This window comes from Thiomicrospira sp. ALE5 (assembly GCF_900112445.1).
Taxonomy (GTDB): domain Bacteria; phylum Pseudomonadota; class Gammaproteobacteria; order Thiomicrospirales; family Thiomicrospiraceae; genus Thiomicrospira.
This window is the reverse complement of record NZ_FOYY01000004.1, coordinates 115,344-173,014: the sequence shown is the minus strand read 5'-3', so window position 1 is coordinate 173,014 and position 57,671 is coordinate 115,344. Positions and strand designations below refer to the sequence as shown.

The window sequence follows — 57,671 nt, the reverse complement described above, 5'->3', positions numbered from 1 at the left end:
AGATACGCTAGTGCTTTGGCTCTACTTAACCTGGGAATTTCATTGAGTTCTTTATTGACGTCTTCTGATAGTGGGTCATTTGAACTAATATTGCGGTTGGTGTAAATCATCCAGCCCAAGATGGCGAATAAGGTGGTTAGCATTAGAATACCGTCCAGTACACTTAGCTTGTGATCCAAAATAAGTGCGAGCCCAAGGCCGGTAACAATCATTAGAATGGGAAACTCACGACGCAATAAGGACGATTTGACTACCAGGGGCGTGATCAGTGCCGTAATACCGAGTACAAGTCCAATATTGGTAATGTTGGAGCCAACTGCATTACCAATGGCAAGCCCTGGATTACCTTCTAATGACGCAATAATGGCGACTATGATTTCTGGACTTGATGTGCCAAACCCAATAATAATGACGCCTATAATCAACGGTGAAATATTGTATCTGAGTGCAATATTTGCCGCGCCGTCAATAAAGTAATTTGCACTAAAAACAAGTATCGCAAGACCCAAAACAAGTAACAATGATGGAAGCATGAGAGAAGCAATCATTTGGCGTTATAATCCTGATCTTTTAAAAAGCTAGATGCTGTTTTTTCCTGATATTGACTGCTATTATACTTGGATTGCATCATCCCTATAAGTTTTTTTTATGGCAATATATTGAGTAATCTTAATCATTTATTAAGAAGGTAGGTCAAATAGTATGGCTCGATTAAAAAGTATGTCGGTCGGTTTCGATAATTGGCAGTCAGAAGTGTTAAAAGGACAATTTTATCCGGATGACCTGCCTGAAGAATGGTGTGCTGATTACTATTTCAATTACTTCCGCGTCGCTATGGCTACTCAGGGGGATTGGATGAAATGGGATAAAGCTGTTTTGACCATGCTAGATGAGGCAATGTTTGCTGAGAATATGTTGTACCTGCGGTGGCAGGCCTGGTGCCCTGACTCGGCGCGGCAGTTTGAACGCTTGTCTGATCATTTGGGTGATAGGCTGGGTGTGCTGTTGCTAGAAGGATGGACACAGGAATGCTTTGAAAATCATGCTGACCTATGGGAATCTTCGCCGTCTAACCCAACCCTGTTACAGCCAACGGATCAGTCATGGGTGTTATCTGGGTGGCAATGGGACTATAATAATCAAAGGTTTTCTGGCCAGCCTTTGGCGATACTTAATGATTTACCAGAAAATATTAAACAGCAGCGTCAATTGATTGATGTTTTAAAAGCCAGTCTGCCAAATACGACGGCGATGCCTGTATTTGTTGATCCCAGTCAGGTTAGTGTCAAACAGTTAACGGACCTAGCTAGTTTGATTGAGTTACTTGGCTACTAGTCGCACCTAGCGTTCACATTACAACTGAAATAAAGAAAGAGTAAAACTTGTCAACTCCCATTATAGAAGTCATTAATTTAAGCTTTAGTCGCGGAACGCGAAAAATCTTTCATCAGCTAAGCTTTCGTGTTTATCCCGGAAAGATTACGGCCATAATGGGGCCGAGTGGTACGGGTAAAACGACGCTGTTGAAGCTAATGGTGGGTCAGCTCAAGCCAGATCATGGTCAAGTGTTGTTTTATGGGCAAGATATTCAAACCTTGTCGCGTAGCCAGCTCTATCGGTTACGGCAAAAAATGGGTATGTTGTTTCAGAGTGGCGCGCTGTTAACTGATTTAAGCGTCTATGAAAACGTGGCTTTTCCCTTGCATGAGCACTTTAGCAATCTCGCCCCTGGTTTGATAGAAAAACTGGTTGAGATGAAGCTTGAAGCAGTTGGGTTACGGGGCGCCAAACAGCTCATGCCGGCAGAGCTTTCAGGCGGCATGTCAAGACGCGTTGCCTTGGCGCGCGCAATCATTTTAGATCCAGAAGTTATCTTTTACGACGAACCTTTTGTTGGTCAAGATCCTATTACAATGGGGGTTTTGATAAAGCTTATTAAGTCATTGAATGATCAATTGCATTTAACAAGTGTATTAGTTTCGCACGATGTTGATGAAGTATTATCGATAGCTGATCATGCGTGCGTATTGTCAGAAGGGCGCATTATTGCTGAAGGCTCACCCGCCGAGCTTAAAGCGTCAGATTCTGAATATGTGCAGCAGTTTTTGCAAGGCAGGGCAGATGGTCCGGTTCCATTCCATTATCCGGTTGAACCATGGAGTGTTTCAAATGATTAAAGCCATTGCGAGTCTTGGGCGTTCGAGCTTAATGCTGCTCGCGGGTATTGGGCAGATGGCATTATTTATTTGGCAATTATTGCCATTGGTTCCAGGGGGGATCTGGCGGATCAGGTTGCTAATAAAACAAGTTTATATGGCTGGCGTTTTATCATTGCCTATTATTGTTACAGCGGGTTTATTTGTGGGTATGGTGTTGGGCTTGCAAGGTCATCATATTCTTAAAACATTCAACTCTGAAGAAGCCGTCGGTACCATGACTGCGCTATCGTTGATTCGTGAATTGGGACCAGTCGTGGCGGCACTGTTGTTTGCCGGCCGTGCTGGCTCGGCCTTAACAGCGGAAGTCGGACTCATGCGTTCAACAGAGCAATTTTCAGCATTGGAAATGATGGCCGTTGATCCAATGCGCTATGTGGTAATGCCGCGTGTGTTGGCCTGCATTATTGCATTGCCAATGCTAGCGATGATTTTTATTGCGCTAGGGATTTTTGGCGGCTATGTCGTTACCGTCGGTTGGTTAGGTGTTGATTCGGGTGCGTTTTGGTCTCAGATGAATCAAAATGTAGACTGGCATGCGGATGTCATCAATGGTTTTATTAAGGCGGTAGTGTTTGCAGTGTTGATTGCACTCGTTGCACTCTATCAGGGCTGCTATGCCATTCCGACTTCAGAAGGTGTAAGTCGGGCGACCACACGAACCGTTGTACATGCTTCATTAGGTGTGCTGGGTTTAGACTTTATCTTAACTTCAATAATGTTTACCTGAGAAAGGAATGAGCATGTCAAAACAACTTAAGTTTGAAATAGGTGTCGGTTTATTGGTGCTTATCGCTTTGATATCAACGGTTTTTATTGCGCTTAAAGTAAGTAATTTTAGCGGCTTTCAGGAGCGTTCTTCCTACCAGGTTGATGCACTGTTTTCAAATATAGGTGGCCTAACGGCGCGTGCCCCAGTGAAAGTATCGGGAGTCTTGATTGGGCGTGTAGATCGCATTGAGTTAGATCCAGTGTCATATCGTGCACGTGTTGTGATGGATATTTATAGCGAGTTTGATGACATTCCTATGGATTCTTCCGTATCGATCTTGACCTCTGGTTTATTAGGGAGTCAATATATTGGCTTAGAAGTCGGTGGAGATGATATGGTGTTGCAAGCAGGTGATCGCATTCACTTTACCCAATCAGCACTGGTGTTAGAAAACTTAATTGGACGATTAATGGTTAGTTTGACCGAAGGAGGTCGAGAATGAAGTGGATAACAGCTACTGCGATGGCAGCATTATTAAGTTTTGGGGTGGCCAAAGCTGCAAGTGTTGATCAATCTGATCCTCAGGTTATGATTCAAGGGATGTCAGGTTTAGTTTTAAATGAGCTGAAGGAACGTGCCGAAGAACTGGCACAAGACCCCAAGGCACTAAAAGCGTTTGCTGATGTGAATTTATTGCCCTATGTGGATACCATGCGGATGGCTCGATTTGTTGTGGGGCGTGATTGGCGTACCGCTACGCCACAGCAGCAGCAGGATTTTGTAGAGCAGTTTACACTTTCAGTTATTCAGCAATACTCTAGCAGTCTAATGCGTTTCAATGTGGAAAGTGTTGAAATAGGATCGGCTATCCCAGATGGCCAAGACAGAGTTATTGTGCAAACACGTGTTAAGCAAACAAATGGCAGTAATTTTGATATCGCGTATCGTGTTCACAAGGAAGCAAATAGTGGTAACTGGGTCATTTATGATGTATTGGCGGAAAATATTAGTTTATTACTGAGTTTACGCCAGACCTATAGTGCAGATATTGAGCGTCGCGGACTGCAAGCTGTTATTGATGGCATGAGAGAACGTAATGCGGGGTTTTATTAAGTGGCTTTGCAGTGGCAGCTTGCTGATCAATGCTTAACTCTTGAGGGCAGTTTTACTTTGGCGGCAATTCACCAGCAGCCTAAAATCCAGACCTGGTTTAAGGCGAAGCAATATCCCTTTAACCGTATCGATCTAACGGGCATTGATCAGCTTGATAGCGCGGGTTTAGCCTGTTTGGTCTGTTGGTTGGAAGGGTCTAGTGACTTAAAGTTAATTGGGCTGCCGTCAACAGCAAAAGAATTAGCCCAATTGTATAATCTACAGCAACCACTTAATCAGGCGTGTGCATGAACGCAATCGAGTTTATCGGGCTAACTAAATACTATAAGTCTTTAAAAGCGCTAGACCATATTAGTTTTAATGTCGAGCAAGGGCAGTTTTTTGGACTGCTTGGTCCCAATGGCGCGGGTAAATCAACGCTCATCAATATTATGGCTGGTTTAGTTAGGGCAACAAGTGGTCATGTAAAGGTCATGGGGCACGATGTTGTAACTGAATCCGTTTCGGCACGTCGAGCACTCGGGTTAGTACCGCAAGAGTTAATCGCTGATCCATTTTTTAATATCCGTCAATTGTTAACCCTGCAGTCAGGCTATTTTGGTTTGCGGGGCGCCAAGCAGCAGGCCTGGATTGATGAATTGTTGGCGAGATTGTCCTTAACCGATAAGGCGGGAGTAGACACCCAGCAACTATCAGGTGGCATGAAGCGACGGGTACTTATTGCAATGGCATTGGTGCATCGTCCACAAGTGATTGTGCTAGACGAGCCTACTGCGGGAGTGGATGTCGATTTACGTCGAACGCTATGGCAATTTGCTAAAGAACTGCACCAACAAGGTCATACTATCATTTTGACAACCCATTATTTGGAAGAGGCGGAGAGCCTGTGTGATAGCGTAGGCATCATGCAAAAAGGCCAATTAATTGCACTGGAAAAAACCCAGGATCTAATTGCAAGACACCCTTATCGACACCTTCAGCTAGAGCTTGAACAGCCGGCTGAGTTAGCAGGCCTGCTACAGCAAGCCGATTTTGCTGCGGATGTATTTGAGGTGCAGGGCTTGTCACCGGTCAAGTTTAAGATTAAGTTGGCAAAATCGATTACTACCGCACAATTATTGGCTTGGGCACAGCAGCAGGGTGTGGCATTGGCGGATATACGCTTGCAAGATGCAAAATTAGAAGATGTGTTTTTAAATATCACGGAGTCAACGTCTTGAATTATTATGGCTCATGGACATTCTTTGTCAAAGAGGTTCGCCGCTTTTATTCGGTAGCCGTGCAAACCATTTTTGCGCCAATTGTATCGACCTTGTTGTTTTTACTGATCTTTGGCACAGTGATCGAGACTAAAATTTTAGAATTTGGCAATATCAGCTATAGCCAGTTTTTAATACCAGGCCTGGTCATGATGGCTATCTTGCAGAATGCCTTTTCCAATTCCTCTTCAAGTATTATTCAATCAAAAATCTATGGCAATTTAAGCTTTGTTTTGCTAAGTCCACTTACCGCTTTAGATTTATATGTGGCATTTGTAGCCGCAGCGGTTGTGCGCGGATTAGCCGTTGGCGTCGGGGTGTTGCTGGTAGGTTGGATGGGCTATGACTTGCAGATACATTATGCCGGATGGATTTTATTATTTGCTGTACTTAGCGCGGCGGTTGTCGGTGGGCTGGGCTTAATTGCTGGCATAGTGGCCGAAAAGTATGATCATTTAGCGGCATTTCAAAACTTTATAATCATGCCGCTCACTTTCCTAAGTGGCGTTTTCTACTCTATTTATTCGTTGCCTAGCTTTTGGCAGTTTATGTCAATGTTTAATCCATTTTTCTATATGGTGGATGGCTTTCGTTATGGTTTCTACGGTGTTTCAGACGTATCAGTAGGCCTTAGTTTGGTTATAACGCTTGTTTTTTTGGTATTGGTGAGCGCAATAAATTTAGTTTTGTTGCATAAAGGCGTTAAAATACGCCATTAAAAAAAGGAAAGCGTAATGTCTCCAGAAAAAATTCAGCAAATGATTCATGAAGTATTACCTGGCAGTCAGGTAACCATGTCGGGCGCCGATTGTAATTTCTCGGTGGAAGTTAAAGCTACCCAGTTTAAAGGATTAGCGCCCATCAAGCGCCATAGAATGGTTAACGAGATTTTTAAAGGTCAGTTTGAATCGGGTGAGTTGCATGCGCTGTCCATTAAAACTAGTGTGCTTGAGTCTAATTAGATGGAGAAGTTGCTGATAAAAGGGGGCGCTAAACTCCAAGGCGAAGTTGAAATATCGGGATCTAAAAATGCCGCTTTGCCAATATTAATGGGTTGCATCTTGGCTAAGACGCCGGTAACGCTGTCTAATATTCCGCATTTAAAAGATGTTACAACGAGCTTGCAGTTGTTAGCCACCCTGGGCGGTGAAGTTTTGATTGATGAGCGCATGAATATTACTATTAATGCTAGTCAGTTGAGGGATTTTACAGCGCCTTTTTCTTTGGTGAAAACAATGCGCGCATCCATTCTTGTGATGGGGCCCTTGTTAGCACGTTTCGGTGAGGCACGAGTTGCTTTGCCTGGAGGTTGTGCAATAGGAACAAGACCTGTTGACATTCATATTAGAGGTTTTGAGGCGATGGGCGCTAAGGTGTCCATTGCAGATGGATTTATCCATGCCAAAGCTACTCGACTTCAAGGCGCCGACATTACTATGGATAAAGTAACGGTGACGGGTACTGAGAATCTGCTGATGGGAGCGGTGCTTGCAAAAGGTACTACGCATCTGCGTAATGCGGCCTGTGAGCCAGAAGTAACCGATCTGGCCATTTTCCTAACCAAAATGGGCGCTAAAATTACCGGTATTGGCACCGAACATCTGGTAATTGAGGGTGTTGATGAGTTGAACGGGGTTGATTACCGTGTCATTCCTGACCGTATTGAAGCTGGCACTTATTTAGCTGCAGCAGCCGTGACGGGGTCTGCCGTTACCGTAACCAGTGTTGAGCCCAGCCATCTAAAATCTGTGCTGGTAAAGTTCACAGAGGCTGGGTGTGATGTTCAAGTAGAGGATCGTAAAATTCATCTTGATTGTCGTGATCGTCAATTAAAGTCAGTTGTAATTGAAACGCAACCTTACCCGGGCTTCCCAACGGATATGCAGGCGCAGTTTTTAGTGATGAATGTTTTGGCTACGGGGCCAGGGTCGATACAAGAAACCATTTTCGAAAACCGGTTTATGCATGTTAATGAGCTTGCCAAGATGGGAGCGCATATTGAAGTGAATGATAATTTTGCTCTGACGGCAGGCTCTGACAAATTACACGGTAGTAGGGTTATGGCAACCGATCTGCGTGCATCAGCCTGTTTGATTTTAGCTGCTTTGGTGGCCGAAGGTGAAACCTTTGTCGAGCACATTTATCATATTGATCGTGGTTATGAATTAATTGAAGAAAAGTTTCACCGTTTAGGCGCGAATATTCAACGCCTGAGCTAATAATTTACTGAGAAAGCTATGTCAAATCAACTTACGATTGCCCTATCAAAAGGGCGCATTTTTAAAGATACCTTGCCATTGTTAAAGGCAGCGGGTATCGAACCTTTGGACGATCCGGATACAAGCCGAAAATTGATTTTGGAAACGACTCAGCCTAATGTTCGCTTATTAGTCGTGAGAACCACGGATGCACCCACCTATGTTTCTTACGGCGCTGCTGATCTAGGAGTGGCGGGTAAAGACGTGTTAATGGAAGCACCCAGTGATAATCTGTACGAGCTACTTGATTTACAGATTGCTAAATGTCGCTTAATGGTGGCCGGTCCTGTTGAAGAACGTCCGCATGGTCATCGTTTAAAAATAGCGACTAAATATGTCAATTCAGCTCGGGCCTATTATGCCGCACAGGGCCAGCAAGTTGATCTAATTAAGCTTTACGGTTCAATGGAATTGGCGCCTCTGATTGGCTTAGCAGATCGTATTGTGGATTTAGTTGACACCGGTAATACCTTAAAAGCAAATCACCTCAAACCGTTGGAGCACATTGCTGACATTAGTTCACGCTTAATTGTGAATCAACATGCTTACAAAACAAAATATCAGCAAATTCAGCAAATAATTGAAAAATTCAATACAGTAATAGGTAAATAATCATGAGCACGCTAGCCATCCGACGTTTTGATGCGAACGAAGCAGATTTTAATACCAAAATGGACCAAATCCTGGCATGGGAAAGTGTGTCCGATGATCGTGTAAACCAGGTTGTTAAAGAAGTGGTGATGGATGTCCGCCAGCGCGGTAACCAAGCCTTAATGGATTACACTGCAAAATTTGACCAGTTGACCTTAACTGATCAGGCGCACTTAGAAATTCCGCAAGCGCGTTTGCAGCAAGCCCTGACTGGCTTACCTACTGAACAACGTGAAGCACTCCAATTGTCAGCAAAACGGGTTGAAGCTTATCATTTACGTCAAAAATCGGACTCATGGAGTTATGAAGAAGCTGATGGCACGATGCTAGGTCAGCAGGTAACGCCATTAGATCGTGTTGGCTTGTACGTACCAGGCGGTAAGGCGGCTTATCCTTCGTCGGTGGTGATGAATGCGGTACCGGCGAAAGTCGCAGGCGTAAAAGAACTGATTATGGTAGTGCCTACGCCTCGGGGTGAGGTCAATGAATTAGTTTTAGCTGCTGCGGCAATATGTGGTGTTGATCGCGTGTTCTGCGTTGGTGGCGCGCAAGCGGTTGCGGCACTAGCCTATGGAACTGAAACCATTCCAGCGGTGGATAAAATTGTGGGACCAGGCAATATTTATGTCGCGACAGCGAAACGGATGGTGTTTGGTACGGTCGGGATTGACATGATTGCTGGCCCCTCAGAAATTCTGGTGGTGTGTGATGGTGAAACCGATCCTGATTGGATTGCAATGGACTTGTTTTCCCAAGCAGAGCACGATGAAGATGCCCAATCAATTCTAGTGACACCAGATGCGGCTTTTGCCGATAAGGTGGTTGCGAGCATGACGCGTTTAGTAGATACCATGCCTAGAAAAGATATTATTCGCACGGCATTAGAAAGCCGTGGTGCGGTCATTACGGTTAAGGATATGGAGCAGGCGATCGAGATGATTAACCTGATTGCGCCTGAGCATTTAGAGTTATCTGTTGCAGATCCCAAAGCGATGCTGCCTAAAATCCGTCATGCGGGTGCTATTTTTATGGGGCGTTACACGGCTGAAGCCTTGGGTGATTATTGTGCCGGGCCTAACCACGTATTACCGACTTCTCGTACCGCGCGATTTTCTTCACCTTTAGGCGTGTATGATTTTCAGAAGCGTTCAAGTTTGATTATGTGTTCACCTGACGGGGCGGATACCCTGGGGCGTACTGCCGCAATTCTGGCGGATGGTGAAGGCTTGCAAGCCCATGCTGCGTCTGCCCGTTATCGGTTGCGCAAATAATATGACCGCTCAGTTTAGCTCGGTCGATCAGGCGGTTGCACAGTTAGTACGCCCAGAAATTCAGGCGTTGCATGCTTATCATGTTCCGCCAAGCGCGAAAATGGTGAAACTTGATGCCATGGAAAACCCCTATGACTGGCCGCCGTTGTTGCGCCAGGCCTGGTTGGATAAGCTGGCAGAGTTGAGTCTGAACCGCTACCCTGACCCGGGTGCGACTGAGCTACATAACGCGCTCCATCAGCATTTGGGTTTAGCCGCTGAAACAGGATTACTGTTCGGTAATGGCTCTGATGAGTTGATTCAGTTGATCATTATGGCCGTTAATCAACCGGGTGCGAAAGTGATGTCAATTGCACCGACATTTGTGATGTATGACATGATTGCACGGTTTTTGGGTGCAGACTATTGTTCGGTGGCATTGAATGACGATTTCGAATTAGATGTCGATGCCTTTATTGAGGCCATGACGCAACAGCAACCGGCTTTGGTGTTTATTGCTTACCCCAATAACCCAACCGGTAATGCACTAGCTCGACAGGATTTAATTCGAATTATTGAAGCCGCACCAGGCCTGGTCGTGGTGGATGAAGCCTATCACGCCTTCGCAGAAGATAGTTTTATTTTCGATACCGTGCGCTATCCACACCTTTTAGTGATGCGCACCTTTTCTAAAGTAGGACTAGCGGGATTACGTTTAGGCTATCTTGTAGGGCCGAAGGCCTGGATTGAGCAGGTGGATAAGCTACGTTTGCCCTACAACATCAATACCATGACGCAAGCAAGCGCGTTAGTTGCGCTTTCGCATTGGTCTATTTTAGCTGAGCAGGCGCAACAGATTTGTGATGATCGTATCCAATTGAGTCAAGCCTTGGCCGCACTACCTGGGGTTAAAGTCTATCCTACCGCTGCCAATTTTATTGTAGTTCGGTTATGTGATGCCAGTCCAAGTGCCACTGAGGTTTTTGATGGTTTAAAGGCAGCCGGTATTTTAATTAAAAACTTGAGTTCACAAGGCGGTGTGTTAGCAAATTGTTTGCGCATTACTGTCGGGTCGCCAACCGAAAATGACCAGCTTTTAGAGGCTTTAAGTGGGTTGCTAGGTTCAAATTGATCCATTGCAAGGAGCGTTTGATATGATTGCACGACAAACCCTATTGGATTATTTAGCTGATTATCTGGCTATCGATAAATTTAAAGACTATGCCCCAAATGGGCTTCAGGTTGAAGGCACTGGTGAGTTAAAAAAAATTATCACGGGTGTAACAGCGTCAGAAGCGCTTATTGATTATGCAATTGCCCATCAGGCAGATGCGATTATTGTTCATCACGGTTATTTTTGGCGCAATGAAGCGCCAGAAGTTTGTGGCATGAAGCGAAATAGGCTCAAAAAGCTACTTATGCATGATATCAACTTAATCGCTTATCATTTGCCGTTAGATGCTCACCCTGTTATGGGTAATAACGCCGTGCTGGGGGCTCAAATAGGCTTAAAAGACATTACGCCAGAGGAAGGTCTGTTGCGTTTGGGTTGCTTGGCCAGTCCAGTGTCAATTGAGCAGTTTAAACAAAGTATTAATGCCTTGTTAAATCGTCAATTACTTCATCTTCCAGGTGGTCCAGAGCAGATAGAAAAGGTAGCCTGGTGCACTGGCGGGGCGCAGAACATGATTGATCAGGCGTGTGCCTGGGGCGCAGATGTTTTTATCAGCGGCGAAGTCTCTGAGCAGACATTTCACAGTGCCGCAGAGGGTAAAATACATTATTTTGCTGCTGGTCATCATGCTACAGAGACCTGGGGTGTGAAGGCTTTAGCTGAGCATATAAGGGAAAAATTTTTAATGGATTGCATATTTGTTGATTTACCAAACCCCGTTTAAGCTTTAAAAACAACAGTTTAAACATTTTTTATTTAGAGGATAGAGCCTGTTAATTAGGCTATAAAGATTTATTTATACAACTATTTCAACTGCTTAGGTAGAATAGCTGTTCAATTTTGAGCCATGAGGAAGTCATGACTATGTCTGAAACGAAAGTAATTGAAACACCCAACCTAAAACGTCGCCAAGTGTTGGCCGGTGCAACAGGTGTAGTTGGTGCCGTTGGCGCGGCGTTTGTTGCCGTTCCTTTTGTAGGTTATTGGAAACCAAGTGAACGCGCTCAAGCTGCGGGGGCACCCGCCAACGCAGATGTAAGTCAAATGCAGCCAGGGCAAATGATCACGGTGAATTGGCGTGGTATGCCAGTTTGGGTGGTTAGAAGAACGCCAGCGATGTTGGAACAATTAACCGAGTTAGACGATGTTGTGCGTGATCCAATGTCTAATAACTCGGTACAACCTGACTATGCTAAAAACCTAACAAGATCAATAAAGCCAGAATATCTTGTTGTAGTTGGCATTTGTACACACCTAGGTTGTTCTCCGCTATATCGTCCTGCACCGAATTCACCGGATATGGCTGCAGGTTGGCGAGGTGGTTTTTTCTGTCCATGTCATGGTTCAAGTTTTGACCTTGCGGGACGTGTATTTAGATCTGTTCCAGCACCCTCAAACCTAGATGTTCCTATCCATAGCTATCTATCAGAAACCGTCATAAGAATCGGTGAAGAAGTCGAAGAAGGAGACCTAGCATAATGTCAGAATTACAAACGACTAAAACAAATGAGCCGGGTGGTTTATTAAAGTGGGTTGATGATCGCTACCCACTGATTGATACATGGAATAAACATGTTGCTCAGTACTACGCGCCTAAAAATTTCAATTTTTGGTATTTTTTTGGTTCATTTGCGCTATTAACACTGGTCATTATGATTGTCTCTGGCATTTGGCTGACAATGAGCTATAAGCCAGATGCGGAACTTGCCTTCAACTCCGTTGAATACATTATGCGTGATGTGGAGTGGGGTTGGTTGATTCGCTACATTCATACTACAGGCGCCTCGGCTTTCTTTATTGTTATTTATCTTCATATGACTCGTGCATTGCTATATGGTTCATACAAAGAGCCGCGTGAGTTGGTGTGGTTGATCGGTATGTTGATCTTTGTCGTATTAATGGCTGAAGCTTTTTTCGGTTACATGTTACCTTGGGGTCAGATGTCTTACTGGGGTGCTCAAGTAATCATTGGCTTGTTCTCAACAATACCTTTTGTTGGACCAGAACTTGCGGTATGGATTCGTGGTGATTTCATCATTTCTGATGCAACACTCAACCGTTTCTTTGCGCTGCATGTTATTGCGTTGCCATTAGTGTTAGTCATTCTAGTATTCATGCATATTGTTGCACTTCATAAAGTGGGTTCGAATAACCCTGATGGTATCGATATCAAAAAGCATAAAGATGAAAATGGTGTTCCATTAGACGGTATTGCCTTCCATCCGTACTACACTGTAAAAGACTCGTTTGGCGCTGTCTTATTTTTGATATTCTTTGCGGTCATCGTGTTTTATGCGCCTGACGGTGGTGGCCATTTCATCGAAGCACCAAACTTTGAACCAGCGGATCCGTTGAAAACCCCTGACCATATTGCACCTGTTTGGTATTTCACACCCTTCTATGCCATTTTAAGAGCGGTACCAGAACCCTTCTTGGGCGTAGTGGCTATGGGTCTTTCAATTGCTGTTTTATTCGCAATGCCTTGGCTGGATCGTTGTAAGGTACGCTCTATCCGTTATCGTGGTAATTCTTATAAAATTCTGCTAGCAATATTGTTTATTAGCTTTATTGTTTTGGGCGTATTAGGTGCGTTACCTTCAACACCTTTGTACACAAAGCTTGCACAGGTGTTTACAATCTTGTATTTTGCTTTCTTTATTATATTGCCATTTACCTCGGCGCATGAAAAAACTAAGCCAGTACCAGAGAGGGTAACAGCATGATAAAAAAGTCGATTAGAAATTGGGCGCTAGTTAGTTTAACCCTAATGTTTGGCGCAACACTTAATGTCCACGCCGCGGGTGGCTACAATATTGAGTTTGAAAGAGTGAATAATGATGTTCGTGATAAAGAGTCATTACAGCGTGGTGCAGTACATTTCGTTAATTACTGTATGGCGTGTCACTCTGCAGAGCTAAATCGCTATAACCGTGTCGCGCGAGATTTGGGCTGGACGGATGATGAAGTCATTGCCAAACTCACCTACAATACTCTAACGCCAGTAGATATGATGGTTACCACGATGGAGCCAGGTGTATCTGAGGATCTGTTTGGTATCCAAGCGCCTGACTTGTCATTAATGTCACGTCTTAAAGGGAATGATTACATCTACACCTTTATCCGTGGCTATTATCAACAAGAAGATGGTAGTTGGAATAACTCAGTGCTTGAAGGTACATCTATGCCAAATGTTTTAGAGGGTGTCAGACGTCATTCTACAGAGGCAGAGTTTGACCAATTCACTACAGATTTAGTCAACTTTATGGACTATATTGGCGAGCCATCTAAAGTCCAGCGGTGGGATTTAGGTTGGAAGGTTATTGCTTTCCTATTAGTTCTACTACTGCTTACCTATTTACTCAAAAAAGAGTATTGGCGAGATATAAAAAAATAACCATCGATTTTAGTTATAAAATTAACCCGCTTCGGCGGGTTTTTTTGTTTAAGGAGTATACTAAATGGCCAAGCCTAAACTGGAATATGTGTGTACTGAGTGTGGTTCGATCCAGCCAAAGTGGCAGGGACAGTGTCCTGATTGTGGGGAGTGGAATAGCCTAGTTGAGCGATTAGCTGCAAACAAGGTCACAAAAAAAATGACGGCTAAAGGCTACAGTGGTACACAAGCATCAACGATAGTGGCAGCAAACGAGGTTGATCTAACAACCATACCTCGTCTGACTTCAACGCTAACCGAACTTGATCGGGTTCTTGGCGGTGGTATTGTCAATGGTTCCGTTATTTTATTAGGGGGGGATCCCGGTGTTGGTAAGTCCTCTTTGCTTATCCAAGTGCTAGCACAGATTTCTGGGCAGCATAGTGTGCTTTATGTATCAGGTGAAGAGTCACTCTCACAGATTGTAATGCGGGGGCAGCGTATGAATTTGCCTTTAGATAATATGAAGTTTCTTGCCGAAACTGAAGTTGAACGTATTACTGAATTAGCCATTTCGGCAAGTCCGAAGGTAATGGTCATTGACTCCATCCAAACGATGCAGTTGGCCGAGTTAGGCGCAGCGGCCGGTGGTGTCAGCCAGGTAAGGGAATCAGCAGCTTATCTAACCCGATTTGCCAAGCAAAATAATATTGCCATTTTCCTAGTGGGGCATGTGACTAAAACCGGTGAGGTGGCCGGCCCGCGGGTACTAGAGCATATTGTTGATTCAGTATTGTTTTTAGAAGGAGAGTCCGATAGTAGATTTAGAACTTTGCGTGCCATCAAAAATCGTTTTGGAGCCGTGAATGAATTAGGTGTGTTTGCAATGACTGACATGGGTTTAAAGCAGATAAAAAATCCGTCAGCTATTTTTTTATCGCGCCGTGCCGAGCCTTCTCCTGGTTCTGTTGTAACGGTGATTTGGGAGGGTTCTAGACCCTTGTTAGTGGAATTGCAAGCCTTGGTTGCGGAATCACCCTTTGGGCAGCCTCGGCGCGTCAGTGTCGGTATTGATGGCAATCGCATCGCGATGTTATTGGCGGTATTGCAGCGACATGGTGGTATCCAAGCGGCGGATCAGGATGTCTATATTAATGTTGTGGGCGGCATAAAAGTGACTGAGACGAGTAGTGATCTAGCCTTGCTACTAGCCATCCTGTCAAGTTTACGTAATCGTGTGTTCGATGGTTCGTGGTTAGTCTTTGGGGAGGTGGGGCTATCTGGTGAAATTCGTCCGGTGCCGAGTGGTCAAGAACGAATTATGGAAGCGGCTAAGCACGGGTTTAAGCGTGCCATCGTACCCAAAGCCAACCTGCCTAAGCCTTTGCCCCAAAATATTGAGGTGATCGGTGTGGACAGCTTAACTGAAGCGCTGGCCGCAATTGACTAGATGTTTTGTAGATACGTTTGCCACTGCTTAAATAATTCTGGGGTGGTAGCTGCCACGGCTGAGCGTTTAGTTAGACTAGGTATAAAAACCTGTTCAGCGGCCAGTGTGGCACTTTGGCCGCCTGCTTCAAGTAAAATTAGCCAGCCTGCGGCATAATCCCACAAGCTTTGACTGCCATGCAAATAGACTTCACCACGTCCGGCAGCAATCCAGCACCAATCAAGTGCAACCGAACCAAAGCTACGCTGTGATGCATAAGGTGGCTCGGTAGCAAGTTTAGTGGCCACCTTATTTTCTAAGCGTTTAAAATCGATGATACCTACCGCTTTATCAAGCTGATGGATTTGACAATTTGTATGGTGGAGTGGTTGTTCATTACAGAAGGCGCCCTGACCAATACGGGCGTGAAAGAGTTCATCGCGAGCCGGGTCATAGACTAGACCGGCTACTACCTGGCCTTCGATGACAAGTGCTAATGAAAGAGAGTATACATCAATACCATGAGCGAAATTAGTCGTGCCATCAACAGGATCCAGTACCCAGCAGCCTAAGGGTGACTTCAGTGCGTTCTGTTGGCTTTTTAGTTCGGATTCTTCCCCTAAAAAAGCAAATTGTGGCCAGTTTTGAGCTAAATAAGATTTAATCGCCGTTTGTGTTGCCGTATCTGCCTCGGTTAATAGGCTGCCATCTTGCTTATGACTTGCGTTGACACGTTGGAAGCGTTGTTGAATTTCTTGCTGGCCAAAATGACGCACTTGACGCTGTAAATCCAACCAAGCCTGGTCATGACAAAATGGGTGGTCTGACATAGTGGTATTCCTGTCTTATTCGACTTTTTCTTTAAGAGGGTCAATGATGGATAATTTGATCTGCTCAATGGTATTTTGCGATACATCGAGTACCTCAAGGCAGTAATTGTCAAAACGAATGCAAGTGCCGCTATTCGGAAGCGTTTCTAACTGCTCTTGAATTAAGCCATTCAATGTTTTCGGGCCGTTGGTGGGTAAGTTTAAAAAGTAGGTTTTATTTAGGTCGCGGATAAACTCAGTGGCATTAACAGTCATTGAACCATCAGCATGAATAGCAATGTTTTCAACATCTTTTGCTCTTGCATCGGTTGAAAGTTTACCAACAATTTCTTCTAAGAGGTCTTCGACAGTCAATAACCCTTGTAATTCACCATACTCATCAACAATAAGTGCCATACGTCGTTTGTTTTTATTAAAGTTACCAAGCTGCGTGTTTAAGCTGGTGGTCTCTGGTACAAAATAAGCAGGGCGTGCGAGTTTAACAATATCTTTTAGGCTGATGTCATTGCGTATTAATGTAGGTAGTGCACGTCTTAGATTTAGAATCCCTACTAGGTCGTCATCCAGTGAGCCTCGGTATAATGGAATACGTGTATAAGAAGATTTTTGAAGGTCTTGTAAAAAGTCCTCAAAAGGCTGTTCTACATCTACCCCATAGATCTCTTGTTTAGGGATCATAACATCTTCTACGGTGACACTTTCTAAACGCAAAATGCTACTTAACATTTCACGGTAGTGTTGTGGCAACTGGCCGGTTGCTTCGTCAATCAATGTTTGCAGTTCTTCCTGGCTTAGCGAATGATCCTGTTTGGTTTTGCGCACCTCCACTTTAAACAGCTTTAAAAATCCATTAGCCACTAGGTTAACAAACCATACGATGGGCCAGAGCACCTTAAGTAATGGTGTTAAGATAAACGAAGCGGGGTAAGCAATTTTTTCTGGATAAAGTGCAGCGACCGTTTTAGGTGCCACTTCGGCAAAGATCAAAATAACCAATGTGAGCAGGCCTGCTGCAATTGCAATGCCGGGCTCGCCCATAAGACGGAGTGCAATGATGGTGGCAATAGATGAAGCAAAAATGTTTACAAAATTATTACCCAGCAAAATCACGCCTAACAGGCGATCTGGTTGCGATAATAACTTTTCTACACGTATTGCACTTTTGTGACCGTTGTTAGCTTGGTGTTTTAAGCGGTAACGGTTCAAGGCCATCATACTGGTTTCAGAACTGGAAAATAGTGCCGATAAGATGATTAGAATAATGAGAGTAAGAAAAAGGGCAATGAGCGGGATATCGTCCAAGAGCGTGCCTAACCTGATTTAAACAGAGTTTATTATAACGTTTTTCATTCTGGTTGCTAGTGTTGAATAGCCATCAAGATAAGTTGCGTACCTATAAAGCTAATGAGTAAAAAGATATAGGCGCCCAGTGTAAATTTTGCAGCCGTTTGTCCACGCCATCCAAAACGAAAACGACCTACTAAGAAGTAAGCATAGGTGAACCAAGCCAGTAGTGAGAAGAAGGTTTTATGTGCTAAATGCTGATCAAAAAAGTTTTCAATAAAATAGGCACCACTCGCAATGCCGAAACTCAGCACAATGAAGCCAGTTAAAACAAGCTGGATAAGTGTTTTCTCCATGACCTGCAAAGGAGGGAGCGCTTGAATGAGTTGTGTTAGCTTGCGCTGTTGAAAACGCCGCTCTTGAATAGAAAATAAAATGGCTTGTGCTGCAGCCAAACCAAGCAAGCTGTAGGCAAAAACTGAAATGATGATATGAGAACCTAGTGCATAACTAATCGTGTTAGTGCTGTCAAATACATAAGGCATAAAGGTCACAATGGCGGCCAGTGGGAAAATGAAAATACCCAGGGTTTCTGTAGGCTTGTTAAGACTGATGATTAATAATGAAAATACCCCTATCCAGCCAACTAAAGATAAAGCATTGCCAAAACTAAATAGCATCAATTCTTGGGTGAATAAATTGAGTGTTAGGCTCATGGTGTGCAGCACGAGTCCCATAGAAGCAGCAATCAAAATTGGCAGTCGTCTAGACACGCCTTTGGGTAGGCGTTTGCGAACGCAGCGACTCAGGTAGTAGCTGCTTAGCAAATACATGGCACTGGCCATAATGGCTGTCATGAGGCTAATCATAAAAGTGATGCAGTCCTTTAATCTATTTCTAACAAACTTAATAAACTATAATAACTAACTTTACACAAATTACCGAATTCGCGCATAAAATTATTGCGTTATTTTACGATAGGACGATAAGTGGGGTGTTATGTTTGATAATTTATCGGATCGATTAGCCAAAACCTTTAAAGCCATCAAGGGTCAGGGGCGTCTAACCGAAGCCAATATAAAAGATGCATTACGCGATGTTAGGCGCGCATTGTTAGAAGCGGATGTCGCTTTACCCGTTACTAAGTCCTTTATAGCGCGAGTGCAGGACCGTGCGCTCGGACAAGAAGTGTCTAGTGCACTGAATCCGGGGCAGGCCTTCATTAAGATTGTTCGTGAGCAGTTAACGGAAACCATGGGTCAGCAAGTCGAGCCACTGAGTTTTAAAGTGGAGCCGCCCGCGGTCATTATGATGGCAGGTCTGCAGGGGGCGGGTAAAACGACGACGGCTGCAAAACTGGCTAAATGGTTAACTGAGAGAGAGAAGAAAAAAGTGATGCTGGTGTCAGCAGACGTATATCGACCAGCGGCTATTAAACAGCTTGAAACACTTGCGCAACAAATTGATGTTAAGTTCTCACCGTCAACTGCAAACGAAGATCCGGTGGCCATTGTTGAACGAGCGCGTATGGAAGCGCGCAAACAGTTTGCTGATGTTTTAATCGTGGATACGGCAGGTCGTATGCATGTAGATGATGCCATGATGGCTGAGATTAAAGCCTTACATCAAGCGGTTAAACCGATTGAAACCTTATTTGTTGTTGATGCTATGACCGGTCAAGATGCGGCCAATACGGCTAAAGCCTTCCATGATGCGTTGCCACTAACAGGGGTCGTATTAACCAAGGCTGACGGTGATGCGCGTGGTGGCGCAGCCTTATCAATCCGTGAGATAACGGGTAAGCCGATTAAATTTATTGGTATGGGGGAGAAGGTTGATGGTCTTGAGCCTTTCCATCCTGACCGCATGGCCGGTCGTATTTTGGGCATGGGAGATGTATTAAGTTTAATTGAAGAAGCTGAGACAAAAATTGATCAAAAGCAAGCGCAAGCATTCGCCAATAAACTTCAAAAATCTGGCCAGTTTGATTTAGAAGATTTTCGCCAACAGTTGCAGCAGATTCAAAATATGGGCGGTATCGGCGGCCTAATGGGCAAGTTACCCGGCATGGGGCAAGTCAAAAATCAGTTGCAAGAGGGCGTAGCTGAAAAAGAATTTAAACGATTGGAAGCGATTATCAACTCCATGACACCCCAAGAGCGTGCGCATCCAGCTTTACTAAAGGGTTCTCGTAAAAAGCGTATTGCGGCCGGTTCAGGTATGCAGGTACAGGATGTTAACAAGCTGCTCAAACAGTTTGAGCAGATGCAAAAAATGATGAAAAAAATGTCAAAAGGCGGCATGAAAAATATGATGCGCGGTATGGCTGGTAAGCTGCCACCAGGCCTAGGTAAGGGGTTTGGGGGTATGCCTAGGTAGGCTTTAAAAATTGGTTAATTAAATCATTAGGTTATATTGCTATTTTCGGGTATAATCCGCGACTTCAATTATGAAGCCGTTGGTGAGGTAATTGATCAAAGGTTTAGCATGTCGCTAGACTAGTTAGACAGAAGAATTTGTTGGTAGGGTTTCCTGTCATCGCCTGATTAATCTAAGGAGAAATAGATGGTCGTCATTCGTTTAGCCCGTGGTGGCTCTAAAAAACGCCCTTTCTACAAAATGGTTGTAGCAAATGGCAGCAATAGTCCAACTGGACGTTTCATTGAACAAGTAGGTTTCTTTAACCCAACTGCGCGTGGTAACGAAGAGCGTCTTCGTGTTGATCAGGCGAGAATTGATCACTGGGTAGCACAAGGTGCGCAAATGAGTGATCGCGTTAAGTCTTTAGTTAAAAGCGCTTAACGGATAACGGTTGACGATGGAAAACAAGCCGTTAATCGTTGGCCGTATTAATGGCGTCTTTGGCGTCAAGGGTTGGGTAAAAGTATTTTCATTTACCGACCCAATTGGCAATATTGTGAGTTACCAGCCCTGGCAAGTTAAAACGGCGCAAGGGTGGCAAGCCATGAAAGTGTGTGAGTCGCAAGCACCGCAAGGTGGCAAAGCGATTACCGTTCACCTTGAAGGTATTAATACCCGTGAGCAAGCACGCGATTTAATGGGTGCGGATATCGCAATTTTCCGTGATCAACTGCCTGATGATCAAACCGGTTTTTATTGGCACGATTTGGTAGGGATGACGGTTGAAAATCGCGATGGGCATTGTTTAGGTCAAATTAAGGAGCTTGTTGAAACCGGTGCGCATGATGTCATGCGAGTCAGTGGAGAGCAAACCTATTTGATTCCGTTTGTGATGGATGTATATGTCTTATCGGTTGATTTTGAGCAGAAGATAATTCTGGTCGATTGGCCGCTAGAGCAAGACTAGGGTAAGTTGTGCTGAGATTTGATGTCATCAGTATCTTTGGTGAAATGTTTACTGCGTTGACTGCGCAAGGCATTAGCGCCAAAGCCCTAGAGAAAGGTTTGTATAAATTAGCTGTTTGGAATCCGCGCGATTTTACTCATGACAAGCATCGAACGATTGATGACCGTCCGTATGGCGGTGGACCCGGCATGCTTATGATGTATGAACCTTTGCGAGATACATTTAAAGCCATTAACCAGCAGCAGCCTGAACAACCCAGCCACACCATCTATTTGTCGCCGCAAGGTAAACCCTTAACGCAACAACGGGTGGTTGAATTAGCGACCTTCCCACGGATTACTTTGTTGTGTGGTCGTTATGAAGGTGTGGATGAGCGGGTTATTGAGAATTTCGTTGATGAAGAAATTGCAATAGGTGATTTTGTGGTCAGCGGAGGCGAGTTACCTGCCATGATGCTAATGGATGCAATAATTCGTTTACAGCCAGGTGCGTTAGGTCATCAAGATTCTGCCCGGCAGGATTCATTTAGTGACGGGTTGTTAGATTGCCCACACTATACACGACCTGAAGTTATAGATGGTAAAGCGGTGCCACCTGTTTTAATGAGTGGTAACCATGCCCATATTGTCAAGTGGCGCCAACAACAGCAGTGGCAACGTACGCAAGCACGTCGCCCAGATTTATTAAAGAATTAAACAATTTGGACGTAACCTCTGATGTTGCTGAGTAGCGTGACTATTCAGCGTAACAGCATTATGTTGCGATAAAGTAACCATGACTTGTTAGTGGTCATGATTCCCTTGGAGAAAATTAAGATGAGCGATATCATCAAGCGTATTGAAGCAGAACAAATGACCAAAGAAGTCCCCGCGTTTGCACCGGGTGATACTGTTGTTGTTCAGGTTAAAGTTAAAGAAGGTAGCAACGAGCGTTTACAGGCTTATGAAGGTGTGGTTATCGCAAGACGTAACCGTGGCTTAAACTCTGCGTTTACTGTCCGTAAAATTTCACACGGGGTAGGTGTTGAGCGTACTTTCCAAACCTACAGCCCGCTTGTAGATAGTATTCAAGTGAAACGTCGTGGTGATGTACGTCGCGCTAAACTTTATTATCTACGTAACTTGTCTGGTAAGGCTGCGCGTATCAAAGAAAAGCTGTAATGCTTTTGCAATAAAAAAAACCGCCGAATGGCGGTTTTTTTTGGTGATGCCTTTGCTCTTAACGCGTTCTAGGGGCAACGGGTGGAGGCGCGACTTCAGGAGCGTCTTGTCTTAGAGATGGCGGTAATTCACCTTCTATACGTTCATGAACCTCCATCACCATACCGCTTTGGGTGACAATATACTCGTCGTCATAGACATGAACGACCTTGAACACCATTGGACGAATTTGAACGCCATCCTCGAAAATAGGTTCACCTTTGGTCATATACATGCCACAAAGCGATGATCCGACTACAACCTTACCTTCAGACATCATTTCATAATCTCGATGACTTAATAAACCAAGCGTGTCAACTCGGTCATAAAAACGTTGTTGTTCTTCAGGGGTTTGTTGATGGTAATAGCGGCAAAGTAACACTGGGCGCACTGTAGAAAGGTCTTCAGGTGCTTGAAAAGTTTCAGCTTTGGACTCGGTTTTAACGGCCTCATTCGCCATAACGGGTGTGGCTAATGAAAAGGCCAACGCACCTGTTGCGACCAAGCCTGTTAGTGCTAACCATGATTTTTTTAGTTGCATAGCAAAATACCTATTTTTTAAACCGGGGGAATGTTAACAAAAAATGATGCGTTTAAAAAAGGAAGCTTTGCAATTTACGCCGATATGTTTTTACTAAATCGGGATGACTGGCTTTAAGGGCATCAAAAATAATTAATAAACTGCTTTTAGCGATACCATTTTGGTAATCACGGTCGACCATCATAAGCTTTAACAACGCTTGCATTGCCTTCTCGTATTCATTGTGCAGCATTAAAATACTTGCAAAGCCCAACAGCGCGGCTGGATCGCTAGCATTGTCGCGCAGTGTCTGCTGAATGGTTTGAATATCGTCAGCCTCCGCCGCCAAGTTAGCAAAATGGAGCAGGCCTGCTATCGTTTTGCCTTCAGCACTTTCCCTAGCGTCATTGGGCAATGCATTAAAAAGCTCGGCAGCCTGTTCAAATTGGCGCGTGCTAAGGTATATCTTAATAAGATCAAGGTGGATGCTGTGATTATTCGGGTCTAGTTCAGCCGCTTGTTGTAGCAGGGCAATGGCTTGCTCGGTTTGACCTGCTTGCTGGGCCTGTTGTGCTTGCCCTCGTAAGGCATCAGAGGGGCGACTAATATGTTGATCAAGTAGGGCTTTGAAAGCGGATGCGGGTTGGCCGCCTGTCAATTCTGCAACGACTTCTCCCGCTTTGATGAGCTTGAAAGTGGGTACCGATCGCACAGCGAATTGATTGGCAAGTTGTTCATTATCATCAATGTTTACCTTGGCCAACAAAAATAGCCCAGCATAGTCTTTGGCCAATTGTTCCAAAATGGGCATTACGGCCTTACAGGGACCACACCAGGGCGCCCAAAAATCGACCAATACCGGCAGCTGATGCGAATTGTCTAGCACGACTTGTTGAAAATTCTGTTCATTAACGTCTGCAATGAGTGGGTTTGCCATCTTAATTATTATCCTCTTGATGTTGGGTTAGCGCAGGGTTATTAGCGCTTAATTAACTAGCGTTTGTTTACTTGGGATTGCCATTGATACAGCAATTCAAGCGCTTGTTTCGGAGTTAATTGGTCAGGATCTAAATCCGTTATAGCCTGTATTATGGGGTCAGGTTCGGGGTTATTAAAGAGGTCAAATTGAACCTGTTGCTCGTTGGTTTGTACTACCAGGCCTGATTGTGGTTCAGCTGCTGTGGTGGTCGCTAGGTTAGCACTCGGTTTTAGGGCGCTCATATCGCGTTGTTCTAATTCATTAAGCCTCATTTTCGCTTGGTTGATGACGGCGGAGGGCACCCCCGCTAAGGCCGCCACTTGTAAGCCGTAGCTTTGTGATGCTGGACCAGGTTTGACTTGGTGTAAAAATACAATGCTATCTTGGTGCTCGATGGCTGTTAGATGCATATTGACCGTATTATCAAACTGTTCGGCAAGGCTCGTGAGCTCAAAGTAATGGGTAGCAAATAAACAAAAGCCTTTTACATGGGTTGCTAAATAGTCCCCAATAGACCAAGCCAGCGCCAAGCCATCAAAGGTTGAGGTGCCACGACCCACTTCATCCATCAAAATTAACGATTCGGCACTCGCATGGCGCAGAATATGCGCTGTTTCGGTCATCTCTACCATAAAGGTAGAGCGCCCTGATGTCAGATCATCTGATGCGCCAATGCGGGTGAAAATACGATCTATTGGGCCAAAGCAGGCCTGCTTAGCCGGTACAAAACAGCCCATGTGCGCCATAATCGTAATAATGGCGGTTTGGCGCATATAAGTCGATTTACCGCCCATGTTAGGGCCGGTAATGATATGTAAGCGGCGGCGGTCGTCAAACTCGGCATCATTGGCAATAAAAGGATCGTGCGATAAGGCTTCAACTGTGGGGTGGCGACCTTGCTCAATCAGCAGGCCTGGTTGATCTTGAAAGGTTGGACGAGCATAGTTTCGTGCTAAGGCTTGTGTTGCAAAATTGGCCAACACATCGAGCGCGGCCAGCGCATGAACGGTTTGTTGCAAAGGGATGAGTTGCGCTTGAATTTTAGTCAGCAATTGTTCATAGAGCGCCTGTTCCCGTGCTTGTGCCTTGTCGTCGGCACTTAAAATCTGGGTTTCAAAGTTTTTCAGTTCGGCGGTAATGTAGCGCTCTGCATTTTTGAGCGTTTGGCGGCGCGTGTAATCCAATGGCACTTGATCACTGTACTGCTTGCTTAGTTCAATATAATAACCCTGCACACGATTAAAGCCGATTTTTAAACTCGTTAAACCTGTTCGTTCACGTTCACGTTTTTCCAAGTCGGTTAAATAATCACCGGCTTGGGTTTTGAGCGCTAATAATTGATCGAGTTCTGGGTCATAGCCGGTTTTGAATACACCGCCTTCTCGTAACAGCAGGGGTGGTTGCTCAACAATCGCCCGGGCGAGTTCATCCGCTAAGGTCTCAAATGAATTGATTTGTGCGCTTAACCAGTGGACTTCCTCCCACTGACTCGCCCACTCTAGCAGGCCTGGTAATGCCGCCAGACCACGTCCTAATTGGCTTAAATCTCTGGGTCTTGCGCTGCCCAGTGCAACCCGACTTATAATTCGTTCTAAGTCGCCAATGGGTTTAAGGTGCGCTTGCAGCTGGCTATGTTGCTGATTCATCACCAGACAATCGACCACACTTAAACGTTGCAAAATCTGTTCACGACGGCGTAAAGGTTGGCGTAACCAACGGCGCAACAATCGGCTACCCATCGGGGTTTGGCAGTGATCAAGTAAATGAAACAAAGTGTGATGCTGAAATCCCTGTTGATGGGTATCTAATTCAAGGTTGCGGCGGGTAATCGCATCAAGGATCAGATAGTCATCGGTATGATAGCTTTGCAGACTGGTGACTTGATGCAGCGGTTGTTGCAGCATCGCCTGGGCATAGTAAAGCAGTGCGGCGGCAGCAGTGGTCTTGACCGGCGCCTGCTCGCAGCCAAAAGGACTTAAGTCACGGGTTTTAAAATGGTCGAGTAATACCCGTTTGGCCGCAGTGTCTTGACTTAGCCAGTCAGGTAAGCGTTGGGTGCGCACTTTACTCGCAGGGTCGGGATGATCGCAGGATTCGGCCAGAATGAGTTCAGCAGGGTTGAGACGGTGTAGTTCATTGAGTGCTGCATTCAGCTGGTCAAATTCAGTTACCTCAAAGCGCCCACTGGCCACATCTAGCCAGCTAATGCCAATTTTGTGCGCGCTTTGTGTCCAAGCTACTAATAGATTATCTTGGCGAGCTTCAAGCAGGCTATCCTCGGTTAGGGTGCCGGGTGTTAAGACCCTAACCACTTTGCGTTCAACCGGTCCTTTTTTATTAACATCCCCGACTTGCTCACAAATAGCGACCGACTCACCCAGCTTAATTAACTTGGCTAAATAGCCTTCAGCGCTGTGATGGGGAATGCCTGCCATTGGAATGGGTTTGCCAGCAGATTGACCGCGCTGGGTAAGGGTAATGTCTAGCAGGCCGGCGGCTTTGACCGCATCGTCATAAAACAATTCATAAAAATCGCCCATACGATAAAACACCAGCTGCTCGGAGTATTCTGCTTTTATGGTCAGATATTGTTGCATCATGGGCGTGTGTGTTAATGGTGAAGCAGGGTTTTTTGAGGTCATGAGTCAGCAAAAATATTGTTGAATAGATAAACCTATCATTCTAACAAAAACGCATCGGCTAGATTTGCTAAACGAAACATAGCAAAGTTTTGCTAAACTAAAGATTGATTGGGCGTCTTTTAAGAATTTAGTAGGTGATATGAGTATTGAAGAAAATATAGCAATGGCGGTGATATCGCTTGCTAACAAAATGTTAGATCAGCAGGCCTGCTTAGCGACAGCAGAATCCTGTACTGGCGGTATGATTGCACAAGTTGTAACTGATTTACCGGGCAGCTCAAAGTGGTTTGATCGGGGCTGGGTCACCTATAGCAATGAGGCTAAGCAAGATTTATTGGGCGTTTCATCAGAGGTATTTGTTGCGGAAGGTGCGGTCAGTCAAGCCTGCGTAGAGCAGATGGTTCGAGGTGCACTGGCCAACTCAAAAGCACACTACGCCATTGCATGTAGTGGTATTGCGGGGCCTGGAGGAGGGTCAATTGATAAACCTGTTGGCACGGTATGGCTTGCTTGGGCGCAACGGGTTGAATCTGAGCTAATTTGTTCAAGCAGGATGTATCATTTTGAGGGTAGCCGTCAGTTGATTCGTCAGCAAACAACCTTGGTCGGGCTTGAAGGGTTGCTACAACTTTTTAATTATAAGTAAAAACACTTACCTTTACTATTCACCTTTGTTAAAATTGATTTAAATGGTTGCAATACTGTGGGATAATCTTTGCCATTTCACGCATCTAAATTTATTCAATATACGCATTAAAATTGATGCCCCGCTAATTAAGGAAAACGCTATGGATGATAATAAGCAGAAAGCCCTCGCAGCGGCATTAGGTCAAATTGAAAAGCAGTTCGGTAAAGGCTCTATTATGCGCATGGGTGATTCAACGGCACCGCGCGATATTGAAGCCATTTCAACAGGTTCGTTAGGTCTAGACATTGCATTGGGTATTGCTGGTCTACCCAAAGGACGAATTATTGAAATTTATGGCCCAGAGTCATCCGGTAAAACGACGCTAACCTTGCATGCTATTGCAGAAGCGCAGAAAAAAGGCGGCGTAGCTGCATTCGTTGATGCTGAGCATGCACTTGATCCCAGCTATGCACAAAAGCTGGGTGTCGATGTGGATAACCTACTGGTTTCACAACCAGATACCGGTGAGCAGGCGCTAGAAATTGCCGATATGCTAGTGCGTTCAGGAGGTGTGGATATTGTCGTTATTGATTCGGTTGCTGCACTGACGCCAAAAGCAGAAATTGAAGGTGATATGGGTGATTCACACATGGGCTTACAGGCACGACTCATGTCTCAAGTTTTGCGTAAACTCACCGCCAATATCAAGCGTACCAATACTTTGGTTATCTTTATCAACCAAATTCGGATGAAAATTGGTGTGATGTTTGGTAGCCCAGAAACGACAACGGGTGGTAACGCACTCAAGTTTTATTCTTCAGTTCGTTTAGATATTCGTCGAATTGGTGCGATTAAGAAGGGCGATGAGATTTTGGGTAATGAAACCCGTGTGAAGGTTGTCAAAAACAAAGTCGCTCCGCCGTTTAAGCAGGTTGAGTTTGATATTCTATATGGTGAAGGTATTTCTCGCGAAGGTGAAATTATTGACTTGGGCGTAAAAGAAGGCCTCATTGACAAAGCGGGGTCTTGGTACAGCTATAATGGTGAAAAAATCGGTCAAGGTAAAGACAATGTTCGACAATACCTAAAAGATAATCCAGCTATATCGGAAACACTTCAAACTGAATTGAAAGCGCGCTTGCTGGTCAAGCCTGAGAAGGATAAGCCTGTTGCAGAGTTTTCATTAGATGAGGTGGCCGATTAAGCCGTTTTATAGCCAGGGGGCGACGCCAGATTGTAATATTCAAACAATTGTGTCACGTGCACAGAGTTTGTTAGCGAGGCGAGAACATGCTCGCAAAGAGTTAGCTCACAAACTCCAATATAAGTTTTCTCATTGTGAGCAGCTTGAAACTTTGCTGTCACAAGCATTAGACTATTGCGAATCCCAAAACTGGTTATCGGACCAGCGCTATCTAGAGAGTTATCTGCGCATGGCACAAGCAAAAGGGCAGGGCGAATTAAAATGTCGCCAGGCCCTTTTGCAATCTTGCGATCGGGTTGATTTGATTGATGAGGCATTGCGCGATTATGCGCAGTTATCAAAAACGGTGGCAAAGCAAGCCTTAGTAAAAAAATTCGGCGATACCTGCCGACCAAGTGATCGCAAAGAGTTTGCGCGACGATTACGGTTTCTACAAGCTCGAGGTTTCTCGGTGACACAGTGTTATCAGGCGTTTGATCCTGATTAACATGTATTTATTTATTTGACATAATTAGGTTTTTTAAAACATGACCAGTGCAGAAATTAGACAAGCATTTATTGATTACTTTGCCGAGCAAGGGCATCATCCAGTGCATTCCAGCCCCGTTGTGCCGGGTAACGATCCTACTCTACTATTCACTAATGCAGGCATGGTTCAGTTTAAAGAAACTTTTTTAGGGCAAGAATCACGTGACTATTCTCGTGCTGTCAGTGTGCAACGCTGTATTCGTGCCGGTGGAAAGCATAACGATCTAGAAAACGTAGGCTATACAGCGCGTCATCATACCTTTTTTGAAATGTTGGGTAACTTTAGTTTTGGTGATTATTCCAAGCCTGAAGCGATCAGGTTTGCGTGGGCATTTTTGACTGAGCGATTGGGTTTGCCCGCTGAAAAACTATGGGTCACAGTGTTCGAAGAAGATGACGAGGCGGCGGATATTTGGCTCAAAGAACTTGGTGTGAGTTCAGCACGTTTTTCACGTTGTGGTGCGAAAGATAATTTTTGGTCAATGGGGGATACCGGTCCTTGCGGTCCTTGTAGTGAGATTTTTTATGATCATGGTGAGGATATTCCAGGTGGACCGCCCGGTTCGCCAGATGAAGATGGCGATCGCTATATTGAAATCTGGAACCTAGTATTCATGCAATTTGATCGCTCAGCCGATGGCACCTTAACGCCCCTACCCAAACCTTCAGTCGATACCGGTATGGGCTTGGAACGTTTAGCCGCGGTCTTGCAGGGTGTGCACAACAATTATGATATTGACCTGTTCAAAACCCTGGTCAAGGCTGCAGCACAATTAACTGGGCAGACTGATACCTCATTGAGTTCGTTGCGGGTCATTGCCGATCATATTCGTTCTTGTGCGTTCATTATTACTGATGGTGTTTTGCCATCAAATGAAGGGCGTGGCTATGTGCTGCGACGCATTATCCGTCGGGCGATTCGTCACGGCTATAAGCTAGGTCAAACACAACCGTTTTTCCATCAGCTTGTTGCGCCATTAGTGGCTGAAATGGGTGACGCCTATCCAGAACTTGCCGCCAAGGCCGCAGAAGTGACACGTGCGCTTAAATTAGAAGAAGAACGTTTTGCGGAAACCCTTGAAAATGGAATGGCACATTTAGAGCAAGCTATTGTCGGTTTAGCCGGAGCCACGAAGATTGATGGTGAAACGATTTTTAAACTTTATGATACCTATGGTTTCCCCGTTGATTTGACCGCTGATATTGCGCGTGAGCGCGGTTTAACCCTTGATGAAGCTGGGTTTGAGCAAGCCATGCAAGCTCAGCGCGAGCGCGCTCGCGCTGCTAATAGTTTTAGTGGCAACCAAGCGGTGCGCATTGATTGTCAAGCGGTGACTGAATTTGTGGGTTATGCGCATGATCAGGCGCATGCCAAGGTCGTGGCTTTATTTGTGGATGGTGAAGCGGTGCATCAGCTTGATGAAGGTCAAGCAGGCCTGGTGGTCTTAGATAAGACGCCCTTTTATGCTGAATCGGGTGGTCAGGTCGGCGATGTAGGCTTTATTGGCACTCATATGGCCAGCTTCCACGTTGATGAAGTTAAAAAACAAGGTAATACATTTTTGCACCTCGGCAAGATGACGGCGGGTCAGATTATTGTTGATCAAGAGGTTGATGCACAGATTGATGTGGTCGCGCGGCGTGATTCTGAACGTAATCATTCGGCAACACATTTGCTACATTCAGCACTGCGCCAAATTCTAGGCGATCATGTCGGTCAAAAAGGCTCATTGGTTGCGCCTAATCGTTTACGTTTTGACTTTAGTCATTTTGAACCTATCTCAGCTGAGCAGTTGCAAAAAATTGAACGTTTAGTCAATGAAAATATTATGCTCAATCACCCAGTGGGTATCCAGCATATGGATATCGATGCAGCCAAGCAAATGGGCGCGATGGCCTTGTTTGGTGAAAAATATGGCGATGTCGTGCGCGTAGTTGATATGGGTGAGTTTTCCATTGAACTATGTGGTGGTACCCACGTGCACTCTACAGGTCAAATTGGGCCGTTCAAGATTTTATCTGAGGGCGGGGTAGCCTCTGGTGTGCGCCGTATTGAAGCGATAACCGGTCACGGTGCTTGGGAGGTGTTTTATCAACAAGAAGCGACGTTACTCCAAGCAGCAGAATTGGTCAAAGCAGACAAAGCTCACTTGCTTGATAAGGTAGCAGGCCTGGTGACCCAAACTAAAGAACTTGAAAAGCAGTGCCAGCAGATGCAGGCCGAGATGGCCGCTTCACAAGGTGATCAACTCGCGGAGCAGGTTCAGCAATTAGGTAACGTAAATCTATTGGCAGCCGAATTACCCGGTGCGGACATGAATTTGTTGCGGGAAAACTTGGATCGTTTAAAAGATAAACTGGCTCCCGCGGTGATTCTATTAGCTTCTGTGCAGGGAGATAAGGTTAACCTGGTGGCGGGGGTGAGTAAAGCAGAAACCAGTCGGTTTAAAGCCGGCGAATTGGTGAATTTTGTGGCTCAGCAGGTGGGCGGTAAAGGTGGTGGTCGTCCAGATATGGCGCAAGCTGGCGGTAAAGACCCTGCTGGCCTGCCTGGAGCACTAGAGTCAGTAATAGATTGGGTTCAAGAGCGTGTCTAATCTTTAAAAACTTAAGTTAATATAGAACGAAAAAAAGGCAAAAAATCACATGGCACTTATTGTCCAAAAATATGGCGGAACGTCAGTGGGTTCATTAGAACGCATTCAAAATGTGGCGAAAAAGGTAGCAAAGTTCGTAGATGAGGGTCATCAACTAGTTGTGGTTTTATCAGCTATGTCAGGTGAAACTAATCGTTTGGTTGAAATGGCTAAAACGATGCAGGCTCAACCCTCTAAGCGAGAAATGGATATGTTGCTGACTACAGGCGAGCAAGTCACTATTTCATTATTGAGTATGGCATTGCAGCAGAGTGGTCACGATGCAATCTCTTATACGGGTTGGCAAGTGCCGATTCAAACTGATGAAGTACATACTAAAGCCCGTATTGACAGTATTAATGCGGCTAAGATACGTCAGCAATTAGATCAAAATAAAGTCGTGGTGGTCGCTGGTTTCCAAGGTGTGACTGCGAATGGCGATATTTCAACCCTAGGTCGTGGTGGGTCGGATACCACCGCTGTCGCCTTAGCGGCGGCGTTAAAAGCAGATGAGTGTCAAATCTATACCGATGTGGACGGTGTCTACACGACAGATCCGCGCCTAGTACCAGAGGCGCGTCGCTTAGATACGATTACGTTTGACGAAATGTTGGAAATGGCCAGTTTAGGCGCCAAAGTCTTGCAGATTCGCTCGGTAGAGTTTGCAAGTAAATACCAAGTGCCACTTCGTGTTCTTTCGTCTTTAAAGGACGGTGGCGGTACCTTGATAACTTCTGAGGAAAATACTATGGAAAAACCCCTTATTTCAGGGATTGCGTTTAATCGTGATGAATCAAAACTACAAGTGTTGGGTGTGCCTGATAAACCGGGTGTAGCCTATCAGATATTAGGCCCGATAGCCGATGCTAATATTGAAATAGATATGATTATTCAAAACCAAGGCCAAGATGGTACAACTGATTTTACCTTTACAGTACCGCGCGGTGATCGTGCTCAAGCGCAAGATATTTTGAGTGCGGTTGCCAAAGACTTGGGTGCGCGTGAAGTGGTTTACGATGATGCGATTGCGAAGGTATCGATGGTAGGGGTAGGGATGCGTTCACATGTTGGTATTGCTAGCCGTATGTTCCAAGTGTTGGCTGATGACAATATTAATATCCAAATGATTGCCACGACCGAAATCAAAATCTCTGTTGTCGTGCATGAAGATCAACTAGAAAAAGCGGTCAAAAGCTTGCACCAGAAATTTGAGTTGGACAAGGCATAAAAACCTAGCCCAAAATCAGATTTTGGGCTTTACTTCGTTGCGTTTTATCTGTAGTATACGCGACTTGAATGTGGAGACGTGGCCGAGAGGCTGAAGGCGCTCCCCTGCTAAGGGAGTATAGGGTTTGTAGCTCTATCGAGGGTTCGAATCCCTCCGTCTCCGCCATTCATTTTAAGCTTTAAAAAATGCAAAAATTAGATTGACACTTGTTACAAGTTCTCTATAATACGCAACCACAACGCGCCTGTAGCTCAGCTGGATAGAGTACTCGGCTACGAACCGAGCGGTCAGGAGTTCGAATCTCTTCAGGCGCGCCATATCTTAACCCTAAGTAATTAATTTACTTGGGGTTTTTTGTTTCCTGAGCTTCATTCCTATACTCGATTTCTAGAATCACCTCACAGACATGTCTCTCGCCTATTGCCTTTTGGCATAGCACTTGCTTAAACCTGTTATTAATTGCTTGATTGTAACCAAGGACAAGTGCTGTGGATCGAATGTTATTTATCGCCATGAGTGGTGCCAAAGAAACGGCTTTTTCACAGGCCAATAACGCTAATAACCTAGCCAATGCCAATACGGATGGGTTTATGCAGGACTTTAATCAGTTTCGGGCCCAATTGCTAAAAGGGCCAGGTTGGGATAGCCGCACTTATGCGATGGATGAGCGACCCGCAACAGACTTTACCCCAGGTGCGATTAAGGTGACGGGTCGATCGCTTGATGTAGCGACAAATGGCGATGGTTTTTTTGCCATGCTTGATCGTAATGATCAGGAAGCTTACGTGCGATCGGCTAGTTTACAGGTGACAGAAGCAGGTCTGCTGGTTGATGTGAAAGGGCAACCTATTTTGAATGCGGCTGGCGGACAAATTGCATTACCCCCCTATGATGATGTTGCTATTGGCAGTGATGGCACAATTTCTTTAATTCCCGCGGGTGCGGGTGCAAATGAGTGGGTTGTTATTGACCAGCTGCGCTTGGTGAATCCGCCGTTTGATCAGTTAATGAAAGATGAGCAAGGCTCGGTAAGATTAGTTGAAGGTGCACCCTTGCCAGAGCAAGCAAATGTACCCATGGTTAACGGCGCATTACAAACCAGTAACGTGAATACAGTGCAGGCACTAACAACAATGATTGAGCTTAGCCGTAAATACGAGATGCAGGTCAAGATGATGAAAACGGCCAGTGATTTGGCCTCTACATCTAATCAAATTTTATCAATTCGTGGATAGTCTCAATCACGATTTGTTTAGCAGGAGTGTGTTATGAGAGCGTTATATGTGGCAAAAACCGGCTTAGAGGCGCAGCAGTTTCGATTAGCGGCCATCTCAAATAACTTAGCCAACGCAAATACCACCGGCTACAAAGCGGGGCGTGCTGAATTTGATGATCTACTTTATCAAAGTGTTCGTGCACCGGGTGCACAGGGTACGCAGGATGAAATAAATACACTGCCTTCTGGGTTGCAGCTTGGCGTCGGGGTGAAAGCCGTTGGGGTACAGAAAATTCATACCCAAGGCAACTTGATCATAACCGACAATCAATTAGATTTGGCGCTTGATGGTAAAGGGTTCTTTCGTGTTTTAGATCCTGACGGGAATATCATGTATACGCGAGATGGTTCATTCCAGGTTAATCAAAATGGCGACGTCGTGACCTCTTCTGGCTATTTGCTAGAGCCTAATATCCAAATTCCTGAAAATGCGCTCGATGTGATGGTTACGCGTGATGGTACGGTATTTGCCAAGGAACCCGGCAATCCAGCACCTATCAACCTTGGTCAAATAGAGATCGCAACGTTTATTAACCCTGCGGGTTTAGAAGCTATTGGTCAGAACATGTTTTATGAAACGATTGCCAGTGGCGCCCCTTTAGTTAATAACCCAACGGTGGATGATGCGGCGGCCGTTATTCAAGGCGCACTTGAGGCATCAAATGTCAATACAGTTGAAGAATTGATTGGCATGATTGAGGCGCAGCGTACCTATGAAATGAATGCTAAAGCGATCACTGCGGCTGATGGCATGATGCAATACTTAAATAACACCGTTTAAGGAGTAGGTGATGAGGTCAATACATAAAACGATTGCAGCAGGCCTGCTATTAGGTGGTGTTGCAGTCTTATCAGGGTGTTCTACTACGCCAGAGCGTCTTGAAGATTTTAATTATGAACCTGCCTACCCTGCCAACATGGGCCAAGTGCCTGCACCGGTTAATGGTTCTTTGTATAGCTCTGCGAATGCGGTGACTTTTTTTAATGATGCCCGAGCACATCGAGTGGGCGACATTATAACGATCGAATTGGTTGAAAAGTTCAATGCAAATCGCCGTGATCAAGCCAATTTTAATCGTAATAACAATATGGATTTAGGTGTGTCGACGCCACTAAATGTGTTAGGTCGTTCGGCAAACGAAATTTATGATGGGCTGGGCACAGGAGGCGTCGGTTTTGGATCAAGCTCGAATTTTTCAGGTAATGCGAATGCCCAGCAAGACTCAACGGTTTCAGGGTCTGTGGCGGTTACTGTAGTAGAAGTGATCCCCAATGGGAATTTAGTTGTACGTGGCGAGAAGTGGATTACGGTAGGGAGTAGTGAAGAAGTCATTCGCTTTGGTGGTATCGTGCGACCACAAGACATTAGCCCAGATAATACGATCGAATCAACCAAGGTTGCGGATGTTCGTTTGATTTACCGTGACACAGGTGTGGCGGGGAATACGACAAGACCCGGTCCCGTGACGCGGTTTTTAACAAAGTTCTGGCCGCTTTAATCATCGTCATCAAATCTCTAGGTGAGTCATTATGCAAAATTTAATTAACAAACAGCAAGCCACATTCGGACTTATCGCAATGGTGGTTATCCTATTTTGGAGTAGCTGGGTAGAAGCACAATCCCGTATAAAAGATGTGGCAAATGTTGCCGGTGTGCGAGAAAACCAACTTATTGGCTATGGCTTAGTGGTGGGTTTAAATGGCTCGGGTGACAATACTCCTTTTGCCGAACAAAGTTTAATTAGTATGCTCAATCAGTTTGGCATTAATGTGCCGCCGGGTGTAAGGACGAATGCTAAAAATGTTGCGGCTGTTGCTGTGCATGCCAGCTTACCCGCCTTTGCCAAGCCAGGCCAAACGATTGATGTCACTGTTTCTTCATTGGGTAATGCGAAAAGTCTTCAGGGCGGTACCTTGTTAATGACACCACTTAAAGGGGTGGATAATCAGGTGTATGCATTAGCGCAAGGGAATTTAGTCGTGGGTGGCTTGGATGCGTCGGGTCGTGATGGCTCTAGCGTTACAATTAATGTCCCGAGTGTGGGGCGTATTCCTAATGGTGCTCTAGTCGAGCGTGAAGTACACAGTGACTTTACGACCGGTACAACCATCAGACTCAATTTACATCGAGCGGATTTTACCACGGCAACCAATGTGACCAATGCGATCAATGATATGTTGGGGGCGGGAACGGCTCAAGCGCTGGATGCGGAATCAATTGAGGTCATGGCGCCGCGTATTCCAGATCAACGTGTCGCGTTTATGTCGATTTTAGAAAATATAGAAGTCGCAATGGGTGATAGTGCGGCACGGATTATTGTTAACTCACGGACTGGCACCGTTGTTATTGGTCAAACGGTGCGAGTAAGCCCAGCAGCGGTAAGTCATGGTGGCTTGGTGGTTAGAATTGAAGAATCACTTGAAGCTAGTCAGCCAAACCCGCTAGCGGATGGGCAAGCTATGTTGGTACCTGGTTCGGAAGTAGATATTGAAGAACGTGGCTCTCGGATGTTTAAGTTTGATTCGGGTATCACATTAGACGAGCTGGTTGAAGCCGTTAACAGAGTGGGTGCCGCCCCTAGTGATCTGGTGGCCATTTTAGAGGCGCTGAAGCAAGCTGGCGCACTTCGTGCTGAACTAATGATAATTTAATGGCCTGATCGAATGGAGATGTAAGATGAGCTTAGTGAGCATGGATCATCAAAATGTTATGAATCTGCAAGGATTTGGTGACCTGCGTCGGCAAGCACGTGAAGATCAGCAAAGCGCATTGCGTCCAGTCGCTGAACAATTTGAAGCCATGATGCTTCAGCAGATTTTAAAGACAGCACATCAAACGCGTTTTGATGATGGATGGTTAGAGGGATCTGACTATGACACCTATAAAGATTTGTATCATAGTCAATTGTCTCAGCATTTAGCGGCTCAAGGTTCTGTCGGTTTGGCCGATCTTATAGTAGAACAGTTAGCACCTACTTTGCCAACGGCAACAACGGATGCTTACTTAAACCAGCGTTTGGATAGGATTTGATTATGGCTGATATGCTGACTATTGCGACCACCGCGACTAATGCCTTTAACCGTTCGTTACAGGTTACAAGTCATAATATTGCTAACGTGAATACGGAAGGCTATAGTCGTCAGCGTGCTGAGTTGAGTGCTTTAAACTTCGGTAATGCCGGCGGCTATGGTGGCTCGGGTGTTGAAGCTAGTCGCATTGAACGCATTATGAGTGATTTTGTAAATAAGCAACTCCAGTCAGCGCAGTCGAGTGTAACGGGCTTTGAAACCCGTTTGTCTATTGCCAAGCAAGTTGAAGGAGCCGTGTCTTCAGTAGACCAGGGTGTCGAGAATTTTTTATTAAACTATTTTGACTCGTGGCAAGATCTTGCCACGAATCCACAATCTAATATCGCTAAAGATGATGTATTAAATCAAGCGAGCAATCTCGTTGCAGCAATGAATGCGACACAGCAGTTGCTGTCACAAACCGAGCGTCAAATTAATGAACAAATTGGCGGTGTCGTCAATTCCATAAATAGTCAATTAGCCGATATAGAACAGATTAACTCGGCAATTTCCAAAGCAGGTAATAACTCGCAACAGCCTTTTGATCTGTTGGATAAACGTGATAAGGCGGTCAATGACCTTGGCAAATTGCTGGGTATCACTGTAACGCTTAAGCCTGATGGGCAGGTAGAAATTTACTCTGAAAATAATCGGGTACCCCTGTTAGCCGACAATAAGGTTTTCCCGTTGGAAATAGGTAAAGGCGTTTATCCTGGTCTTGATAGAGCAGAATTGATGAGTCGTCAGTCGGGTACGGAGATCCAAATTACCCACCTACTCGAAGGCAGCGGTGAACTTGGGGGTTTGTTAGAGGCAAGAACCAATCTTATTGACAAAACCTATGATCAGCTGGGTGTGATGCTAAATGGTTTTGTGGCGTCTCAGAATACGCAAAATAATCAAGGTTGGACAAGTAATGATGAACTGGGTGGTAATATTTTTACGCCGCTTGAAGTGGAAGCGAGAGCGAATGTCAATAATACGAGCCCACTTGGAACCAGCAATGTTACAGTTAGCTTTAATGCGGCAGATATGTTGGTTTCGGGTAATACTGTAGCTGATGCCGACGCAAAACTCGCAAATGATATGCAGGAAGTGGGTGCATTACGCGCGGCCAGTTATGAAATAAGTTTTGATGGTACGGACTATCGTGTTACCAATCTGAGTACAAAAGAATTTGCCGAATTTAGTGTGTCAGATGACATTGAGTTTGAAGGTTTGCTATTTGAGCCTGATGGTTTAGCACCAGGGGATCGTTTCCAGGTGTCGCCACACCGTGCAATGGTAGAGTCTTTTAGACTAGAAGCAAGCGAACCGAGCGACCTTGCTACCCGTGGACAGCGTCCTGATATGCTTGCAGCAACTGATGTGCTGGCACCTGCGGCGTCGGGTGATAATACCAACGCTGCCAGGTTTGCCGCTTTACAGTCTAAAAGTCTATTATTTGATAGAGGTAGTGGGGCGACTGCGACTATTGCTGAAGGTTTTGCTCAAGTTTCAACTGATGTTGGCCGTTATATTAATCGTACTGAGTCGCAGCTAATGTCTGCGCAAACAGGATATAACTACTTATTTGAGCAGCGCGAAAGTATTGCAGGCGTCAATCTGGATGAGGAAGCCGCCAATTTGATTCGCTTTCAGCAGGCCTATCAGGCCGCTGCTCAAGTCATTCAAACCTCGCAATCAATGTTTCAAACACTGCTTGGTGCTGTAAGAAACTAAATAGAAAGGTCATGCCATGAGAACTTCGACAGCTTATAGTTTTTTTAATGGTGTTCACACCATGCAGCAGCAGCAAGCTAAACTGGCGGCTACTCAAGAGCAGGTTGCATCAGGAAAAAAAATTAATCGCCCGAGTGATGATCCTTCTGGCGCTTATCAGGTCAGTGTACTAAATCAAGGGATTAAACAACTTGATCAGTTTAAAGATAATGCGAATAGTGCATTGTTTCAATTACAACAAGTAGAAACTGAAATCTCTAGTAATATTGACATATTGCAACGCACAAGACAGCTTGCAGTGGCCATGTCAACGGATACGATGTCGCCAGACAACAGGCGGCAAGCCGCTGCAGAGGTTGACCAGTTATTAAATGGTCTTCTTAACCACATGAATGCTACAAATCTGGACGGTCAATTTTTATTCGCTGGAGATAACACCGATGACCGGCCTTTTGTTGAAGACCCGACTAACCCTGGTTTTGTCACTTACCTAACAGATCCTGCAAGACCGGATAATGATCCGCGTGCTGCATTTGGGCACCGAAGTGTGCAAATTAATTTTGATGATAATTTGCCCGTTCAACCTGAACCAAGCCAAAATCCCTCTAGAGTAAGAATTGCTGAAGTGGGTAGTGAGGTTTTTGGCGCGGGTCTTGCTTCAACATCCTTTGCTAGTACGGATGCCGAGGGTGTTGATCACAATATCTACAATGTAGTCAAGATTATGCGTGATCGATTAGAAGCGGGTGAGCGTCCTGGTGATGACATTTTAGATGATTTAAAAAATGCTATCGATCAACAGGCGGCCACTCTCACTTCAGTAGGTACGCGCGTTAATCGTATTGATGCGCAGCTAGAAGTTAATGAGATTTACAAAATCGCTATGACAGAAAGACGTAGTGGTTTTGAGGATCTGGATTTGGCAGAAGGTATCACGAAGCTAAATTTAACTCAAACGGCGCTACAGGTATCTCAGCAGACATTTGCTAGAGTACAGCAGTTATCATTATTTAATTTTATTAATACCCGCTAAAACCGTTTAGCGGGCGAGGTTGAAACCATGCTTGCTAAACTCACTACACTCCACCAATCGAGTACTTCTAGTCATCGTTTTTGGTTCAAGACTAGTGTTGTTTTTTTAGGCTTATTTTGGGCGTCTGGCTATGCACTCGCCCAGCTTCAGCAACGAAGTCTGGCGACTGAAGATAAAGTCGTGCAGGCGGCTATGCCTGTTAGTGAAGATAACCTTGTTGAATCGATAGGTGCAAGTAATGCAACCCCTTCTATCGCAAAGCTGAATTTAGACGCTCCCCCTGAAGTTAATGCTAACGCTGAACCAAATGACAACGCCATTGTTACCCTAGCCAGTCAAGCGATGCATGTAAATACTGTTGAATCAAAGTTAGCGACACCGACAGTGTCCACAACGGATGCAGTAAAAGATCCAGTAGTAGAATTAGTTGCTGCGCCTGCCGAAAACAATGTGGCTGTTGCAATAGAACAAGCTGTTACTAAACCAACGCGTCCGCCAGTGTTTGTTGCTATTCATAATGACATGATTACATTTGAATTTAGCGCCGAGATTGCCAAACAACAGACCGCCATGATGCGTGCTTTGGCTCGGGCCATGTTAACTGATCAATTGTTTCAAGAAGATCAGTGGTTATCAACGCAACCACTTAATTTACAGGCACGTCCAACCTTGTATCGTCGTGTCCTAGATCACCGTCACGATACGGTCACCACACCCATTCAAGCGCATGCTTATGCACAGTTTCTTATCCAGCGTCGTCTTGATTGGGTAGAGCGACAAGGACAACCTGTAGCACAAATTCGTATTCCATTAAGTCAGTCTAATTTGCCCGCTGCTGCACAACCCTATGAGGCGTATGTCTTGCGCTATGCTAATGAGTATAAGATTTCGCCAGCCTTGGTATTCGCGGTGATGGAGGTGGAAAGTAATTTTAATCCGCGTGCTATTAGTCGCTCTAATGCGATGGGTTTAATGCAAATTAAAGACTATGCAGCTGGGTTGGATGTCTATCAAAAAGTTGATGGTATTAATCAGATGCCATCGCGCAATACACTGTTTAACCCGGAACAGAATATTCGTATTGGCACGGCTTATTTAGCATTGCTTTATCATGATTATTTTGCAGCAGTAAATGATGCTGAGACACGTTCGGCTTTGGTGATTGCCGCTTACAATGGTGGCTTAAATCGGGTATGGCCTTTGTTTGGCAACGATATGGAGTCAGCAATGTGGCAGGTAAACCGGTTAAGCACCGCACAGGTTAAGCAGCGAATTAGTCAGCAACATTCTTCTGCCGAAACACGCAATTACCTCACTAAGGTGCTTAACACCCAAGCGCATTACCAGGCCTGGTTGGGGCGCGATGCTCAGCCGCTGTTAGCCGCGCGGTGAGGAAATCTGTTTTTGAGTTGAGATACTTAAAATTTATTTGATTGGACGTTTAAATGGCAACATTCTGGCAAGGCAAAAAAGTTTTAGTGACCGGTGCTGATGGCTTTATTGGGTCGCATTTAGTTGAAGCCCTTGTGATGGCGGGCGCAGATGTGCGAGCATTGGTACAGTATAACTCGTTTAATAGTTGGGGCTGGCTGGATCAATCGGTCCTAGCCGATGAAATGGAGATTATCAGCGGCGACATTCGAGATCCGTTTTTGTGTCAAACAATCTGCAAAAATATCGATACCGTGTTTCATCTGGCGGCGTTAATCGCGATACCTTACTCCTATGCTGCTCCTGGCTCTTATGTCGATACCAACGTGACCGGGACGTTAAATATGGTGCAGGCAGCGCGGGATCAAAACGTGCGCCGCTTTATGCATACCTCCACCTCGGAAACCTACGGCACAGCGCAATATGTTCCGATTGATGAAAGCCATCCGATGCAACCGCAATCGCCTTACAGCGCGAGTAAAATCGGCGCGGATGCGATGGCGATGTCGTATTTTTTGGCGTTTGAAACGCCTGTGACGATTGCGCGACCGTTTAATACCTATGGCCCAAGGCAATCGGCGCGGGCGGTAATTCCGACTATTATTGGTCAGATTGCCGCTGGTCAAACTCAAATTCAGTTAGGCGATACCACGCCAACGCGTGATTTTAATTATGTTGCCGATACCTGCCAAGGCATGATGGCATTAATGACGAGCGATAACACGATTGGCGAAACCGTGAATATCAGCTCAAATTACGAGATTTCGGTTCAAGATACCTTGGAGTTGATTAAGCGTTTAATGGGTTCAAACGTCGAGTTTGTGCAGGATGCGCAACGTCTCAGACCGAAAGATTCTGAGGTGTTTCGTTTGTGGGGGGATAACACCAAATTAAAAACCTTGACCGGCTACAGCCCAACCACATCACTGGAAAACGGACTGCAACAAACCATCAACTGGTTTGTTCAGCCACAAAACCTAAAAGCCTATAAAACTGGGCTTTATAATGTCTAATCACCATACCCTTAAGAGCAAGCAGGCCTGGTTGTCTATGATGGCGTTTATGCGCCAACATTATCAGCAAGCGGAAGGGTTAATTCCATTACATGCGCCCTGTTTTGACGAGGCCGAAAAACGTTTAGTGGTGGATTGTATTGACTCGACTTTTGTTTCATCGGTCGGGCAATACGTGACCGAGTTTGAACAACAAGTTGCCGATTTTACCGGCGCCAAACACGCGGTGGCGGTGGTGAACGGCACGATGGGATTGTATTTGGCGTTAAAGGTGATTGGCTTGCAGGCAAATGAGCTGGTCATCACGCAATCCTTATCCTTTGTCGCTACGCCGAACGCGATCAAAATGCATCAAGCTGAACCGGTGTTTGTTGATGTTGAACGCGAAACCTTGGGCATGTGTCCGCAATCGCTCAACCAATTTTTAACCGAACAGACGGCACAGCAAAACGGTCAATGCGTGCATCGCCAAACCGGTCGGGTGATTCGCGCTTGTGTGCCGATGCACACCTTGGGTTTTCCCTCCCGTATTGACGCGATTTTAGAAACTTGTAACCGACACCATATTGCGCTGGTAGAAGATGCGGCTGAAAGTTTAGGCAGTTTTTATCAAGGTCAGCATACCGGACGTTTTGGTCAATTTGGGGTGTTTAGTTTTAACGGCAATAAAGTCATCACCACCGGTGGAGGTGGCATGCTGATTACCGATAATGCCGAACTCGCTCGTCACGCCAAACACTTAAGCACCACCGCCAAAATGCCGCATGCTTGGTTATTTGAACACGATGAGCCGGCTTATAATTTGCGGATGCCGAATATTAATGCCGCGCTGGGCGTAGCACAAATGCAAAAGTTGCCGGCTTTTTTGACAGAAAAGCGCGCTTTGGCGAAGGCGTATCAACTACAACCAGGCCTGGTGGTACTGAACGAACCAACAAACACTCAATCGAATTACTGGCTGAACGCGCTGTTATGCGAGTCTGAAGCCGAACGTAACGCGTTTTTAGAATTTACTAACCGCCAAGATATTCAAACTAGGCCTTTATGGACACCGATGCATCAACTGGCAATCTATGCCGATTGTTTGCGCACCGACATGACGAATACCGACTGGTTGGCAGAGCGGGTGGTGAATTTGCCAAGCGGGGTGCGCTGTGATGGCTAAAACGCCGATTATATTGGTTGGGGCCGGCGGGCATTGCAAGGCCTGTATTGATGTCATTGAGCAGATAGGTGAATGGCAGATTGCGGGGATTATCGACCGCCAAGACTCCGGGGTGAAAACGGTGTTGGGTTATCCGGTGATTGGCTGTGATGAGGATTTGCCTGAACTGCGAAAACAATACGATTATGCCTTGGTAACCATCGGGCAAATTCGGTCTTCCGAAGCTAGGGTGAGATTATTTGAACAACTCAAAACGCTAGGCTATAAACAACCAGGCCTGGTATCTCCCTTAGCCTATGTTTCACAGCATGCCACCATTGGGGTGGGTACAATTGTGATGCATCAGGTGTTGGTGAATGCTGGCGCACAAATAGGTCAAAACGGGATTATCAATAGCCAAGCGTTAATTGAACATGATGTAGTGATTGGCGATGATTGCCATATTGCTACCGGTGCCAAAATTAACGGGGACGTCAAAATCGGGCGCGGTTGTTTTATCGGCAGCGGCGCGGTGATTAAACAAGGTGTAGAACTGGCCGACAATGTGATGATTGGCGCGGGCGCGTTAATTTTAAATAACATCACCAGGCCTGGTTGTTATGTAAATCAAGGGCGTTTATTGGAGTCGAAATGAAACATTCAGTTTTTATTATTGCCGAAGCCGGCGTTAATCATAATGGCTCGTTAGACATGGCAAAACAACTGGTTGATGTGGCGGCTGAGTGTGGCGCGGATGCGGTCAAATTTCAAACCTTTAAAGCAGAAAATCTCGTCACCCAATCCGCACAACAAGCCGACTATCAAATTGTCAATACTGGTAAACAAGAAAGCCAGTTTGCTATGCTAAAACGCCTCGAACTCAGCGAAGCGGATCATCATGAATTGGTTGGTTATTGCCAGCAAAAACAGATTGAATTTATGTCCACGCCGTTTGATTTACCGAGCATTCAGTTTTTAAACAGCCTAGGTGTGAAGCGGTTTAAAATTCCATCGGGTGAGATTACTAACTATCCGTATTTAAAAATGGTTGGCGCGTACAACAAACAAATCGTGCTCTCATCGGGTATGGCAACGCTCGCAGACATTGAAGCGGCTTTAAGCCTGTTAATCGAATCGGGCACAGATAAAGATAATATAACCCTTTTGCACGCCACCACCGACTACCCAACCCAAATGCAAGACGTCAACCTAACCGCCATGCAAACCATTGCACAGGCATTCAGAGTCAAGGTGGGCTACTCTGATCACACGCCGGGCATCGAAGTGCCGACCGCGGCGGTGGCTTTAGGCGCATCGATTATCGAAAAACACTTTACGCTCGATAAAAACCTACCCGGCCCCGATCACAAAGCCAGCCTAGAGCCGCAAGAACTGCAAGCGATGGTGCAAGCCATTCGCAATATCGAAATCGCGCTGGGTGATGGCATCAAACGCCCAACCGCCACAGAACAAAAAAATAGGCAGGTCGCCAGAAAAAGCCTCGTTGCCCTAACCGAAATTAAAAAAGGCGACATCTTTAGCGAACACAACCTCACCGTCAAACGACCAGGCCTGGGTATCTCGCCAATGCGCTGGAACGACATCATCGGCCAAGTCGCGCACAAAGACTACCAAGCTGACGAGTTGATATGAATTACGAAAACGCCAGATGGCGAAGAAAATTTTAAAAAGAACACTCTATGGAAAACTTAACGCCAACAGACTATCAGCTTGTGCAGTCTAAAATTTACGCGATTCGCAATACGCAAGTCATGCTGGATCGTGATTTGGCGCAATTGTACGGCGTACAAACCAAGGCACTAAATCAAGCAGTAAAACGAAACATCTTACGGTTTCCAGAACGTTACTGCTTTCAGTTGACTCAACAAGAGTTTGAAAACTTGAAGTCACAAATTGTGACCTCAAGTGGACACGGTGGCAGAAGAACCGCCTGTGGATATGACATCCCTAAAGAAGTGGTCAGCGAAGAGATTGTCAATCCCATCGTCCACCGCGATTACACCAGTCTTGCCAGCGTGGAAGTCGTGCTTTACAGTGACCGGCTAGAGGTTTGGAATCCCGGGCAACTGCCAAAAGGCATCAACTTACAAGACCTCGCCCAACCGCATAGCTCTCATCCGGTCAATCCATTGTTAGCTGAGCCGATGTTCCTCGCAAAATACATCGAAAAAGCCGGAACCGGCACCACCGATATCATTGAAAAATGCCAACAAGCAGGCCTGCTTGCTCCTAAGTTTGAAGTCAAAGCGGGGTGTTTTTTTCTTACAGTGCACAAGGCCCAAGATAAGGCCCAAGAAAGTGTTCAAGTATTAAATCAAACAGAGCAAGGAATCTTAAAAGCGTTGCAATCTGGCATAAAAACAAGTATGCAGTTGTTAGAGGCACTGGGTTACAAAAGCAAAACAGGTAATTTTAAACGTGCCATCTCACACTTGTTGGACATAGAATATATCGAAATGACCCAGCCCGACAATCCAACAGCCAGGAATCAGGCATACAAATTAAATGTGGAAAACGCCAAACACCTGTTGGATGCTAAAAAACAATGACAACGCCGACCCATATCGCACAAACTGACTTTTACAGCGACATCAAAGCACTGCTTCACGGTGCGCGTAACAAAGTCTATCAAACTATCAACCAAACCATGACCCAAACCTACTGGGAAATCGGTCGTCGTATTGTCGAGCAAGAACAGCAAGGCCAAGCGCGGGCGCAATACGGTGCCATGCTCATCAAAAATCTATCGGACGAACTGACACAGGAATTTGGGAAAGGCTTTTCGGTTGATAACCTTGAAAACATGCGTCGTTTTTACCTCGCCTATTCAAATTCCGAGACGCCTTCTCGGAATTTCACCCTAAGCTGGTCGCACTTCATTTTCCTAACGCGCATCAGCAACCCAAACGAGCGCCGTTTTTACGAAATCGAAGCCTCCAACAACCGCTGGAGCCTAAAAGAACTCAAACGTCAATTCAATACAGGCCTATTCGAAAGGCTACAACTCAGCAGCGAAAAAAACACAGTCCAACAGCTCGCCACACAAGGGCAGATTATCGAATCCCCCAGCGACCTAATTAAAGATCCCTACATTCTCGAATTTGTCGGCCTGCCCGTTTTAGCAAATTACAGCGAAAGCGAACTAGAGCAGCGCCTCATCGACAAACTCGAAAACTTCCTGCTCGAACTCGGCAAAGGCTTTACCTTCGTAGCGCGGCAAAAAAAGATCACCATTGATGAAAAACACTTCTATGTTGACCTCGTTTTTTATAACCGCCTGCTAAAATGTTTTGTCGTCATCGACTTAAAAATCGGCGAACTCAAGCATCAAGACTTAGGCCAACTCATGATGTACGTAAACTACTTTGATCGCACAGAAAAACAAGACTACGAAAATCCAACTATCGGCATCGTCTTATGCAAAGACAAAAGCAAAGCTTTGGTGGAAATGACCTTACCGGAAAACAATAATCAAATTTTTGCCAGCAAATATCAAACGCTACTGCCGAACAAAGAAGAGCTAAAAGAACTGCTTGAGGAAGCTATCAGTGAATAACCAAAAAACAAAAAAAATCTGTGTCGTTACCGGAACCCGTGCTGAATACGGATTGCTGTATTGGTTAATGAAGGCTATTGAACAAGAGACAGAATTGCAGTTGCAAGTGATTGTAACCGGAATGCACTTGTCGCCAGAATTCGGTTTGACTTATAAAGAGGTTGAAAAAGACTTCAAGATTGATAAAAAAATCGAAATGCTGTTGTCCTCCGATACCGCAGTCGGCATTTCAAAATCGATGGGATTGGCGCAAATTTCCTTTGCCGAGGCCTATGAAGAACTGCAACCAGACCTGGTTGTGCTACTCGGTGATCGCTACGAAATCTTCTCAGCCGCATCCGCCGCCATGATTGCGCGGATTCCTATTGCGCATTTGCATGGAGGTGAAACCACAGAGGGTGCGATTGATGAAGCAATCCGTCATAGTATTACTAAAATGGCCTATTGGCATTTTACTGCCGCAGAACCCTATCGCCAGCGTGTCATTCAACTTGGTGAGTCACCCTATAGAGTATTTAATGTCGGTGGGTTAGGGATAGAAAATATCAAACGGTTAAAGCTGTTATCCAAGTCAGAGTTTGAAGATTCAATTGATTTTAAGTTAGCGGAACGCAATTTGCTTGTAACTTATCACCCAGTAACCCTAGATAATGCGTCAGCTACATCACAGTTTCAGGCTGTATTAAACGCCATTGATGGGTTAAAAAATACGAACATTATTTTTACAAAAGCGAATAGTGATACTGACGGGCGCGCTATCAATCAAATGATTGGCCATTACGTTAGCCAAAATCCACATAAATCGGTTGCGTTTGCTTCGTTGGGACAGTTGCGCTACCTAAGTGCATTGCAATTTGTTGATGCAGTCGTGGGCAATAGCTCAAGTGGATTATTGGAAGTGCCAAGTTTTAGAAAGCCAACGATCAATATTGGCGATAGACAAAAAGGGCGCTTAAGAGCGGGTAGTGTGATTGACTGTGAGGCTGAAACAGAAGCCATTGCCAATGCGTTAGAGAAAGCCTTTTCTAAGGAGTTTGAGTCAGTATTGTCTCAAACAATCAATCCTTACGGGGATGGATTGGCTAGCCAGCAGATTTTGGCGGTTATTAAAAAACACAATCAAATAGACCATTTAAAGAAAAGCTTTTGTAACCTACCTATGTTTTGAGGTGGCGTGAAAATTTTAATTATTTAGAAGAGTTTTTTGTGAATTTGGGCTTTCAGATTAAAAAAAACAAGGGATATTTTATGACTTTTATTATTGCCAAACCTCAGCCCGTCGATTTATCTCAATTTGAGTTGCCCGATGATCAACTCGAAGTGAAGTACGGCCTACCCAGAGAAGTGAAGTTCTGTAAAAAATGTACCATTTCAAATCAACGACCGAATTCCGCTGTCGAATACAAACACACCAAAGACTCAAAAAAAGCCACGATTCATTTTGATGAAGAAGGGGTGTGTGATGCCTGTCGTGTTGCGGAAGAAAAAGAACACACCATTGACTGGGGAATGCGTGAAGAAGAGTTAAAGGCACTGTGTGACAAACACAGATCGAAAGACGGTTCTTATGATTGCCTTCTTCCTGGCTCTGGTGGTAAAGACAGTTTTTATGCATCGCATATCCTTAAAGAAAAGTATGGCATGCACCCGTTCACCGTTACCTGGGCGCCACATATTTATACCGAATGGGGTTGGCGAAATTTCCAACGTTGGATTCATGCGGGGTTTGATAATCAGTTGATGACACCAAACGGGCGAGTGCACCGTTTGTTAACTCGCTTATCAGTGGAGAAACTGTTTCATCCGTTTCAAGCCTTTATGATTGGGCAAAAGGCCTTGGCCCCTAAAATGGCAGCCATGTTGAATATCCCGTTGGTGTTTTTTGGTGAAAATGAAGCAGAGTATGGTAATCCTAAAGAAGACACGCAGAAGGCGCAACGAGACTGGGATTATTTTGCGCTGACAGATGAAGCGGAGATTAATATCGGCGGGGTGTCACTACAGTCACTTAAACAAGACTTTGGTTTAAGCAAAGCCGACTTGGAGCCCTATATGCCTGCCGACCCACAACACTTAAAAGAAACCGGAGTCGAGGTGCACTATCTTGGTTATTACCTTAAATGGCACCCACAAAGTTGCTACTACTATGCACATGAACACGGCGGTTTTGAAGCCTCACCAGAACGGACACCGGGCACCTACTCTAAATACAACTCGATTGATGACAAAATTGATGATTTTCATTATTACACCACGGGTATTAAGTTCGGTATTGGCCGCGCCACTTATGATGCGGCGCAAGAGATTCGCTCTGGAGACATTGACCGAGAAGAAGGCGTAGCTTTAGTCAAACGTTTTGATATGGAGTTTCCCGAGCGCTTTGCTGATGAAATTTTCCAATATTTAAGTATTCCCGAAAAAACGTTTCCTAAGGCTAGCACTATGTTCGAGCAACCAATTATGGATCGCCAATACTTTGACCTGCTCACCGATAGCTTCCGTAGCCCGCATCTTTGGAAAAAAGAAAACGGTGTGTGGGTGCAGCGTCACAAGGTGTGGCAATAATAACCAGGCCTGGTGCTTTTAATGATTCGATTAATTCCACGTTTAGATATTAAATCTTCACACTTGATTAAGGGCGTTAAGCTTGAGGGTTTGCGTAAGATTGGTGCGCCAAGTGAATATGCCCGAAAATATTACCAACAAGGAGCCGATGAACTTTTGTATATGGATGCGGTGGCGTCGCTCTATGGTCGCAATAGTCTGACCGATTTAATTAAAGAAACCGTCAAGTCGGTCTTTATACCGATTACCGTCGGAGGAGGCATCCGTTCAGTGGATGATGCGCGCGCAATATTACGTTGCGGCGCGGATAAGGTTGCGATTAATACCGCTGCGGTTCAGCGGCCCGAATTGATTGGTGAGATGGCGCATACCTTTGGTGAGCAATGTGTGGTGTTATCTATTGAAGCGATTCGTCAAGCTGACGGACGATGGCTCGCCTTTACCGACAATGGGCGAGAACATACTGGTTTGGATGTGGTTGAATGGGTAAAAGAAGCGGTTAATCGAGGGGCAGGCGAGATTTTGCTTACTTCTGTGGATCAAGAGGGCGGGCGAAAAGGTTATGATTTGGAGCTGGTACAAGTCGTTTCTTCTGTGGTGAGTGTCCCGGTGATTGCTTCCGGTGGCATGGGGCAAGCCAAAGATGGCATCGCCGCAGTTAAATCGGGTGCGAGTGCAGTAGCGATGGCGGATATTTTGCACTATGAGCGCGACACCGTACCGGGTATCCGCCAGGTGCTTGCGGAAGAAGGCATTCCTGTGCGTCCTCAAGCGTCAATTCAACAGGGTGGTACAGAATGAAGCGGGTCACCTTGATTGACTATGGCGCAGGCAATTTGCTGAATGTACAACGTGCGTTTGAACATGTTGGGGTGCGGGTTGAAATTGCCACTGAGGCAAAGCAGATTGAACAAGCTGAACATCTAGTGTTTCCCGGTGTGGGCGCGTTCCCCGAGGCTATGCGTCGTTTGCAGCAAAAAAATCTGATTGGAGCGATTCAGCAGGCTGCGGTTGATACACCGTTTTTGGGTATCTGTTTGGGTATGCAAATGATGCTGGATCAAGGGGAAGAGTTTGAAAGCACGCCCGGTTTGGGTTTGATTGCCGGCCAGGTTAAAGCCTTGCCGACCCGCACCTTGGATGGTAAGCCGATGAAAGTGCCGCATATGGGCTGGGAATTGATTCGCTCCAATCACCAGGCCTGGTCGAGTAGTTTATTGAACGATATTCCGCCGCAAAACGCGTTTTATTTTGTGCATTCGTATTACGCCGATGTCCAGAATGTCACCGACCAATTGGCTGTGTTTGATTTTGGCGGTCATTCGATTACGGCCGCGATTCAGCGCGAACATTTAATGGGGTGCCAATTCCACCCGGAAAAATCCGGATTGATGGGGTTAAAGGTTATTGAGCGTTTTCTAGATATTTAGTATGGCGCCATTGTGTTTTTTGTGTATTGTTTTTAGCTCACAGGAGCAGTATGACTGATATTTGGGTTCCGAATACGCCTGCGTTTGAAGGACTGCTCCCGCATGAGGTGTCTTGGCTGCCATTGGATTGTGATCAGGCAGAACAAATCCGAAGTATTTGTGGTTTTGATGGGCGCATTGAGCGCATGGTTAGTTACCAGGCCTGGCCTCGCGGTTATTATCGAGTTTTGAATCATCCGAGTTATTTCCTAAAAATTACCGATAAAAGGCATGCGCAACGCCAATTTGAAGCAGATCATATTGTTGAATACCTGCAGGCAAAAGGCGTCACTGTTAATCGACTCTTGCTCGGTTTTCCTAAGTCGGCAGCCGAATTGGGCGATGCCACTTTAAGTTTGATGGCTTATCCTTATCTGAATGCGGAATTTATCCAACCCAATTGCTTTTCGCTGACCATGTTGGGTGAAGCGATGGCTCATTTGCATTCAGCCTTAGCCGAAGCACCGTTTTCTGAACAGGTGAAGTCACGCGGTTTAAAGCGTCATAAGGCGTTGATTGAACGTTGGCGACAAAGCAAAGAGCAGACATTTAGCGATCAGGAAGCGCAGGCGATTTTGGCGCAGGCGGATAAAACCTTATTGGGCTTGTTGATTGAGGATGCGCAATGTGTTCATGGTGATTTGAACTTCGGCAACGTGATGTTAGACTGCAACAACCATGTAGTGTTTTTGGACTTTGAAGACGCGCAGTCGGCCTGGTTTAATCCGCTTAAAGATTTGGCGTTCGTGATTGAGCGTTTTATTTTGATTCACCAGCCACAGGATATGGGTGCGCAATTAAATGCTTTGCTGTCGTCTTATTATCGGGTTTATCCAAAACGTTTTGACCATGCCGATCATTTGGTCGGATTTTTACAGGCCCTGGCGGTGCGAAGCTTACTGATTCTGTCAGAAGCCGAACGGCAAGGGCGTAGCGTGCCACACAGTGAATGGGAAAAATTTGTGTTTTTATATAAGCTGGCACAACAGAACCAATCGCGTTTACAAGACATCTTATGCCAACTCACTCTAACATAAAACTGCTGATTACCGCGCGTGATCCGGCCACCGCTTTATCCTTCCAAGTACTGATTCCCCAGCTTGCGGCAAATTCTGATTTTGATATTCAAGTGTTAGCTCAATTCCCAGCCAGCGAGCTGTTAAATGCGCATCATTCCATTCGAATTTTTGATGCAGAAACATCACTGGAATCTCAAATAAACAAGTTGTCCGAATTTTGTGATACTTTTCAGCCGGATGCTGTACTGACCGGTATTTCGGGGCCGGATGCAGGGGTAGACGAAGTCGCGTTGATTTGGGCAGAGCGTCATGGCGTGCCGAGTTATGCGCTGCAAAGTTATTGGGGTGATATTAATCCACTAATAGATATTTTTCCTAATACGGTGTTTGTCTTAGATCAACTTGCTGTAGAGTTAACACGTAAGCGTTATCCAGCGATAGACTGTATTCCCGTTGGATCGATTAAACACAACGAGTTTGAGGGCTTTGACGCTCTGGCAAGCCGACATTTACTGCGACCAGGCCTGGTGGCTGAAGGGCAAGTGCTATTAGGCTTTTATGGGCAGCCGTTAGAGGACAATCCCGGTTATATTAAAACCCTAGAAAGGTTAGCTGAGCAGCTTCATGTTTGGTCTAGGCCGTTTAAAGTAATGTATCGTCCACACCCTAAAGAGTCGAAAGTATTGCGTCGCAAGACGTTTGCCTTATTAGAACAAGCAGTCGGAGCACGGGTATTTTTTGATCCAGGCTTGGAATTGAAACAAAGTTTAAGTGTGTGCGACTTGGTGGTGAGTGCGTTTTCGACCTGCGGCTTTGACGCACTACATTTAAATAAAATATCACCACGGGCTTTTAGTAGTAGTGTGTACTTATGGTTTGAACCGGAGTTGATTGAATGGTGGCAATCCTATAATCAGTTAAAAAATGACCCACTTTTAGATACAGGTATGATTTTATGTGCCGATAATAATACTGAGCTTTTAGAGACCTTTGAAAAAGGGATTGATCCATCTTTTCAGAAAGAGGTTCGCTTAAAAGCGCTTGAGTACTTTCCAGAATCTAATGATGGATGTAAAAAAATTATAGAAACGATCAGTAACTTGCAAAAGAAGTAGTTAAAATCAGCCTATTTGGAGAAAATTTTGAACGTAATCGAGAAAACAATATCCCTTGTTACAAGACCTTTTTTATTAAAACCCAGATTAGAAGTGAGTCAACCTGGTGAGTACGCTCGAGGCTTTAAAGAAGTAGACCTTGCATATTGTAAAACTTACCATGAATCTTTTGAGTCAAGACCTGGAAGAAAAATGATGTGGCAATTTGAAAAAGCGTTCTTGAAAGATTTTGTTAAGACTAAACTGCCTCGTACATACTTAGACTTCGCAGGCGGTACGGGTCGCGTAGCAAAATTAATGGAAGAGAATACTAAAGCAAATCAGTATATTCTAGATACATCGACTTTAATGCTTGAGGTGGCGCGTAGCCATTTGTCCAAAACCTGTATTTTGAATGCGGATTTTAAAGATGATCCTTCAGAACTCGAGGGCGTTAGGTTCGATTTAATTACGGCATTTCGGTTTTTTCCAAATGCTGAGCCCCCCTTAAGAGATGCAGCAATGAATTTTATATCCACGAAAATGGAGTCAGGTGGATTTTTAATCTGCAATAATCATAGAAATTTTTGGTCGATTCCGTACACACTATCTCGATTAACTTTTCAGGGCGGAGATAAAGGTATGTTGAATTCAGAATTAACAACGCTGGCAGAAAAAAATGGATTTGAACTAGTTAAAGTGTTTTCTATTGGGAAATTGCCACAGAATGAATTTAACACCATTATGCCGTGGCACTGGTTAAGATGGATTGAGCATAAGCTTTTAAGTTGTTGTACGATTTTGGGTTATAACACAATTTTTGTTTTTCGTAAGATCTAGCCGTTGTTCATGTTAATTGTCTTACTTTAATTCTAACGCCTATGGTAGCGCCTATGATGATTACTATTCTTGATAATATCACGGTCAGACTAAATGATTCGTTACGTACAGTCTTAAAAGTTTTGGATGTGAGTTCTATGCAGTTTGTGGTGGTAGTAGATGACAATCTGCGTGTTTGCGGAACCATAACTGATGGTGATATTAGGCGTGCATTATTAAGCGGAGCAACACTTGATCTTGATTCTAGTCTTTTTATGAACCCCAAGCCAACTTGTGGATTAGAAAATAAGAATGAGGCGGCGTGGCGCGCATTAATGCATTCCAAGGGCTTACGGCATTTGCCTATTGTTGATGGTAATGGCATTTTGATTGGGTTGTTTTACGATAAACCTGCAAGGATCGAGAAGTTACGTAATCCCGTTGTTCTGATGCTTGGTGGGAAAGGATTACGGCTTAGACCTTTAACTGAAAATATCCCCAAACCAATGTTGAATGTTGGCGGTAAACCAATACTTGAAACTATTGTTAACCAACTTGTAGAGCAGGGATTTTATAAGTTTTATTTTTGTATCAATTATCTTGGGGATCAGATTAAAGCTTACTTTGGCAATGGAGACAGATGGGGGGTAGACATACAATATATAGAAGAGGGGTCTTCCTTAGGTACGGCAGGCGCTTTGGCTTTACTACCGGATGTAACGGATGATTTTATTGTTATGAATGGTGACCTTTTAACTAAAGTAGATTTCGTGTCCTTATTGAGTTTTCACCTAGCCCATAACAATGTGGTTACCGCTTGTGTAAGAGAATATTCACAACAAATTCCTTATGGAGTTGTGGAGTTCACTGACTCAAAAGTGACTCAAATTATTGAAAAACCGTTGCAGCGATATTTTGTAAACGCTGGCATTTATGCGTTATCTCCAGCTTCACTTAATCAAGTTAGTATTAATGGTTATTATGATATGCCTGCTATGATGAACGACCTTTTAGATCAGAACTGCGCAGTTGGCGGATTTCCTTTAACTGAATATTGGATGGATATTGGCAAGATGCCTGACTATGAACAAGCTCAGGTTGATTACGGGCTGCACTTTCACAGTGAGGAGTTTAATGATGAATAAAAAAATTACAGCCATTATTCCCGCTCGTGGTGGCTCTAAGGGTATCCCAAGAAAAAATCTCTATCCAATTAATGGCAAACCACTCATTCAGTATACTATTGAAGCAGCAAAGAATAGCCATTATTTAGATCAAATTGTGCTTAACTCTGAAGATGAAGAGATAAGACATTTTTGCAGTGATTTAGGTGTAGATGCATCCTACAAAAGGCCTTATTCCTTAGCCGGTGATCAATCAAGATTAGTTGACTCTGTTGTTGAGTGGCTTGATTGGATGGAGGTTAATCATGATTTGCCAGATGTTATAGTCCTATTACAGCCAACTTCGCCACTGCGTACCGCTGAGTTAATTGATTCCGCGATAGAAGCATTTTTGAATAAGCCAGCTGTTTCATTGGTTGGTGTAACTGAGATGAAGGAACATCCTGCGAAAAGTATTTTTGTCGAAAAGGACTCCTGGCGTTATATCGTTGACTCAGGGGCTTATGTTCCTAGAAGACAAGAATTAGAAAAAAACTACTTTACAATTAATGGAGCGATTTATATCGCGACTCCAGAGTGGCTTAGAAACTATAACGATTTTACTGTACAAGGCAAAACACAGCTTTTTGAAACACCTCACGATCAAGCGGTAGATGTGGATGCAATGATAGATGTACATATTGTTGAAGCAATTTTGAATGCAAAAACAATTAAATACGAGTAGTTTATGTTGAATTTAGAAGATAAAAGAGTCAATCCTTTTGGTGAAGTATTTTTTACCGAAGTAAACCAGTTGTTGTTTGCGAAAGAACCTTCGGAAGCAATCTACAAAAGGCACTTTTCCGAGTTACTAAAACATGAAGAGATGTTATTTGTAATTATAGGAACAGACTCGGGTCTTTTTTACAAGTTTATAAAAAACCAAGAGCTACCAGGGCATCTGAAGTTTGTTTTTATTGATTTTGATGAAGTATATGCAGGCATTGATTTACAAGGTGAATTGTCCAATGACCTTGATCAACAAGTAAATTTGGTAACTGCTTCTTTTAATATTGAATTATTAGCAGCCTCTTTTCAAACCTATTTTTTACGGCATAAGGTTCAGCTGATCAAGTCAATGGCCGTCATTGATAGCCCTAATCATGGAAACTATGATTTGCTTTGGCTTGAGAAACAGGCCGCGTTTAATAACTTAGTAAATCGGATTTATATTGCTCAAAATACGATGCAATTTGACAATGCTCGTTTATACAATGTTGCGGATAATGTCATACCGATTAAGCAACTTGGTGAGCCGTTAACTAATCTTACCGCTATTATATTAGGGGGGGGGCCAACATTAGATGAAAATATCGATTGGATAAAACTAAATCAGGAAAATTTAGTTATTTTTTCGGTTGCACGAATTGCTCAGCGCCTAAATGATGAAGGTATCGTGCCTGATTTTTTTGTATCGGTAGATCCTCATGATGTCAGTTTTGATAACTCTAAAGGAATTTTTGCATTTGAAGAAAGATCCATCCTTCTACATAGCTATCATGTAAATCCAAAGTTGCTCTCACAATGGACTGGAATAAAAGCCTATGGTGGCAATAGATATGGATGGAAAAGTACTCTGCCGGTTAATATTGCAGCACCAGGGCCCACTGTAGTGAACACAGCGTTTCATTTCGCAGTTGAAATGGGGTGTCAACATGTATTGTTGTCTGGTGTAGATTTTTGTTTCCCAGCTGGCAAGACACATGAAAAAGGCAGTAATGAGTCAAGGTTATTCGCAAATCTTGCGTTATCTGACTTGATAACAATTACTAATAATGTCGGTGATTTAGTTGAAACAAAACCCACTTTAATGGAGACAAAGCTTTCATTTGAGCGGCAAATTAAGTTCTTTAAAACTAGAGCGAACAGTCTCAAGGTGATTTCTCTTGGCAGTCAGTCCGCTAAAATGGACGACGTTGAATACCAAATGCCAGACCAGCTGAATTTAGATAAAACTCCTAATATTTCTAATGCGCTTAAACATATTAAGAATGAGTTAACTATATCAATAGAGTCTTACCACCAGCACATTAAAAGTACCATTGTAGATATTGATAATCAGTTAAAGCGCTTTAAAACGGTTCACAAATATGCCGTTGATGGTTTTTTAGCCGTTCCTAAATTAATCGACAAGAAGTCTCAGCAACCAAAAAAGAAAACAAAAGATAAGCTCGAAAAACTTAGAAAAAAAATCAACAATGCATTAAATGATGATGCAGATATGTTGATGAATTATAACTTTATTCACTTTATGGATAACTTTAACCCTGATCAGAGTAATATTGAAAATATTGAAGCGGCTTCAGAACAATTAAGTGTTTTTTTTCATTCAGTTAAACAGTCCAGCCAAGAGTTTCTTCATCTTTTAGAAATTAGTAAAGAAAGAGCTCAATTGAGGTTGAGCGAAGTTGTGGGTGACGACCCAACTAAGCTTTTTCCCTATTGGTTAAAGTATGAAGAATTCGGACGGAGTCGCTTTTGGCTGAGATTTAATGAAATGCCAAATAGTGATGATGAAATATCGTGCATTAATGATGCTTTCAATAGCTTTAAAGCTGAGCTAGCAAATGTTGATACAAAGTTGGCTGGTAAGCTCAAACAATCGATACATTCGTTGCCTGTGTTGCTTGAAAGAATAAAGCAAGCTAGAAAAGAAGGGAAGTTTGACAAGTTGAATGATATCGTAGAGGTCGCTAGTCAGTTAACTGATACAAGTGATAAAAAAGCGATAATGCAATTAGTTGAAGCGATGCAAGCCGAGATATTAAGTGATAAAGAAAATGCTTTCAAGTTGTATACAACATTAGAAGAGCATCGGTGTCGTCAGCTTGGACTA

General features: G+C 44.6%; 59 protein-coding genes and 2 tRNA genes (2 of these 61 cut by a window edge). 54 read left to right on the top strand and 7 right to left on the bottom strand.

What is annotated here, in order from left to right; translation table 11 throughout:
- A protein-coding gene (locus BM293_RS07605) for a calcium/sodium antiporter (RefSeq protein ID WP_093448140.1) crosses the window boundary here: on the bottom strand, nucleotides 1–548 show its 5' portion. 442 nt of this gene lie to the left of the window's left edge; only the first 548 of its 990 coding nucleotides appear in the window; its start codon is at nucleotides 546–548; its stop codon lies off the left edge, out of view.
- 154 nt (nucleotides 549–702) lie between these two features.
- On the opposite strand from BM293_RS07605, the gene BM293_RS07600 reads away from it, so the two are divergent.
- The 18 genes from BM293_RS07600 (at nucleotide 703) to radA (ending at nucleotide 15,456) form a co-directional block, all read left to right on the top strand.
- Nucleotides 703–1,335: a hypothetical protein gene (locus BM293_RS07600; RefSeq protein WP_093448139.1), complete on the top strand. Its 633-nt coding sequence runs from the start codon at nucleotides 703–705 to the stop codon at nucleotides 1,333–1,335.
- A gap of 47 nt (nucleotides 1,336–1,382) precedes the next feature.
- Nucleotides 1,383–2,177: an ABC transporter ATP-binding protein gene (locus BM293_RS07595; RefSeq protein ID WP_093448137.1), complete on the top strand. Its 795-nt coding sequence runs from the start codon at nucleotides 1,383–1,385 to the stop codon at nucleotides 2,175–2,177.
- Nucleotides 2,170–2,946, top strand: coding sequence for a lipid asymmetry maintenance ABC transporter permease subunit MlaE (gene mlaE / locus BM293_RS07590; protein WP_093448135.1), 777 nt, complete (start codon nucleotides 2,170–2,172; stop codon nucleotides 2,944–2,946). The genes BM293_RS07595 and mlaE overlap by 8 nt, the downstream gene beginning before the upstream one ends.
- 13 nt (nucleotides 2,947–2,959) lie before the next feature.
- On the top strand, nucleotides 2,960–3,430 hold the full coding sequence (mlaD, locus tag BM293_RS07585; protein WP_093448133.1) for an outer membrane lipid asymmetry maintenance protein MlaD: 471 nt from the start codon (nucleotides 2,960–2,962) through the stop codon (nucleotides 3,428–3,430).
- Entirely contained in the window at nucleotides 3,427–4,041 is a 615-nt protein-coding gene (locus tag BM293_RS07580; RefSeq protein WP_093448132.1) for an MlaC/ttg2D family ABC transporter substrate-binding protein, read from the top strand. The genes mlaD and BM293_RS07580 overlap by 4 nt, the downstream gene beginning before the upstream one ends.
- Nucleotides 4,042–4,332, top strand: coding sequence for an STAS domain-containing protein (locus BM293_RS07575; RefSeq protein ID WP_234968940.1), 291 nt, complete (start codon nucleotides 4,042–4,044; stop codon nucleotides 4,330–4,332).
- Nucleotides 4,329–5,261: an ABC transporter ATP-binding protein gene (locus tag BM293_RS07570; protein ID WP_093448131.1), complete on the top strand. Its 933-nt coding sequence runs from the start codon at nucleotides 4,329–4,331 to the stop codon at nucleotides 5,259–5,261. The genes BM293_RS07575 and BM293_RS07570 overlap by 4 nt, the downstream gene beginning before the upstream one ends.
- Nucleotides 5,258–6,019, top strand: coding sequence for an ABC transporter permease (locus BM293_RS07565; RefSeq protein ID WP_093448129.1), 762 nt, complete (start codon nucleotides 5,258–5,260; stop codon nucleotides 6,017–6,019). The genes BM293_RS07570 and BM293_RS07565 overlap by 4 nt, the downstream gene beginning before the upstream one ends.
- A gap of 15 nt (nucleotides 6,020–6,034) precedes the next feature.
- Nucleotides 6,035–6,262 carry a BolA/IbaG family iron-sulfur metabolism protein gene (locus tag BM293_RS07560; protein WP_093448128.1) on the top strand — a complete coding sequence of 76 codons (228 nt, stop codon included), beginning with the start codon at nucleotides 6,035–6,037 and terminating at the stop codon, nucleotides 6,260–6,262.
- Complete coding sequence (murA, locus tag BM293_RS07555; protein WP_093448126.1) at nucleotides 6,263–7,519, top strand: UDP-N-acetylglucosamine 1-carboxyvinyltransferase; 1,257 nt, start codon at nucleotides 6,263–6,265, stop codon at nucleotides 7,517–7,519.
- 18 nt (nucleotides 7,520–7,537) lie between these two features.
- A complete protein-coding gene (gene hisG, locus BM293_RS07550; RefSeq protein ID WP_006460601.1) occupies nucleotides 7,538–8,170 on the top strand; it encodes an ATP phosphoribosyltransferase in 633 nt (210 codons plus the stop codon).
- 2 nt (nucleotides 8,171–8,172) lie between these two features.
- Nucleotides 8,173–9,480 carry a histidinol dehydrogenase gene (gene hisD, locus BM293_RS07545; protein WP_093448125.1) on the top strand — a complete coding sequence of 436 codons (1,308 nt, stop codon included), beginning with the start codon at nucleotides 8,173–8,175 and terminating at the stop codon, nucleotides 9,478–9,480.
- Complete coding sequence (gene hisC, locus BM293_RS07540; protein ID WP_093448123.1) at nucleotides 9,446–10,591, top strand: histidinol-phosphate transaminase; 1,146 nt, start codon at nucleotides 9,446–9,448, stop codon at nucleotides 10,589–10,591. Before hisD ends, hisC begins: the two co-directional genes overlap by 35 nt.
- A gap of 22 nt (nucleotides 10,592–10,613) precedes the next feature.
- The gene (locus BM293_RS07535; RefSeq protein WP_093448122.1) at nucleotides 10,614–11,357 is read left to right on the top strand and encodes a Nif3-like dinuclear metal center hexameric protein; all 744 of its coding nucleotides are present in this window, start codon (nucleotides 10,614–10,616) and stop codon (nucleotides 11,355–11,357) included.
- Nucleotides 11,358–11,497: 140 nt separating this feature from the next.
- Nucleotides 11,498–12,112 carry a ubiquinol-cytochrome c reductase iron-sulfur subunit gene (gene petA, locus BM293_RS07530; RefSeq protein ID WP_093448120.1) on the top strand — a complete coding sequence of 205 codons (615 nt, stop codon included), beginning with the start codon at nucleotides 11,498–11,500 and terminating at the stop codon, nucleotides 12,110–12,112.
- Complete coding sequence (locus BM293_RS07525; protein ID WP_093448118.1) at nucleotides 12,112–13,356, top strand: cytochrome b; 1,245 nt, start codon at nucleotides 12,112–12,114, stop codon at nucleotides 13,354–13,356. The genes petA and BM293_RS07525 overlap by 1 nt, the downstream gene beginning before the upstream one ends.
- Nucleotides 13,353–14,027, top strand: a complete 675-nt coding sequence (locus BM293_RS07520) for a cytochrome c1 (protein WP_234968939.1) — start codon at nucleotides 13,353–13,355, stop codon at nucleotides 14,025–14,027. The genes BM293_RS07525 and BM293_RS07520 overlap by 4 nt, the downstream gene beginning before the upstream one ends.
- Nucleotides 14,028–14,091: 64 nt before the next feature.
- Nucleotides 14,092–15,456: a DNA repair protein RadA gene (gene radA / locus BM293_RS07515; RefSeq protein ID WP_093448117.1), complete on the top strand. Its 1,365-nt coding sequence runs from the start codon at nucleotides 14,092–14,094 to the stop codon at nucleotides 15,454–15,456.
- Here the strand turns inward: radA and BM293_RS07510 are convergent.
- From BM293_RS07510 to BM293_RS07500, 3 genes are read right to left on the bottom strand one after another with little or no spacing between them, the layout of a single operon-like run.
- Nucleotides 15,453–16,265 (bottom strand): inositol monophosphatase family protein, encoded by an 813-nt coding sequence (locus BM293_RS07510; RefSeq protein WP_093448115.1) that lies wholly within the window; start codon nucleotides 16,263–16,265, stop codon nucleotides 15,453–15,455. The two genes, radA and BM293_RS07510, sit on opposite strands and share 4 nt — an antisense overlap.
- A gap of 15 nt (nucleotides 16,266–16,280) precedes the next feature.
- The gene (locus BM293_RS07505) at nucleotides 16,281–17,567 is read right to left on the bottom strand and encodes an HlyC/CorC family transporter (protein ID WP_093448114.1); all 1,287 of its coding nucleotides are present in this window, start codon (nucleotides 17,565–17,567) and stop codon (nucleotides 16,281–16,283) included.
- 56 nt (nucleotides 17,568–17,623) lie between these two features.
- Entirely contained in the window at nucleotides 17,624–18,418 is a 795-nt protein-coding gene (locus tag BM293_RS07500; protein ID WP_093448112.1) for a cytochrome C assembly family protein, read from the bottom strand.
- Nucleotides 18,419–18,548: 130 nt separating this feature from the next.
- On the opposite strand from BM293_RS07500, the gene ffh reads away from it, so the two are divergent.
- The 5 genes from ffh (at nucleotide 18,549) to rplS (ending at nucleotide 22,037) form a co-directional block, all read left to right on the top strand.
- Nucleotides 18,549–19,928, top strand: coding sequence for a signal recognition particle protein (ffh, locus tag BM293_RS07495; protein WP_093448110.1), 1,380 nt, complete (start codon nucleotides 18,549–18,551; stop codon nucleotides 19,926–19,928).
- 186 nt (nucleotides 19,929–20,114) lie between these two features.
- On the top strand, nucleotides 20,115–20,351 hold the full coding sequence (gene rpsP, locus BM293_RS07490; RefSeq protein WP_006460587.1) for a 30S ribosomal protein S16: 237 nt from the start codon (nucleotides 20,115–20,117) through the stop codon (nucleotides 20,349–20,351).
- Nucleotides 20,352–20,367: 16 nt separating this feature from the next.
- Nucleotides 20,368–20,877, top strand: coding sequence for a ribosome maturation factor RimM (rimM, locus tag BM293_RS07485; RefSeq protein WP_093448109.1), 510 nt, complete (start codon nucleotides 20,368–20,370; stop codon nucleotides 20,875–20,877).
- Between the two features lie 8 nt (nucleotides 20,878–20,885).
- A complete protein-coding gene (gene trmD, locus BM293_RS07480) occupies nucleotides 20,886–21,572 on the top strand; it encodes a tRNA (guanosine(37)-N1)-methyltransferase TrmD (protein ID WP_093448107.1) in 687 nt (228 codons plus the stop codon).
- Nucleotides 21,573–21,692: 120 nt separating this feature from the next.
- Complete coding sequence (gene rplS / locus BM293_RS07475; RefSeq protein ID WP_093448106.1) at nucleotides 21,693–22,037, top strand: 50S ribosomal protein L19; 345 nt, start codon at nucleotides 21,693–21,695, stop codon at nucleotides 22,035–22,037.
- A 58-nt stretch (nucleotides 22,038–22,095) separates the two neighbouring features.
- Here the strand turns inward: rplS and BM293_RS07470 are convergent, their stop codons facing one another.
- The 3 genes from BM293_RS07470 to mutS are packed head-to-tail and all read right to left on the bottom strand — an operon-like array spanning nucleotide 22,096 to nucleotide 26,217.
- Entirely contained in the window at nucleotides 22,096–22,617 is a 522-nt protein-coding gene (locus BM293_RS07470) for a hypothetical protein (RefSeq protein WP_093448104.1), read from the bottom strand.
- 52 nt (nucleotides 22,618–22,669) lie between these two features.
- On the bottom strand, nucleotides 22,670–23,533 hold the full coding sequence (gene trxA / locus BM293_RS07465; protein WP_093448103.1) for a thioredoxin: 864 nt from the start codon (nucleotides 23,531–23,533) through the stop codon (nucleotides 22,670–22,672).
- 56 nt (nucleotides 23,534–23,589) lie between these two features.
- Nucleotides 23,590–26,217: a DNA mismatch repair protein MutS gene (gene mutS, locus BM293_RS07460; RefSeq protein ID WP_093448102.1), complete on the bottom strand. Its 2,628-nt coding sequence runs from the start codon at nucleotides 26,215–26,217 to the stop codon at nucleotides 23,590–23,592.
- A 139-nt stretch (nucleotides 26,218–26,356) separates the two neighbouring features.
- On the opposite strand from mutS, the gene BM293_RS07455 reads away from it, so the two are divergent.
- The 31 genes from BM293_RS07455 to BM293_RS07305 all read left to right on the top strand — a co-directional run.
- Entirely contained in the window at nucleotides 26,357–26,863 is a 507-nt protein-coding gene (locus BM293_RS07455) for a CinA family protein (RefSeq protein ID WP_093448100.1), read from the top strand.
- A 142-nt stretch (nucleotides 26,864–27,005) separates the two neighbouring features.
- Nucleotides 27,006–28,049 carry a recombinase RecA gene (gene recA / locus BM293_RS07450; RefSeq protein ID WP_093448099.1) on the top strand — a complete coding sequence of 348 codons (1,044 nt, stop codon included), beginning with the start codon at nucleotides 27,006–27,008 and terminating at the stop codon, nucleotides 28,047–28,049.
- Nucleotides 28,033–28,536, top strand: coding sequence for a regulatory protein RecX (locus BM293_RS07445; protein ID WP_093448097.1), 504 nt, complete (start codon nucleotides 28,033–28,035; stop codon nucleotides 28,534–28,536). Before recA ends, BM293_RS07445 begins: the two co-directional genes overlap by 17 nt.
- A 40-nt stretch (nucleotides 28,537–28,576) precedes the next feature.
- Nucleotides 28,577–31,174: an alanine--tRNA ligase gene (gene alaS / locus BM293_RS07440; RefSeq protein ID WP_093448095.1), complete on the top strand. Its 2,598-nt coding sequence runs from the start codon at nucleotides 28,577–28,579 to the stop codon at nucleotides 31,172–31,174.
- Between the two features lie 49 nt (nucleotides 31,175–31,223).
- The gene (locus BM293_RS07435) at nucleotides 31,224–32,441 is read left to right on the top strand and encodes an aspartate kinase (protein WP_093448094.1); all 1,218 of its coding nucleotides are present in this window, start codon (nucleotides 31,224–31,226) and stop codon (nucleotides 32,439–32,441) included.
- Nucleotides 32,442–32,513: 72 nt separating this feature from the next.
- A tRNA-Ser gene (locus BM293_RS07430) sits at nucleotides 32,514–32,606 on the top strand.
- Nucleotides 32,607–32,681: 75 nt separating this feature from the next.
- A tRNA-Arg gene (locus BM293_RS07425) sits at nucleotides 32,682–32,758 on the top strand.
- Nucleotides 32,759–32,938: 180 nt separating this feature from the next.
- Nucleotides 32,939–33,676 carry a flagellar basal body rod protein FlgF gene (locus BM293_RS07420; protein ID WP_234968961.1) on the top strand — a complete coding sequence of 246 codons (738 nt, stop codon included), beginning with the start codon at nucleotides 32,939–32,941 and terminating at the stop codon, nucleotides 33,674–33,676.
- 33 nt (nucleotides 33,677–33,709) lie between these two features.
- Complete coding sequence (gene flgG, locus BM293_RS07415) at nucleotides 33,710–34,498, top strand: flagellar basal-body rod protein FlgG (RefSeq protein WP_093448091.1); 789 nt, start codon at nucleotides 33,710–33,712, stop codon at nucleotides 34,496–34,498.
- Nucleotides 34,499–34,508: 10 nt separating this feature from the next.
- Entirely contained in the window at nucleotides 34,509–35,216 is a 708-nt protein-coding gene (locus BM293_RS07410; RefSeq protein WP_093448089.1) for a flagellar basal body L-ring protein FlgH, read from the top strand.
- A 31-nt stretch (nucleotides 35,217–35,247) separates the two neighbouring features.
- Nucleotides 35,248–36,369: a flagellar basal body P-ring protein FlgI gene (locus BM293_RS07405; protein ID WP_200770616.1), complete on the top strand. Its 1,122-nt coding sequence runs from the start codon at nucleotides 35,248–35,250 to the stop codon at nucleotides 36,367–36,369.
- Between the two features lie 25 nt (nucleotides 36,370–36,394).
- Nucleotides 36,395–36,748, top strand: coding sequence for a rod-binding protein (locus BM293_RS07400; protein WP_093448088.1), 354 nt, complete (start codon nucleotides 36,395–36,397; stop codon nucleotides 36,746–36,748).
- A gap of 2 nt (nucleotides 36,749–36,750) precedes the next feature.
- Nucleotides 36,751–38,508 (top strand): flagellar hook-associated protein FlgK, encoded by a 1,758-nt coding sequence (flgK, locus tag BM293_RS07395; protein ID WP_093448086.1) that lies wholly within the window; start codon nucleotides 36,751–36,753, stop codon nucleotides 38,506–38,508.
- 16 nt (nucleotides 38,509–38,524) lie between these two features.
- Nucleotides 38,525–39,541 (top strand): flagellar hook-associated protein FlgL, encoded by a 1,017-nt coding sequence (gene flgL, locus BM293_RS07390; protein WP_093448085.1) that lies wholly within the window; start codon nucleotides 38,525–38,527, stop codon nucleotides 39,539–39,541.
- A gap of 27 nt (nucleotides 39,542–39,568) precedes the next feature.
- The gene (locus tag BM293_RS07385) at nucleotides 39,569–40,933 is read left to right on the top strand and encodes a murein transglycosylase domain-containing protein (RefSeq protein WP_093448083.1); all 1,365 of its coding nucleotides are present in this window, start codon (nucleotides 39,569–39,571) and stop codon (nucleotides 40,931–40,933) included.
- A 53-nt stretch (nucleotides 40,934–40,986) separates the two neighbouring features.
- Nucleotides 40,987–41,985 carry an NAD-dependent 4,6-dehydratase LegB gene (locus BM293_RS07380; protein ID WP_093448082.1) on the top strand — a complete coding sequence of 333 codons (999 nt, stop codon included), beginning with the start codon at nucleotides 40,987–40,989 and terminating at the stop codon, nucleotides 41,983–41,985.
- Nucleotides 41,978–43,150, top strand: coding sequence for a LegC family aminotransferase (locus tag BM293_RS07375; RefSeq protein ID WP_093448080.1), 1,173 nt, complete (start codon nucleotides 41,978–41,980; stop codon nucleotides 43,148–43,150). Before BM293_RS07380 ends, BM293_RS07375 begins: the two co-directional genes overlap by 8 nt.
- Nucleotides 43,143–43,784, top strand: a complete 642-nt coding sequence (locus BM293_RS07370; protein ID WP_093448079.1) for an acetyltransferase — start codon at nucleotides 43,143–43,145, stop codon at nucleotides 43,782–43,784. Before BM293_RS07375 ends, BM293_RS07370 begins: the two co-directional genes overlap by 8 nt.
- Nucleotides 43,781–44,782 (top strand): N-acetylneuraminate synthase, encoded by a 1,002-nt coding sequence (gene neuB / locus BM293_RS07365; protein WP_093448077.1) that lies wholly within the window; start codon nucleotides 43,781–43,783, stop codon nucleotides 44,780–44,782. Before BM293_RS07370 ends, neuB begins: the two co-directional genes overlap by 4 nt.
- Nucleotides 44,783–44,829: 47 nt before the next feature.
- Nucleotides 44,830–45,699, top strand: a complete 870-nt coding sequence (locus tag BM293_RS07360) for an ORF6N domain-containing protein (RefSeq protein WP_200770615.1) — start codon at nucleotides 44,830–44,832, stop codon at nucleotides 45,697–45,699.
- On the top strand, nucleotides 45,696–46,706 hold the full coding sequence (locus BM293_RS07355) for a PDDEXK nuclease domain-containing protein (RefSeq protein ID WP_093448076.1): 1,011 nt from the start codon (nucleotides 45,696–45,698) through the stop codon (nucleotides 46,704–46,706). The genes BM293_RS07360 and BM293_RS07355 overlap by 4 nt, the downstream gene beginning before the upstream one ends.
- Nucleotides 46,699–47,874 (top strand): UDP-N-acetylglucosamine 2-epimerase, encoded by a 1,176-nt coding sequence (gene neuC / locus BM293_RS07350; RefSeq protein WP_093448074.1) that lies wholly within the window; start codon nucleotides 46,699–46,701, stop codon nucleotides 47,872–47,874. Before BM293_RS07355 ends, neuC begins: the two co-directional genes overlap by 8 nt.
- 80 nt (nucleotides 47,875–47,954) lie before the next feature.
- The gene (locus BM293_RS07345) at nucleotides 47,955–49,271 is read left to right on the top strand and encodes an N-acetyl sugar amidotransferase (protein WP_093448537.1); all 1,317 of its coding nucleotides are present in this window, start codon (nucleotides 47,955–47,957) and stop codon (nucleotides 49,269–49,271) included.
- Nucleotides 49,272–49,292: 21 nt separating this feature from the next.
- Complete coding sequence (hisF, locus tag BM293_RS07340) at nucleotides 49,293–50,072, top strand: imidazole glycerol phosphate synthase subunit HisF (RefSeq protein ID WP_093448073.1); 780 nt, start codon at nucleotides 49,293–49,295, stop codon at nucleotides 50,070–50,072.
- On the top strand, nucleotides 50,069–50,701 hold the full coding sequence (hisH, locus tag BM293_RS07335; RefSeq protein ID WP_093448071.1) for an imidazole glycerol phosphate synthase subunit HisH: 633 nt from the start codon (nucleotides 50,069–50,071) through the stop codon (nucleotides 50,699–50,701). Before hisF ends, hisH begins: the two co-directional genes overlap by 4 nt.
- A gap of 50 nt (nucleotides 50,702–50,751) precedes the next feature.
- The gene (locus BM293_RS07330) at nucleotides 50,752–51,777 is read left to right on the top strand and encodes a phosphotransferase (protein ID WP_093448069.1); all 1,026 of its coding nucleotides are present in this window, start codon (nucleotides 50,752–50,754) and stop codon (nucleotides 51,775–51,777) included.
- On the top strand, nucleotides 51,756–52,874 hold the full coding sequence (locus tag BM293_RS07325; RefSeq protein ID WP_093448068.1) for a hypothetical protein: 1,119 nt from the start codon (nucleotides 51,756–51,758) through the stop codon (nucleotides 52,872–52,874). The genes BM293_RS07330 and BM293_RS07325 overlap by 22 nt, the downstream gene beginning before the upstream one ends.
- Before the next feature lie 27 nt (nucleotides 52,875–52,901).
- On the top strand, nucleotides 52,902–53,693 hold the full coding sequence (locus BM293_RS07320; protein WP_093448066.1) for a class I SAM-dependent methyltransferase: 792 nt from the start codon (nucleotides 52,902–52,904) through the stop codon (nucleotides 53,691–53,693).
- A gap of 53 nt (nucleotides 53,694–53,746) precedes the next feature.
- Entirely contained in the window at nucleotides 53,747–54,817 is a 1,071-nt protein-coding gene (locus BM293_RS07315) for a nucleotidyltransferase family protein (protein ID WP_093448064.1), read from the top strand.
- On the top strand, nucleotides 54,810–55,520 hold the full coding sequence (locus BM293_RS07310; protein WP_159428467.1) for an acylneuraminate cytidylyltransferase family protein: 711 nt from the start codon (nucleotides 54,810–54,812) through the stop codon (nucleotides 55,518–55,520). The genes BM293_RS07315 and BM293_RS07310 overlap by 8 nt, the downstream gene beginning before the upstream one ends.
- A 3-nt stretch (nucleotides 55,521–55,523) precedes the next feature.
- Nucleotides 55,524–57,671, top strand: partial view of a motility associated factor glycosyltransferase family protein gene (locus BM293_RS07305; RefSeq protein WP_093448061.1) — the 5' portion only. 321 nt of this gene lie beyond the right edge of the window; 2,148 of the gene's 2,469 nt are visible here — the first part of the coding sequence; the start codon lies at nucleotides 55,524–55,526; its stop codon lies off the right edge, out of view.

Bases quoted from the DNA above. Each gene is read 5' to 3' on its own strand.
- BM293_RS07525 (WP_093448118.1), top strand. From the start codon at position 12,112: ATGTCAGAATTACAAACGACTAAAACAAATGAGCCGGGTGGTTTATTA.
- BM293_RS07520 (WP_234968939.1), top strand. From the start codon at position 13,353: ATGATAAAAAAGTCGATTAGAAATTGGGCGCTAGTTAGTTTAACCCTA.
- recA (WP_093448099.1), top strand. From the start codon at position 27,006: ATGGATGATAATAAGCAGAAAGCCCTCGCAGCGGCATTAGGTCAAATT.
- BM293_RS07500 (WP_093448112.1), bottom strand. From the start codon at position 18,418: ATGATTAGCCTCATGACAGCCATTATGGCCAGTGCCATGTATTTGCTA.
- BM293_RS07310 (WP_159428467.1), top strand. From the start codon at position 54,810: ATGAATAAAAAAATTACAGCCATTATTCCCGCTCGTGGTGGCTCTAAG.
- petA (WP_093448120.1), top strand. From the start codon at position 11,498: ATGTCTGAAACGAAAGTAATTGAAACACCCAACCTAAAACGTCGCCAA.
- trxA (WP_093448103.1), bottom strand. From the start codon at position 23,533: ATGGCAAACCCACTCATTGCAGACGTTAATGAACAGAATTTTCAACAA.
- flgG (WP_093448091.1), top strand. From the start codon at position 33,710: ATGAGAGCGTTATATGTGGCAAAAACCGGCTTAGAGGCGCAGCAGTTT.
- BM293_RS07325 (WP_093448068.1), top strand. From the start codon at position 51,756: ATGCCAACTCACTCTAACATAAAACTGCTGATTACCGCGCGTGATCCG.
- BM293_RS07420 (WP_234968961.1), top strand. From the start codon at position 32,939: ATGTTATTTATCGCCATGAGTGGTGCCAAAGAAACGGCTTTTTCACAG.
- BM293_RS07400 (WP_093448088.1), top strand. From the start codon at position 36,395: ATGAGCTTAGTGAGCATGGATCATCAAAATGTTATGAATCTGCAAGGA.
- mutS (WP_093448102.1), bottom strand. From the start codon at position 26,217: ATGACCTCAAAAAACCCTGCTTCACCATTAACACACACGCCCATGATG.
- flgK (WP_093448086.1), top strand. From the start codon at position 36,751: ATGGCTGATATGCTGACTATTGCGACCACCGCGACTAATGCCTTTAAC.
- hisF (WP_093448073.1), top strand. From the start codon at position 49,293: ATGATTCGATTAATTCCACGTTTAGATATTAAATCTTCACACTTGATT.
- BM293_RS07360 (WP_200770615.1), top strand. From the start codon at position 44,830: ATGGAAAACTTAACGCCAACAGACTATCAGCTTGTGCAGTCTAAAATT.
- ffh (WP_093448110.1), top strand. From the start codon at position 18,549: ATGTTTGATAATTTATCGGATCGATTAGCCAAAACCTTTAAAGCCATC.
- rplS (WP_093448106.1), top strand. From the start codon at position 21,693: ATGAGCGATATCATCAAGCGTATTGAAGCAGAACAAATGACCAAAGAA.
- BM293_RS07410 (WP_093448089.1), top strand. From the start codon at position 34,509: ATGAGGTCAATACATAAAACGATTGCAGCAGGCCTGCTATTAGGTGGT.
- BM293_RS07405 (WP_200770616.1), top strand. From the start codon at position 35,248: ATGCAAAATTTAATTAACAAACAGCAAGCCACATTCGGACTTATCGCA.
- BM293_RS07370 (WP_093448079.1), top strand. From the start codon at position 43,143: ATGGCTAAAACGCCGATTATATTGGTTGGGGCCGGCGGGCATTGCAAG.
- rimM (WP_093448109.1), top strand. From the start codon at position 20,368: ATGGAAAACAAGCCGTTAATCGTTGGCCGTATTAATGGCGTCTTTGGC.
- radA (WP_093448117.1), top strand. From the start codon at position 14,092: ATGGCCAAGCCTAAACTGGAATATGTGTGTACTGAGTGTGGTTCGATC.
- BM293_RS07330 (WP_093448069.1), top strand. From the start codon at position 50,752: ATGACTGATATTTGGGTTCCGAATACGCCTGCGTTTGAAGGACTGCTC.
- BM293_RS07510 (WP_093448115.1), bottom strand. From the start codon at position 16,265: ATGTCAGACCACCCATTTTGTCATGACCAGGCTTGGTTGGATTTACAG.
- hisC (WP_093448123.1), top strand. From the start codon at position 9,446: ATGCTGCGTCTGCCCGTTATCGGTTGCGCAAATAATATGACCGCTCAG.
- BM293_RS07470 (WP_093448104.1), bottom strand. From the start codon at position 22,617: ATGCAACTAAAAAAATCATGGTTAGCACTAACAGGCTTGGTCGCAACA.
- BM293_RS07455 (WP_093448100.1), top strand. From the start codon at position 26,357: ATGAGTATTGAAGAAAATATAGCAATGGCGGTGATATCGCTTGCTAAC.
- BM293_RS07580 (WP_093448132.1), top strand. From the start codon at position 3,427: ATGAAGTGGATAACAGCTACTGCGATGGCAGCATTATTAAGTTTTGGG.
- BM293_RS07385 (WP_093448083.1), top strand. From the start codon at position 39,569: ATGCTTGCTAAACTCACTACACTCCACCAATCGAGTACTTCTAGTCAT.
- mlaD (WP_093448133.1), top strand. From the start codon at position 2,960: ATGTCAAAACAACTTAAGTTTGAAATAGGTGTCGGTTTATTGGTGCTT.
- neuB (WP_093448077.1), top strand. From the start codon at position 43,781: ATGAAACATTCAGTTTTTATTATTGCCGAAGCCGGCGTTAATCATAAT.
- BM293_RS07535 (WP_093448122.1), top strand. From the start codon at position 10,614: ATGATTGCACGACAAACCCTATTGGATTATTTAGCTGATTATCTGGCT.
- BM293_RS07375 (WP_093448080.1), top strand. From the start codon at position 41,978: ATGTCTAATCACCATACCCTTAAGAGCAAGCAGGCCTGGTTGTCTATG.
- BM293_RS07380 (WP_093448082.1), top strand. From the start codon at position 40,987: ATGGCAACATTCTGGCAAGGCAAAAAAGTTTTAGTGACCGGTGCTGAT.
- BM293_RS07435 (WP_093448094.1), top strand. From the start codon at position 31,224: ATGGCACTTATTGTCCAAAAATATGGCGGAACGTCAGTGGGTTCATTA.
- mlaE (WP_093448135.1), top strand. From the start codon at position 2,170: ATGATTAAAGCCATTGCGAGTCTTGGGCGTTCGAGCTTAATGCTGCTC.
- murA (WP_093448126.1), top strand. From the start codon at position 6,263: ATGGAGAAGTTGCTGATAAAAGGGGGCGCTAAACTCCAAGGCGAAGTT.
- alaS (WP_093448095.1), top strand. From the start codon at position 28,577: ATGACCAGTGCAGAAATTAGACAAGCATTTATTGATTACTTTGCCGAG.
- BM293_RS07315 (WP_093448064.1), top strand. From the start codon at position 53,747: ATGATGATTACTATTCTTGATAATATCACGGTCAGACTAAATGATTCG.
- hisG (WP_006460601.1), top strand. From the start codon at position 7,538: ATGTCAAATCAACTTACGATTGCCCTATCAAAAGGGCGCATTTTTAAA.
- BM293_RS07560 (WP_093448128.1), top strand. From the start codon at position 6,035: ATGTCTCCAGAAAAAATTCAGCAAATGATTCATGAAGTATTACCTGGC.
- rpsP (WP_006460587.1), top strand. From the start codon at position 20,115: ATGGTCGTCATTCGTTTAGCCCGTGGTGGCTCTAAAAAACGCCCTTTC.
- flgL (WP_093448085.1), top strand. From the start codon at position 38,525: ATGAGAACTTCGACAGCTTATAGTTTTTTTAATGGTGTTCACACCATG.
- BM293_RS07345 (WP_093448537.1), top strand. From the start codon at position 47,955: ATGACTTTTATTATTGCCAAACCTCAGCCCGTCGATTTATCTCAATTT.
- BM293_RS07355 (WP_093448076.1), top strand. From the start codon at position 45,696: ATGACAACGCCGACCCATATCGCACAAACTGACTTTTACAGCGACATC.
- BM293_RS07600 (WP_093448139.1), top strand. From the start codon at position 703: ATGGCTCGATTAAAAAGTATGTCGGTCGGTTTCGATAATTGGCAGTCA.
- BM293_RS07570 (WP_093448131.1), top strand. From the start codon at position 4,329: ATGAACGCAATCGAGTTTATCGGGCTAACTAAATACTATAAGTCTTTA.
- hisH (WP_093448071.1), top strand. From the start codon at position 50,069: ATGAAGCGGGTCACCTTGATTGACTATGGCGCAGGCAATTTGCTGAAT.
- BM293_RS07445 (WP_093448097.1), top strand. From the start codon at position 28,033: ATGAGGTGGCCGATTAAGCCGTTTTATAGCCAGGGGGCGACGCCAGAT.
- hisD (WP_093448125.1), top strand. From the start codon at position 8,173: ATGAGCACGCTAGCCATCCGACGTTTTGATGCGAACGAAGCAGATTTT.